We start from the raw sequence: 55145 nt of genomic DNA, 5'->3' as shown, positions 1-55145 counted from the left end.
TGCGTCGGCAACGTCGAGCTCGGCAAGATGGACGAGTGGGTCTCCTTCTACAACAACGTCATGGGCTTCACGAACATGAAGGAGTTCGTCGGCTCGGACATCGCCACCGAGTACAGCGCGCTGATGTCCAAGGTGGTCGCGGACGGCACCCGCAAGGTGAAGTTCCCGCTCAACGAGCCGGCCATCGCCAAGAAGAAGTCGCAGATCGACGAGTACCTGGAGTTCTACGGCGGGCCGGGCTGCCAGCACATCGCCCTCGCCACCAACGACATCGTCGCCAGCGTCCGCGCCATGCGCGCGGCCGGCGTCGAGTTCCTGGACACCCCGGACTCCTACTACGACACCCTCGGCGAGTGGGCGGGCGAGACCCGCGTCCCGGTCGAGACGCTGCGTGAGCTGAAGATCCTCGTCGACCGCGACGAGGACGGCTATCTGCTGCAGATCTTCACCAAGCCGGTCCAGGACCGCCCCACCGTCTTCTTCGAACTGATCGAACGGCACGGCTCGCTGGGCTTCGGAAAGGGCAACTTCAAGGCCCTCTTCGAGGCCATCGAGCGGGAGCAGGAGCGGCGCGGCAACCTCTGACGGCCCTCCCGGGACCGGCCGGCTCCCGGGAGCCACCGACGCCACCCCCCACCCCGCGGCCCCGCCGGACCGGACCCGGCGGGGCCGCGGCCCTTCCCGCGGGGAGCGGCACACCCGGACCCGCGCCCAGGGGCGGGCCCGGGTGCCGGAGGATCTTCCGTGTACGGCCCACGGATGGGAGGCTGACGCCATGGACCTCATCGCACGCCTGCGCGACGCCCTCCCGGCGGCAGCGATCCTCACCGACCCCGATGTCACCGGCGCCTACGCCCACGACATGGCGAGCTTCTGCGAGGCCGGCACGCCCGCCGTCGTCGTCCTGCCGCGCACGGTCGAGCAGGTCCAGCACGTGCTGCGCACCGCCACCGAGCTGCGCGTCCCGGTCGTCCCGCAGGGCGCCCGCACCGGCCTGTCGGGCGCCGCCAACGCCACCGACGGCTGCATCGTGCTCTCCCTGGTCAAGATGGACCGGATCATCGAGATCAACCCCGTCGACCGGATCGCGGTCGTCGAGCCCGGCGTGGTCAACGCGGTGCTCTCCCGCGCGGTCAACGAGCACGGCCTCTACTACCCGCCGGACCCTTCGAGCTGGGAGGAGTGCTCGATCGGCGGCAACATCGGCACCGCCTCCGGCGGCCTGTGCTGCGTCAAGTACGGCGTCACCGCCGAGTACGTCCTCGGCCTGGACGTCGTCCTCGCCGACGGGCGGCTGCTGAAGACCGGCCGGCGCACCGCCAAGGGCGTGGCCGGCTACGACCTCACCCGCCTGTTCGTCGGCTCCGAGGGCAGTCTCGGCATCGTCGTACGCGCCGTATTGGCCCTCAAGCCCGAACCGCCCCAGCAGCTCGCGCTGGCCGCCGAGTTCCCCTCCACCGCCGCGGCCTGCGACGCGATCTGCGAGATCATGGCGCGCGGCCACGCCCCCTCACTGCTCGAACTCATGGACCGTACGAGCATCCGAGCCGTCAACGCGATGGCCAACATGGGGCTGCCGGAGAGCACCGAGGCCCTGCTGCTGGCCGCCTTCGACACCCCCGAACCGGCCGCCGACCTGGCCGCCGTCGGTGCCCTGTGCGAGGCCGCCGGCGCCACCGAGGTCGTCCCGGCCGAGACCCCGGCCGAATCCGACCTCCTCCTCCAGGCACGGCGGCTGACACTGACCGCCCTGGAGCGCGTCAAGTCCGCCACGATGATCGACGACGTGTGCGTACCGCGCTCCGCGCTCGCCGCCATGCTCGACGGCACCGCCGCCATCGCCGAGAAATACGACCTGGTCATCGGCGTCTGCGCGCACGCAGGCGACGGCAACACCCACCCCACCGTCTGCTTCGACGCGAACGACCCCGACGAGTCCCGGCGCGCCCGCGAGTCCTTCGACGAGATCATGGCGCTCGGCCTGGAACTGGGCGGCACGATCACCGGTGAACACGGCGTCGGCGTCCTGAAGAAGGAGTGGCTGGCCCGCGAGCTGGGCCCGGTGGGCCTGGAGATGCACCGCGGCATCAAGGCCGTCTTCGACCCGCTGGGGCTGCTCAACCCCGGGAAGGTGTTCTGAACGGCACCGCCCGCGGTTCGGCCGCGGTGCACCGCACCTTCTAGGGTTCGGTCCATGAACTCCGACCTCTGGACCATCATCGGCGCCGCAGCCGTCGTCATCGTTGTCCTCGCCTCCACCATGGACGCCCGCCACAAGACGCTCGAACGCCGCCTCCGGCGCATGGACCGCAAACTGGACCTGATCATGGAGCACCTGGGCATCGAGGAGACCGGCCCCGAGGGCATGGCCGAGATCGACGCGCTGCTGCTCAAGGACAAGAAGATCCTGGCGATCAAGCGCTACCGGGAGCTGACCGGCGCCGGCCTGGCGGAGGCCAAGGAGGCCGTGGAACGCCGCGCGCCCTGAAACGCCCGCACCGCCCGCGAATGCCCCGATCCCTGTGGCCGGGCCGGGCCCCCGGGACGAGGATGGACCTGTTGCCGCGACGCCGACGCAGGGAGCGATGAGCGATGCCAGGGACCACAGAGGCCGACGAGGCCGGCCGGGACACGTACGACGTCGTCGTGCTCGGCGCCGGCCCGACCGGCGAGAACGTGGCCGACCGGGCCCACGCCCTCGGCCTGAGCGCGGTGATCGTGGAGAGCGAACTGGTCGGCGGCGAGTGCTCGTACTGGGCCTGCATGCCCAGCAAGGCACTGCTGCGCCCGGTCACCGCCCGCGCCGACGCGCGCCGCGTCCCCGGCCTGCACCGGGCGGCGTCCGCGCCACCGGACACCAAGGCGGTGCTCGCGCACCGCGACGCGTTCGCGTCCCACTGGAAGGACGACGGCCAGGTCCGGTGGTTGGACTCGGCCGGCATCGACTTCGTACGCGGCCGGGCCCGCCTCGACGGCCCCCGGCGGGTGGTGGTCGCCACCGGTACGGACGGCGGCGGTGAACGGGTGCTGACCGCCCGGCACGCCGTGGCCGTGTGCACCGGCAGCCGCGCCGTGCTGCCGGACCTCCCCGGGCTGGCGGCCGCCCGCCCGTGGACCAGCCGCGAGGCGACCAGCGCTCAGTCCGTGCCGCCGCGTCTGGTGGTGGTGGGCGGCGGGGTCGTCGGTGTCGAAATGGCCACCGCCTGGCAGGCGCTGGGCTCCCGGGTGACCCTCCTGGTGCGCGGCGGCGGACTGCTGCCCAAGATGGAGCCGTTCGCGGGCGAACTGGTCGCCGAGGCACTGGCCGAGGCGGGCGCCACCGTACGCACCGGCGTCTCGGTGGGCGCGATGCGCCGGGAGATGCCCAACGGACCGGCCACCGTCGTGCTCGACGACGGCGAGGAGATCGTCGCCGACGAGGTGCTGTTCGCCACCGGCCGCGCGCCGCGCACCGACGGCATCGGCCTGGAGACGGTCGGTCTGACGCCCGGCTCCTGGCTGGAGACCGACGACACCTGCCGGGTGCGGGACGTGGCGGGCGGCTGGCTGTACGCCGTCGGCGACGTCAACCACCGCGCGCTGCTGACCCACCAGGGCAAGTACCAGGCCCGCATCGTCGGCGCCGCCATCGCGGCCCGGGCCCGGGGCACCGCGGACCTGGACACCGGCCGCTGGGGCGCCCACGCGGCGACCGCCGACACCGCCGCCGTACCGCAGGTCGTCTTCACCGACCCCGAGGCCGCCTCCGTCGGCCTGACCGCCGCCGAAGCCGAACGCGCCGGGCACCGCGTCCGCGTCGTCGACCAGGACCTGGGCTCCGTCGCGGGCGCCGGACTCTACGCCGACGGCTACCGCGGCCGCGCCCGCATGATCGTCGACCTGGACCGCGAGGTGCTCCTCGGCGTCACCTTCGTCGGCCCGGCGGTGGGCGAACTGCTGCACTCGGCGACCGTCGCGGTGGCCGGCGAAGTCCCCCTCGCCCGCCTGTGGCACGCGGTGCCCGCCTACCCGACGATCAGCGAGGTGTGGCTGCGGCTGCTGGAGGCGTACCGCGGCTGAGAAGCGATGTCCGCGGCGGTCGTCCGTGGCGTGGCTGAGGACGTGTGGCCGAGGACGTGCGCGGCTGAGGACGTCGGTCCGGGTGCGGCCGGACCGGCGACGTAGGTCGGAATCCCGATACCCGCGTGCGGGGCGCCGCCGTACGGTCAGGGGTACCAGAGTTCGACGGACCTGAACACACCGACCTTCACAGGGGGCTCACCGTGTCCGTGCACCTCGACCACACCATCATCCACGCCACCGACAAGTTCGCGTCCGCGCGCTTCCTCGCGGACCTGGCCGGGCTGGACGAGCCGACGGAGTTCGGCCCGTTCGCCGCCGTGTCGGTCGCGGACGACCTGACCATCGACTACGCCGAGCACGTCGTCAAGCCGGACGCGATCGTGCTCCAGCACCTCGCCTTCCGGGTCTCCGAGGAGGAGTTCGACGCGATCTTCGCCCGTATCCAGGAGCGCGAACTGCCGTACTGGGCGGACCCGTACCACCAGAAGCCGCAGCAGATCAACCACCTGGCGGGCGGCCGCGGGGTCTACGTCAGCGACCCGGACGGCCACGCCATCGAGTTCCTCACCCGCAAGCACAGCCTGGAGAACCTCGGTACTGGGGCCTCCTGACCCTGGTGAGTCCGGCCCGGTCCGGACGGCACGCCGCTCGGGCGGGCCTTCCGTACCCGCCGGGACGGCCCGGCGCACGCGCCCTCAGGCCCCGGCCTCCGGCGACTCGTCCGACGGCCACGGGTCCGACAGCCACAGGTCGTCCCGCGGCGTCATGGCCAGCAGGGCGCTCAGCCCTTTGTCCAGCCCCAGGTGCTCCTGCTCCGACCCCGGCGGCACGACGCGCAGCGTGCGCTCCAGCCACGCCGAGACCGCCGCGGCCGGAGCCTCCAGCAGCGCGTCGCCGTCCGGGGAACTGAGCGCCATGCAGACCAGGCTCCGCCCCTCCACCTTCGCGGGCCACACCCGCACATCGCCGTGACCGCACGGCCGGAACACCCCCTCGACGAGCAGTTCGCGCGCGAACGTCCAGTTGACGGGGGCGTCCGAGCCGATGTGGAAGGTGACGTGGACGGCGTAGGGGTCGTCCGTGCGGTAGGTCAGCCGGGCCGGGACGGGGATGCTGCGCTCCGGCGACAGGACCAGACCCAGCTCCAGCTCTCGTTCCACCACGGTGTGCATACGGTCCGCCTCTCTTCGGTGCCTCCTGCGGACCCCTGCGACCGGGCCCACACCTGGTTAGAGGCTCCGGCGCCCGGACCATTACGCGACTTCGCACAACTTTTTTCGCGGGCCTCTTCCAGGTGGTCCGGCCCGGCCGGGACACCCGGTCCGACCCTCCGTCTGATAGATGTGGACGCTGCGTTGCGGCAGACTGCACATGCCCCACCCACCACACCAGGCCGAGAACAGATACGGGACTTCGGACATGAGCGCCCCTTCCTCAGGATCCGCCGGCGGCAGCCCCACGCCAGGCTTCTACCCGGACCCGTCCATTCCCGGCTACATCCGGTACTGGAACGGTGCCGCATGGGTGCCGGGCACCAGCCGCCCGGCGCCCGCCGAGGGCGAGGCGCTGCCCGCGCCGCCGGCCGGTGCCGCCCGGACCGCCGCGCCCGCGCCGGCCCCCACCCCCGCCGTGGAGGAGACCGGCCCGGTCTTCCTCGACGAGGAGGAGCACGGCCGGCTGACCGAGGCGGGCGGCGTCTCCGGCGCGGGTGCGCCCGCCTCCGCCTGGCAGGCCGACACCGCCCGGCAGAGCGGCTTCGGCGGCGAGCAGGACCGCCGTATCGCCTGGCCTTCCTCCGACGAGCAGCAGACCGGCCTGCCGCAGCAGCGCGACGAGGCCGCCCCTTCCGGTCCGCCGGCGTCCGGTGCGGACACCCCGCGCTCCGACGGCACGGTCACCATCCGCGCCGTACGGGACGAAGGGGGCGCGCGCGGCGGCGACCGCGGTACGGCCGCGATCCGGGCCGTACGGCCCGGAGGGAGCGCGGGCGGCAAGAGCGACACCATGGCGATCCGGGTGGCGCAGCAGGCCGGCGGCGCCCCGGCGTCGCCGCTGCCCGGCGCGACGGCCCCGCAGCCGCTGCCGTCCACCGGCGCGCAGCAGCCGCCGGCGGCCCCAGGCCCGCAGCAGACCGCCGCGCGGCCCGGCCCGGGCGGTCCGGCCCCCGCCGCCCAGGGCCCGGCCCGGCAGGCGCCCCAGGGGCCCGTACAGCCGCAGTCCGGGCCGGGGCCCGTCGCCCCGCCGGTCCAGCACCAGCCGTTCCCGACGCAGCAGCCGCAGGCGCCCCAGCCGCACCAGGCGCCGCACACTCCGCCGCACCAGATGCCGCCCCAGCCCGCCCCGGGCCCCGCCGCCGGCCCGGCCCCCACGCCCGCCCCGCAGGCACCCGGCCCGGCCCCCGCGCCCGCCCCGCAGGCCCAGTCCGGCCCCTTCGCCGGCTTCCCGCCGCAGCAGGACGCCGGCGCGGCCGAGGGCGTCGTCCCCTGGAAGCCCCCGACCACCGACCCGTTCCTCGCGGCCGCGCAGGAACAGGGCCGCCCCGCCGCCCTGGGCCGCCGGTTCGCCGCCCGCCTGATCGACACGCTGGCCCTGGCCGTGATCACCGGCGCCGCGGCCGTGCCGCTGTGGGGCCCGGCCATGGACCACATCGACGCCAAGGTGGAGGCCGCCAAGCAGTCCGGGCGGCAGGTCACCGTCTACCTGCTGGACGGCACCACCGGCCCCTACCTGGCCATCGTGCTCGCCGTGCTGCTCATCGGCGGCGGCCTGTACGAGGTGCTGCCCACCGCCAAGTGGGGCCACACCCTGGGCAAGAAGCTGTGCGGCCTCAAGGTGCTGGACATCGAGGGGCACGCCACCCCGCCGCTGCCCGCGGTGGTCAAGCGGTGGCTGGTGTACGGCGTGCTCGGCGTGCTGGCGGTCGGTGTCGTCAACGCCGTGTGGTGCCTCTTCGACCGGCCGTGGCGGCAGTGCTGGCACGACAAGATCGCGCGGACCTTCGTCGCCGAGAAGTAGGCCGCCCGCCGGGCCGTGTCACCCGGCCGGACCTCGCCGGATGCGGCGGCGGGCGGCCCGGGTTCGACTCGGGCCATGAGCACCGACCAGCCCAGGCCCGGCTCCGGCGGCGAACCGCCGGAGGACGACCCGTTCCTGAAGAAGCCGCAGGAACCGCCGTCGGGCGGCTCTCCGTACGGTGCCGAGCCGGCCGGTGGCTCCCCGTACGGCAGCCGGCCGGCCGACGGCTCCCCGTACGACCGGCCCGCCAATGCCACCCCGCACGGCGAACAGCCCCCCGGCGGGGACCCGTACGGCGGCAGCGCCCCGCCCCCCGGGGGGATGCCGCCGCCTCCGTACGGTGGTGACCCGTACGGGGGCAATCCGTACGGCGGCCAGTACGGCGCCGCCGACCCGCTGGCCGGAATGCCGCCGCTGGCCGGACGCGGCCGCCGCCTGGTCGCCCGCATCATCGACTGGTTCATCGTCTGCGTACCGGTCGGCCTGATCATGAGCGCGGTCGTCGGCGGCTTCGACTACTGGACGACCGACAGCACGCAGACCAGCCGGCAGGCCTGGGTCTCCGGCGTCACGATGCTGGCCTACCTGGTCTACGAGGGCCTGATGCTCACCAGCCGCGGCCAGACCGTCGGCAAGATGGCGATGAAGATCCGGGTGGGGATGCTGGAGAACGGCGCGGTACCGGCCGGACAGGCGGGCTGGGTGCGGGCGGTGGTCTACACGCTGCCGGAGATCGTGCCGTGCTGCGGCTTCATCTTCTGGCTCGTCAATGTCCTGTGGTGCACCTGGGACAAGCCGTACCAGCAGTGCCTGCACGACAAGGCGGCCAAGACCGTCGTGGTCTCCGCGGCCTGACCGGCCACGGCGCCCGGTCCCTTCCGCGGCCCGCGCGCCCCGGCTCCTCCTGGCGGCTCCGGCGCGTCAACCGGCGGTCGGCGCACCCCTCTTCCGAGCGGTGCCCGGCCGCCTACGCGCGTCCACCAGCCACCGACAGGTGACTAACGGGAGTGCTCGCTGACGCGCGCCCCGGAGGAGACGTCCGCGTGGGTGCGCTGGCGCGGCAGGCGCGGCGCCGCCGAGCCGATGGTGGCGGACACCCGCGTGCCCGCGCCGCGGGGGCCGGCCGCGCCCGGGCGCCGGGCCGTGCGGCGGCGCACCACAGGAGAAGCCCCCGGCAGCGGCGCCGTGAGGGCGACGAGCAGGCCGAGGGCGAGGGCTGCGAGGGCGATGACCGCGATTCCGACCCCGGTCCGCGTCTGCGAGAGCAGTAACAGCGCGAGGGTCGAGAAGACGACGGTGGCCGATCCGTAGGCGAGCTGTGCGGCAGTCGGACGAGGCATGGCGGATCCGTCCTCAAGAGGTCGGCAGGGGGTGTGGTCGACAGGGGCGCGCCGTCAAATGACTCTACGGTCCTTACTGCCCGAGCGGAACTGGCGGTAAGCGTGACCTAACCCACGGTTCCGAGGCATAGGGGGCGCACGGATTCATCCCTGGTTTGAACGGACCTGATCGGTGCGTCGGTCGGCGTGCGCGGAGCATGACGCGGGGGAGCGCGGGTGCGTACCCGCGCTACGTACGCGAAGCGTCAGAAGTTGTTCGATACCCGCATCCTGAGGGTCGAAAACCGTACTTCCCTGTCGTGCCCAAGTCAAGATCTGTCTTTTCCCTCCCTCTTCCGGTCAAATGCTGGCATCCAGTGACCGATTCCAAGGGGAGGAATGCGCCAAGTGAGAGCCAAGAGACGGGCGTTCAGACCGGCCGCCCTGGCCACGGCCGCCGCCGCGATCGGGGCGGCCGCCCTGTCCTCCGGCGCCCCGGCGCAGGCCGACGACGGCCCCCGGCCGCTCGCCGTCCAGCGGCAGGACCCGGGCGACACCGCCAAGCAGGCCGTCGACCACGACCTGAAGGGCCCGTTCAGTGACCAGCAGGCGGCGCAGCGCAAGGAAGCGCTCCAGCAGGTCATCTCCGGCGACGCCAAGCCCACCCGGCGCGGCGCCTCTCAGGTCGTCAAGCTCGACCGCGGCAAGTACGTCGAACTCGCCCGCGAGAAGACCGACAAGATCTTCACCATCCTGGTCGAGTTCGGCGACAAGGTCGACGACACCACGATGTACGACCCGGACGGCGACGGTCCCAAGCCCCCGGTGAAGAAGTACGGCGGCAAGCCCGGCCCCGCGCACAACACCATCGCGCAGCCCGACCGGCGCGACGACAACTCCACCGCCTGGCAGAAGGATTACGACCGCCGGCACTTCCAGGACCTCTACTTCTCCCACGACAAGGAGAAGGAGTCCCTGGCCAAGTACTACGAGAAGCAGTCCTCGGGCCGCTACTCCGTCGCCGGCGAGGTCTCCGACTGGGTCAAGGTCGACTGGAACGAGGCCCGTTACGGATCGAACTTCTGCGGCTCCACCAACTGCGCCAGCGCCTGGGACCTGATACGTGACGGCGTCAACCGCTGGGCCGCGGACCAGAAGGCCAAGGGCCGCACCGACGCCCAGATCAAGGCCGACCTCGCCCAGTACGACCAGTGGGACCGCAACGACCACGACGGCGACGGCGACTTCAACGAACCCGACGGCTACATCGACCACTTCCAGATCGTGCACGCCGGCGAGGACGAGTCCGCGGGCGGCGGCGCCCAGGGTACCGACGCCATCTGGGCCCACCGCTGGTACGCGTACGGCAGCGACGCGGGACAGACCGGCCCGGCCGGCAACAAGGCCGGCGGCACCCAGATAGGCAACACCGGTGTCTGGGTCGGTGACTACACGATGCAGCCGGAGAACGGCGGCCTGGGCGTCTTCGCCCACGAGTTCGCCCACGACCTCGGTCTGCCCGACGAGTACGACACCACCGGCACCGGTGAATCCTCCGTCGACTCCTGGTCGTTGATGTCCGGCGGCTCCTGGCTCGGTCGCGGCAAGGACTCCATAGGCGACCTCCCCGGCGACATGAGCGCCTGGGACAAGCTCCAGCTCGGCTGGCTCAACTACGCCAAGGCCAAGGCGGCCACCCGGTCCACCCACAAACTGGGCGTCGCCGAGTACAACACCAGGAACAAGCAGGCCCTGGTCGTCGAACTGCCCGCCAAGACGGTCCGCACCGACGTCGTCAAGCCCGCCGAAGGCTCCGGCCAGTGGTGGAGCGGCATGGGCAACGACCTGAAGAACACCCTCACCCGCACCGTGGACCTCACCGGCCGCGCCAAGGCCGCGCTGACCCTCAAGGGCTGGTGGGACATCGAGCAGAACTACGACTTCGCGTACGCCGAGGTCTCCACGGACGGCGGCGCCAACTACACGCCGCTGGAGGGCACCGCCAACGGCCGGCCGATCACCCGCGACGGTGGCGACAAGCCCGCCCTGACCGGCACCTCGGGCACCTACCAGGACCTGGTCTTCCCCCTCGACGCGTACGCCGGCAAGAAGATCGACCTGCGCTTCCGCTACCAGACGGACGGCGGCGCCGCCCAGAAGGGCTTCACCGCGGACGCGATCACCGTCACCGCCGACGGCGAGCCGCTGTTCACCGACAACGCCGAAACCGGTGACAACGGCTGGACGGCCAAGGGCTTCTCGCGCATCGGCGCGTCCTTCACCAAGGATTACCCGCGCTACTACCTCGCCGAGAACCGCCAGTACGTCTCGTACGACAAGACCCTCAGGACCGGCCCGTACAACTTCGGATGGGCGTCCACCCGCCCCCAGTGGGTCGAGCACTTCCCGTACCAGACCGGCGTCCTGATCTGGCTGTGGGACACCTCGCAGCCGGACAACAACGTCGGTCGGCACCCGGGCCACGGGCAGATCCTGCCGGTCGACGCCCACCCGAAGGCCGAGAGGTGGTCGGACGGCAAGCTGATGCGCAACCGCTTCCAGAGCTACGACTCGACCTTCACCGGGCGCCGCACGGACGCGCTCACCCTCCACAAGGACGGCAAGGTCACCAAGATCGAGTCGAAGCCCGGAGTGACCGTCTTCGACGACCGCAAGGGCGACTACTACGACGAGACCAACCCGACCGGCGGCGTGATCGTTGCTGACACCAACACCCGCATCAAGATCCTCAACGAGTCCTGGTACGGCTCCACGGTGACCCTCCAGGTGGCCCCTTCCACCAAGTAGCCAGCAAAACCGCAGGTCACAGGCGAATCGGCCGCCGCCCCCTAGCGGGCGGCGGCCGATCGCGTTTAGATGCATCCAGCGAGTCCTTGTTGACGCCGAGTCTCACGGGGGAAACCGTGCCCACAACCGGAGGAGGGTTCATCAGGCTTCCCGGCGGAAGCGTGGTGGTCGCCCTCGCCCTGCCCAGACCGGGCGACAACGGACACCGCGTCCGCGTCCTCGTCCACGCCGTGAACCGCCAGCGCGCCCTGACCAGACTCCGCAACCTGGGCCTCCGCGCGGTCTACCTCCGCGGCAACACGGAACCCCCCACCCCCGACGAAATCACCGCCGTCCTCCACCACCCCGACGGCCTGGTCTGGCGAGAAACCCCAGAAGACGACACAGAGTCGTGGCACCCGATCAGAACACTGCTGAGGTCGGCGTAGGCCCTGGTCAGGCGCTCCCCGGCTCCTGGGCAGGCCCCGGCCACGACGCAGGGAAAGCCGCGTACGGCGCGCCCCCGGCTTCTGTGCAGGCCCCGGCCGCGATACCGGGAAAGCCGCGTACGGCGCGGGCTCGGGGCCGCGTAGGGGTCTCCCCGCAGGCAGCCCGGCGCCAGGGTTCACGAATGACATCGCGTTGCCTCAAGGGTGCCGTGGGGGCACCCCCGGCCGGAGGCCGGGGGAGTGACCCCTACGGGGCCCCGAGCCCCCACCCACCGAACCGAAAGCGCAGAACGCGCACGCCCACCGAACCGAAAGCGCAAAACCCCCCGCCCCACCGGATGGAAGGCGCAAGCCGAGCCCCCCGTCACGCCGCAATAACCACCGGCTTCCCACTCAACCCGACCCCAGCCCCCCGCATCTCCTCCAACGCCCGCTCCGTCGTCCCCGGAGCCACCCCCGCCGTAAGATCCAGCAGCACCCGCACCCGAAACCCCTCCCGCACCGCATCCAGCGCCGTGGCCCGCACACAGTGATCCGTGGCCAGCCCGACCACATCCACCTCGGTCACCCCATGGCCGCGCAGCCACTCCGCCAGCGGACGCCCGTTCTCGTCCACCCCCTCGAAGCCGCTGTAAGCGGCAGCGTGCGACCCCTTGGAGAAGACCGCGTCGACCGCCCCCGACGCGAGCGCCGGCGCGAAGTTCGGGTGGAAGCCGCTGCCCTCCGTGCCGGCCACGCAGTGCGGCGGCCAGGACGTCTCGTAGTTCGGGCGTACGGAGAAGTGATCACCGGGGTCGATGTGGTGGTCGCGGGTCGCCACGATGTGCCGGTAGCCGCTGCCCGCGGCATCCCCCACCAGGTCGGTGATGGCGGCAGCCACATCCGCACCTCCTGTCACGGCGAGGCTGCCGCCCTCACAGAAATCGTTCTGCACGTCAACGACGATCAATGCCCGGTGCATGGTGCGAGCCTTCCGGCTGGGGAGCGGTGGGTGTGGGCGCGGAGCGATGTGACCGAGGGTAGCCACTGGCCCGGCCGAGTGGGAGTGGGCACCAGAGGGCGCAACCAGGGACGGCCCGGCCCCGGCCCCCGCCACCCAGGCCAGACCGACCTCCGGCCAAACCGGCCCCAGGTCAACCGGCCTACGCCACCTCCGTAGGCAACACCGCCTCCCCCCGCGACAACTGCGTAGCGGACATCGGCAACCCGCCCCGCGCCGCGATATGCCGCTCCCGCGCCGCGTCCAGCGGCTCGCGGGCGACCACCTCGCCGCCCCGGACCAGCGGCACCGCGAGCTGCCGGCCGGCCAGCTCCGGCGGTACCGGGCCGGTCCCGACGACCTCGGCCTCGGCGACGCCGTGCTCGTCCAGCCGGCGCGCCGACCACTTGCGGCCGCCGAGCGACGCCTTGCCGCCCATGGACTTCTTGGCCACCGGCCGCAGCGGCGCGTCCGGCGCGTCGCTGTCGGCGCGGGCGACCAGCTTGTAGACCATCGAGCAGGTCGGGTGCCCGCTGCCGGTGACGAGCTGCGTGCCGACCCCGTACGCGTCCACCGGCGCCGCCGCGAGCGAGGCGATGGCGTACTCGTCCAGGTCGCTGGTGACGACGATCCTCGTGTCCCGGGCGCCCAGCTCGTCGAGCTGGTGCCGTACCCGGTGGGCGAGCAGCAGCAGGTCGCCGGAGTCGATGCGTACGGCGCCGAGGCCGGGTCCGGCCACCTCGACGGCCGTACGGACCGCCTCGGTGACGTCGAAGGTGTCCACGAGCAGCGTCGTGCCGCTGCCGAGCGCGTCGACCTGCGCCTGGAACGCGTCGCGTTCGCTGTCGTGCAGCAGGGTGAAGGAGTGGGCGCTGGTGCCGACCGTCGGGATGTTGTAGCGGAAGCCCGCCGCGAGGTCGGACGTGGAGTGGAAGCCGCCCACGTACGCCGAACGGGCGGCGGCGACCGCCGCCAGTTCGTGGGTGCGGCGGGCGCCCATCTCGATCAGCGGCCGGCCGCCGGCGGCGACGGCCATGCGGGACGCGGCGGCGGCCACCGCGGAGTCGTGGTTGAGGATGGAGAGGATCACGGTCTCCAGGAGGACCGCTTCGGCGAAGGTGCCCTCCACCCGCATGATCGGCGAGCCGGGGAAGTAGACCTCGCCCTCCGGGTAGCCCCAGATGTCGCCGCGGAAGCGATAGTCGGCCAGCCAGTCCAGCGTGCGCTCGTCGAGGATGCCGCGCTCCCGCAGAAAGCCGAGAATCGTCGCGTCGAACCGGAAGTTCTCCACCGCGTCCAGGACCCGGCCCGTCCCGGCGACGACGCCGTAGCGGCGCCCTTCGGGCAGGCGCCGGGTGAAGACCTCGAAGACCGAGCGGCGGTCGGCGGTCCCGGACCGCAGCGCGGCCTGCAGCATGGTGAGTTCGTACTGGTCGGTGAAGAGCGCAGTCGACGGCACGGCCACCGGCAGCCCCAGGTCTGCTGTGTTCATGGTGAGGATGCTACCTCCCGTACTCGTCACTCTGACGATTTCCCCGGGCCGTTTGTGCGATGCCCCACCACGGGTGGCAGCATGGACACCGTGAGCGCCGACCCGTCTGCCACCATCGCCCTTCGATCGACGCGCTGCGCGCTCAGCGCCCCCGTGGAGATCGAACGCCCCGAGTCCAGCGAGGCACCGTCCGAGGTGCCCGACCCGGACGTGCCCTGGGTCACGCTGGTGCACAACGACCCCGTCAATCTCATGAGCTACGTCGCATACGTCTTCGAGACGTACTTCGGCTACTCGAAGGGCAAGGCCAGGCAGCTCATGCTCGATGTTCACCACAAGGGGCGGGCGGTCGTCTCCAGCGGCAGCCGCGAGGAAATGGAGCGCGACGTGCAAGCGATGCACGGGTACGGCCTGTGGGCGACCCTCACGCAGGACCGCTGATGGCCGGCCACTTCGAGCCCCTGCCCGGCGGCGGCGCGGCCGCCCCCCTCGACGAGGTCGAGATCTCCATCCTGCGCAGCCTCGCCGTCCAGCTCATGGAGCTGATCGGCCCGGGCGAGGAGACGGCCGAGGGCGCCGATCCGCTCGCCGCGCTGTTCACGGAGGGCCCCAGCGAGCCGCCGTCCGACCCGGCGCTGGCCCGGCTCTTCCCGAACGCGTACGGCGGCCCGGACGAGGTGCCGGACGACGCCACGCACGCCGCCGCGGCCGAGTTCCGCCGCTACACGGAGAACGACCTGCGGACCCGTAAGCGCGAGGACGCGCTCGCGGTCGTGCGGGCCCTGGACGCGCTCGGCCCGGTCGGCGGGCCGGGCGGCGCGGACGGGCCGGACGCCGGCGGGGAGGGCTCCGTGGACGGCGCCGTGCTGCGTCTGAAGCCGGACGAGTCGCGGCAGTGGCTGGGGGCCCTGAACGACCTGCGGCTGGCCATCGGCACCCGTCTGGAGGTCACCGACGAGGACGAGAGCGGCGAGCTGCTGCGGCTGCCGGACAGCGACCCGCGCAAGCCCATGGTGATGGCCTATCTGTGGCTGGGCGGCCTCCAGGAGAGCCTGATCGAGACGCTGACGGCCTGACGTACGAGCGGCGGACCCGGCTCCGGCGCGACGTCCCCGGACTCCCCCGCGCGGCGCCCGCTCAACGGACGCTCAAATCCGGATAACGATCGCGTCACCGACCCTGACTACCCAGCAGCCCATTCCAGCACTTATCCTACTTTTCTTGTGCTCGGCTCCAAGACATCGCTGGTAGATGTCCAAGGGGCCGTGATAGATGTTCACGACCTGCCGTGAGTGACGCCACCCCTGTCACTCCGGGAGCGCTTGGCCGGCCGACCGTCGGCGTGCAGGAACTCCATCCGGGGGGATCGGAACCCGATCCGGACAGACCGGGTCGGAATGGAGAAGGGCGCACCACACATGACCTCTGTGCAGGTCGAAAAGAAAGCCGGCGGCAGCGACGCCGCGGGATCTGCCTCGGAAGAGGGTTACCAGCGGGGGCTGGGAAACCGGCAGATCCAGATGATCGCCATCGGTGGCGCCATCGGAACCGGTCTGTTCCTCGGAGCGGGCAAGGCGATCTCCAAAGCGGGACCCAGCATCATCCTGGCCTACGCCATCGTGGGCCTGGTCATCTTCTTCATCATGCGGGCGCTGGGCGAGCTGCTCATGTACCGCCCGGTGTCGGGCTCCTTCTCGGAGTACGCCCGTGAATTCCTCGGGCCGTTCATGGGATTCGTGACCGGCTGGACGTACTGGCTGTTCTGGGTGGTCACCGGCATCACGGAAGTGACTGCAGCAGCCACCTATGTGCAGTACTGGAACAAGGGAATACCCCAGTGGGCGTCGGCCCTGGTGTTCACGGTCGCCCTGTTCGGAATCAACCTGATCTCCGTGAAGCTCTTCGGTGAGCTGGAGTTCTGGTTCTCGATGGTCAAGGTCACCGCGATCATCGGCATGATCCTCATCGGTCTCGGTGTGATCACCATCGGTTTCTCCGACGCCGGTGACACCGCTTCCTTCAGCCTTCTGTGGTCGGACGGCGGATTCTTCCCGAAGGGCATCGGCGGCACGCTGATGACCTTGCAGATCGTGATGTTCGCCTTCCTGGCGGTCGAACTCGTCGGCGTCACCGCGGGCGAGGCCACCAACCCGAAGAAGGTCCTGCCGAAGGCCATCAACACCGTGCCGTGGCGGATCGGCCTCTTCTACATCGGCGCGCTCATCATCATCCTGTCCGTCGTGAGCTGGACCGTCTTCAAGCCGGGCGTGAGCCCCTTCGTCGCGGCCTTCCAGCAGATCGGCCTGCCGGCCGGCGCGGCCATCGTCAACTTCGTCGTGCTGACCGCGGCGCTGTCCTCGGCCAACTCCGGCATGTACTCCACCGGCCGGATGCTGCGCGACCTCGCGCTCAACGGCCAGGGGCCCAAGCTGTTCACCCGCCTCAGCAAGAACGGCCTGCCGACCTGGGGCACCGGCGTCTCCGTCGCGATGATGCTGTTCGGCGTGGGGATCAACTACCAGTGGCCGGGCAAGGCCTTCGACCTGGTCGTCTCCTTCGCGACGATCTCCGGTATGTGGGCCTGGATCATGATCCTGCTGTCGCAGCTCCGGTTCCGGGCCAAGGCCGACCGCGGTGAGCTGCCGCAGTCCGAGTTCAAGGCGCCCGGCGCCCCGTACACCTCGATCTTCGCGCTGGCCTTCATCGGCATGGTGATCGTGATGATGGGCGTGGACCCGGACGCCCGCGTCTCGCTGTACGCGGCGCCGTTCTGGGCGCTGGTCCTGGGCGTCAGCTACCTGGTGCTCAAGTCCCGCAACCCGGAGATGTTCGCCAGGCCGGCCGCTCCCGCCGTGGGGGCGGCGGCGGCCGGCAAGAGCGGCGACCAGGACTGAGAACGGCCCCTTCCGGGGCGGACTTTCCGTGCCTGTCCAGCATGCGGGCCGGTGCGTACCAACCTTCGGTACGCACCGGCCCGCCTGCTTATTCTTGGGCCCATGCTGACCCTTACCAAGGCTCTGTACGACCAGATCGTGGACCACGCCCGCAAGGACCATCCCGACGAGGCCTGCGGCATGGTCGCGGGTCCGGAGGGCAGCGGCCGCCCCGAGCGGTTCATCCCGATGCTCAACGCCGCCCGCTCGCCCACCTTCTACGAGTTCGACTCCTCGGACCTGCTGAAGCTCTACCGCGAGCTGGACGACCGGGACGAGGAGCCGGTGATCATCTACCACTCGCACACCGCCACCGAGGCGTACCCGTCCCGTACGGACATCTCCTACGCCAACGAGCCCGGCGCCCACTACGTCCTGGTCTCCACGGCCGACACCGACGACGCCGGACCGTTCCAGTTCCGCTCGTTCCGGATCGTGGACGGCGTGGTCACGGAAGAAGACGTCGAGGTCGTCGACGCCTACTGAGCACCGCGGCGGCGGACGCCGCCCGCGCACCTGACACACTGTGCCGCATCACCTCGGGCGGCAGGACCCAGGAACCCGGTGCGAATCCGGGACGGTCCCGCCACTGTGACCAGGCCGCATGCCTGGAAGCCAGGAACTGACCTGCCGCCCTCAGCACACCGACCAGGGGACGCGGATCCCCCGGAGGAGGCACGGCCATGGCCAGATCCAGGTCCCGCGGCGCGCTGCGCGCGCTCACGGCGGCGGCGCTCCTGCTGCCGCTCGCCGCCTGCGGCACCGACGGCGACGGGAAGGCGCCCGGCGGGGCCACGGCGAAGACGGCCGGCTTCCCGTACACCGTCGAGAACTGCGGCGTACGCACCACCTTCGAGGCACCGCCCGAGCGCGTGGTGACCATGAACCAGCACACCACCGAGATCATGCTCGCCCTCGGCCTCAAGGACCGGCTGGCCGGCACCGCCTACCTCGACGACAAGGTGCTGCCGCAGTACGAGAAGGACTACCGGAGCGTCAAGGTCCTCGCCAAGGGATACCCCTCCTACGAGACGCTGCTCGGCGCCAACCCCGACTTCGTCTACGGCGGTTACGCCAGCGCCTTCGACAAGGGCGAGGGCCGCGAACGGGCCGCGCTGGAGAAGTCCGGCATCAAGACCCGCCTGAACGTCGAGTACTGCTCCCACGGCAGGACCGGCATTCGGCAGCTCGCCCAGGAGATCCGCGAGGTCGGCGCCACCTTCGGCGTACGCGACCGGGCCGAAGCCCTGGTCAAGAAGGCCGAGACGACGATCGCCGCCACCAAGGACAAGCTGAAGGGGACCGACCCGGCCGCCGTCTTCGTCTACGACAGCGGCGACTCCGCCGTGCACACCGCGGGCGGCCAGGGCATCGGCAACGAGATCATTTCCCTCGCCGGCGGCCGCAACGTCTTCGCGGACCGGGCCAAGACCTGGGCCGACGTGTCCTGGGAGCAGATCGTCGAGCGCAAGCCCGAGATCATCGTGATCTACGACTACGGCGGTATCAGCGTCGCGGCGAAGAAGAAGCGGCTGCTCGACGACCCCGCGCTCCAGGACGTACCGGCCATCAAGAACAAGCGGTTCGCGGTGCTGCCGTTGTCCAGCGCGGTACTCGGCGTACGCGTACCCGACGCCGTCCGGTCGCTGGCCGGACAGCTTCACCCCGACGCCGTCAAGTAGCCCCGGTGACCTGCACGACCGCGGCACCGCCGCGCCGCCTGCGCCACACCCTCGTCCTGACCGTGCTCGCCGCCGCCCTGCTCGCGGCGGGCCTGGCCGGGCTCGTCCTCGGCTCCGTCCGCGTCCCGCCCGGCGACGTGCTGCGCATCCTGACCGGGGACGCGCCCGCCGGCCCGTTCCCGACCATCGTCCTCGACGTACGGCTGCCGCGCGTCCTGCTCGGCGCCGTCGTCGGCGCGGGGCTCGCCGTCATCGGCACCGTCCTACAGGCGCTGGTCCGCAACCCGCTCGCCGACCCGTTCCTGCTCGGCGTCTCCTCCGGGGCCTCGACCGGCGCCGTCATGGTCGTCGTCCTCGGCGTCGGCGGCGGCCTGGCCGGCGCGGTCGCGATGCCGCTGGCCGCCTTCGCCGGATCGCTGGGCGCGCTGGTCGCCGTCTACGCCCTGGCCCGGCGCGGCGGCACCATGACGACCGGACGGCTGGTGCTGGCGGGCGTCGCGGTGCAGTACATCCTCTCCGCGCTGACCAGCCTCGTCCTGGTCACCTCGGCCCGGGCCGAACACCTGCGGTCCCTCATGTTCTGGACGCTGGGCGGCCTCGGCCAGGCCCGCTGGGACACCCTGTGGCTGCCCGCCCTCGTGCTGCTCGCCGGTCTCGCCCTGCTGCTCACCCTCGCCCGGCCGCTCGACCTGCTGCTCGTGGGCGAGGAGGGCGCCACCGTCCTCGGCCTGGACACCGGCCGCTTCCGCGCCGCCGTCTTCGTCCTCGCGTCACTGGTCACCGGCGTACTCGTGGCGGCCAGCGGGTCGATCGGCTTCGTCGGGCTGATGGTGCCGCACGCCGTCCGCATGCTCGTCGGCGCCTCGCACCGCGCCCTGCTGCCGGTCGTCGCGCTGGCGGGCGCGGTCTTCGTCGTCCTCGCCGACCTGCTGGCCCGCACCGTCGCCGGCTCCCAGGAGATCCCCGTCGGGGTGGTCACCGCCCTGGCCGGCGGCCCGTTCTTCCTGTGGCTGCTGCGCCGCACCACCCGTACGGAAGGGATCACCGGATGAGCGGCCGGAGCACGGACACGGACACCCCGGCGGGCGCCGCCCCCGCCGAACTGCGGACCGAGGGCCTGTCGTACGGCGTCGACGGCCGTCATCTCGTCGACGGCGCCGACCTGCACGTCGCCCCGGGCGAGACGGTCGGCCTGGTCGGGCCCAACGGCAGCGGCAAGACCACCCTGCTGCGCTGCGTCTACGGCACCCTGGCCCCCACCCACGGCCGGATCACCCTGGACGGCCGGGACCTGGCCGGGTTCACGGCCAAGGAGCGGGCCCGGCGCGTCGCCACCGTCCCCCAGGACGGCAGCGGCACCTTCGAGCTGACCGTGCGCGAGATCGTCGCCATGGGCCGCTCCCCGCACAAGCGCTTCTGGGAGACCGACTCGGCGGCCGACACCGCCCTCGCCGACCGGGCACTGGCGTGGGTGGGCGTCGCGGAGCTGCGCGACCGTTCCTTCGCCGCGCTCTCGGGCGGCGAACGGCAGCGCGTCCTGGTCGCGCGGGCACTCGTGCAGCAGCCGTCCCTGCTCGTCCTCGACGAGCCGACCAACCACCTCGACATCCGCTACCAGCTCGACGTTCTCGCCCTCGTCGCCGGCCTGGGCACCAGCACCCTGCTCGCACTGCACGACCTCAACCTCGCCGCGTACTACTGCGACCGCCTGTACGTGCTGCGCGCGGGCCGCGTCGTCGCCCAGGGAACGCCGCACGAGGTCCTCACCCCCGACCTGCTGGCCGACGTGTACGGGGTCGCCGCCGAGGTCAGCGCGCACCCGCTGACCGGGGCGCCGACGGTGGTGTACCTGCCGCCGGACGCGAAGGCCCGCACGGCGGGGCGACGGTGAGCGCGTACGAGGGGGCGGCCGCCCGCCGGCCGACCGCCTGTCAGCAGGCCGCCCTCCGGCAGGCCGCCACTCGGCAAGCCGTTCCCGGGGGCACGGAAGGTCCGCACGCCGCGCTCGCCGCACTCGCCGCGCACGGCCCCCGCTACCACCTCGGCCTGGGCGCGCCGCCGCCCGGCGGGACCGGCTGGCTCGCCGCCGACCGGCTGCTCGACCCGTACGGCCCGGAACTGTCCCGCCTGTTGGACACCGAGCACCAGGGCAGCGGCCACCGCACCGCGCACGCCGCCGCCCTCACTCTCATCGCGGTCTACGCGGGCCGGGTGACCGCGGCGGCCGTCCTGCACTGGGCGCTGACCGGCCACGTCCTGGACGTACGGCCCGAGAACGTCCTCCTGCGGCCGGACCCCGGGCACGGCATCGCCGAGGTCCGGCTGCGGACGTTGCGCACCGTGGACGCACCCGGGACGGGCCCGGAAACCGGCACGGGAATGGGCACGGACGGTCTGGGCGGGTTGGATGGGTCGGGCGGGCCGGGCGACGGAACGGGCCCGTATCGTCCGAACGTCACCGTCCGGGCCCTCCAGAACACCGTCCTCACCCGCCACCTGCTGCCCCTGGCCGACGCGCTGCGGGAGCGGACCCACGCCGGGCTGCGGCAGTTGCGCGGGGGAGTGGCCCACGGCTGCGCGACCGCCCTGGGCGCGTCCCGCGCCGACCCGGCGCTGCTGGCCCGCCGTTGGGCCGTCTTCCTGGACGGTGCGCCCGGCGGGCTCGCCGCGCTCGGTGATGTGGTCACCGTCACGCGCCGCGACGGCTCCCCGCGCCTGGTCTACCTCCGCCGGACCTGCTGCCTCTTCTACACGAGCGCCGAAGCCGTGCGCTGTATGAGCTGCTGCCTGACCAGCAGGGACGAGCGGATCGCGGCGTACGGGGCACGCCCCTGAGCCGTACCGCCGCCGACCGCGTCCCACCTGATGTACACCGAGCGTCCGCATCGCAAGACGAGGTTCCAGTCCCCGGACCGGGAATCGATACGATGACCGCATGGTTTCTGACGACGTGAGCGAGAAGACGCCGGGCATTGTGCTTGTGGCGCGGCTGCACGTCGACCTGTGCCGCCTTGCCAGCGCCATCTGTCCGAACCGCGCTGCCGCCTGACGCCGCCGACACCACGGCCGCGCGGCGGCCCCGGTGCGCACCCTGCCGTGCGCGCCCGGTACCGCGCCCTTCCGCCCAGCGCCTCCGCGGCGCACGCCCCGAGCCTGCGCCGCCCGCTCGCCCGCCCGCACGTCACTGCCCTTCCACAGGAGCTCTCATGGCCATCGAGGTCCGTATCCCGACCATCCTCCGCACCTACACCGACGGCCGGAAGGCCGTCGAGGGCAGTGGTGCGACCCTCGCCGACCTCTTCGTCGACCTGGAGAGCCGCCACTCCGGCATCCGCGAGCGCCTCGTCGACGGCGAGCAGCTCCGCCGCTTCGTGAACGTCTACCTCAACGACGAGGACGTGCGGTTCCTGGCGGGCATCTCCACCGAACTCAGCGACGGCGACAGCGTCACCATCCTCCCGGCCGTGGCCGGCGGCTCGGGCATGTCCGACGGCCCCCGGGAACTGCGCTGATGCGATACGACTCCCCGCTGGCGGCGGTCGGCAACACCCCGCTGGTCCGCCTGCCGCGGCTGTCGCCCTCCGCCGACGTCCGCATCTGGGCCAAGCTGGAGGACCGCAACCCGACCGGCTCGGTCAAGGACCGGCCCGCGCTCCACATGATCGAGCAGGCGGAGAAGGACGGCCGGCTCACCCCCGGCCGCACCATCCTGGAGCCGACCTCGGGCAACACCGGCATCTCGCTGGCGATGGCGGCCAAGCTCAAGGGCTACCGGATCGTCTGCGTCATGCCGGAGAACACCTCCTCCGAGCGGCGCGAGCTGCTCGCCATGTGGGGCGCGGAGATCGTCTCCTCGCCCGCGGCGGGCGGCTCCAACACGGCCGTACGGGTCGCCAAGGAGCTGGCCGCCGAGCACCCCGACTGGGTGATGCTCTACCAGTACGGCAACCCCGACAACGCCGGCGCGCACTACGCCACGACCGGCCCGGAGATCCTCGCCGACCTGCCGTCCGTCACCCACTTCGTGGCGGGCCTGGGCACCACCGGCACGCTCATGGGCGTCGGCCGCTACCTGCGCGAGCACGTCCCCGGCGTACAGATCGTCGCCGCCGAGCCGCGCTACGACGACGTGGTCTACGGGCTGCGCAACCTCGACGAAGGCTTCGTGCCCGAGTTGTACGACGCGTCGGTGCTCACCACCCGCTTCTCCGTCGGCTCCGAGGACGCCGTCCGCCGCACCCGCGAACTCCTCGCCGAGGAGGGCATCTTCGCGGGCGTCTCGACGGGCGCCGCCCTGCACGCGGCGATCGGCGTGGCCCGCAAGGCGGTCAAGGCCGGACAGAGCGCCGACATCGCCTTCGTCGTCGCCGACGGTGGCTGGAAGTACCTCTCCACCGGCGTCTACACCGCCGAGTCCACCGAGGCCGCGATCGAGACGCTGCACGGCCAGCTCTGGGCCTGACGGGCGGCGCGGGCACCCGAAAGCCGGCGAGAGGGCGGGGCGGTCCGCCCCCGGGAGCCGATGCGGGTCCGGTCCGCTCCCGGCTGGTCTGACCCCGGCCTGCCCGTCTCCGGCTGGTTCGCCCCGTCCGGCCCGCCGCCGGCCGATCCCGTCGGCCGGCGGCTCCTCCCACCCGGCGCGCCCCGCCTGAACTTTTCGCCGCCCGCCGACGTATGACGCAGCGATGCCGGAGGCGAGCGCCCCCCGACGCTCGACTCCGGCATCCGTGCCCGCGGGCGCGTCACGTCACTTCGTGCGCGTCAGCCGCCGCTCCCGGTCCGCCATCGGCCTCGGTGAGCCGCCGCCCCGTCCGGCCCGCCATCGGCCTCGGCCCGCCACCGGCCCCGGCCCGTCCCCGCCTCAGCCCCCGGTGAGACGGCGGACCCGCTTCCACAGGGCGCCGTCGGCCGTTCCCGCGGGGCCGCGGAAGTCCCGTAGCGGCACGTCGCGGAGTTCGTCCGTCTCCAGGAAGCTCGTCCGGCTGCGGCCGTCCCCGACCGTGCCGGGCGGCAGGGGGAGCATGCCCGGGCGGTCCGGGTGGTGCCGACTGGTGATCTTGACGACGCGCGCCGTGCGGCCGTGCGCCGACAGCACCAGGCACGGGCGGTCCTTCGCGCCCGGTCCGTCCTCGTACGGCACCAGGGCCACCAGATCTCCCGCGCACGCGGCGTGCGGGCGCCTGGTTCCGTGACTCGCGAAGGGTGACCGCCGGGGCGCGTACGGTCGCGCGCCCGCGCTCTTGGCCGAAATCGCGCGCCCTGACGCCTCCGCGCGCCCCGCGCCCGCGCCCGCCCGTCGACGAGCGCTGCCACCGGCGCCGGCGCCGCCACGACCGCCGGCGCCGGCCACCACCCCGAGACGTCCACGCCCGCTCCCTCCAAGATCCCGGCCCGGTCCCGACCGTACCGGCGGGGGCCGCATGACGGCACGGCCGCACCCCGGGGCCACGGCGCCGTCGCGGGAGCGTCGTGCGGGCGTCGTGTAGGCGTACGGCACCGGGGAACGACAGGGAGGGAACACCCTCCTGTACACACCCACCCGGACTGGTGATTCCGCCCACAGCTCGCCCCGCCGGAGGAGCCACCAGCCCTTTCGCGCCTTACGCTCGTGGGCACCGCAATGACCGTTCAGGACCCGGCAAGGACGCCCGCCGGGCGAGGCCGGCGGGGACGCGCACACCCCCGCCGAAGCCCCGCATGGACCCGCCGCTCCGCCCTCAGCCACGGAGGTTCACGCCCGCATGAAGCTCACTGTCGTCGGTTGCTCGGGGTCGTTCCCTTCCACGGAATCGGCCTGTTCGAGCTACCTCTTGGAGGCCGACGGCTTCAGGCTGCTCATCGACATGGGCAACGGCGCCCTTGGCGAGCTGCAGCGTCACTGCGGTCTCTACGACCTCGACGCCGTACTCCTGTCGCACCTGCACGCCGACCACTGCATCGACCTGTGCGGCTATTTCGTCGTCCGCTACTACCGGCCCGACGGCGGCCGGTGCGCGCCGATGCCCGTGTACGGCCCGGCCGGCACCGAGCGCCGGCTGACCGCCGCGCACGCGGACCTGCCGACCGACCAGGCCATGAGCGAGGTCTTCGACTTCCGGACGCTGACCCCCGGCACCTTCGCCGTCGGCCCCTTCACCGTCCGTACGGACCTGGTCAGCCACCCCGTCGAGGCGTTCGGCTTCCGTATCGAGCACGACGGCAAGTCGCTGACGTACTCCGGGGACACCGGGGTCTGCGAGGCCCTGGACGGCCTCGCCGAAGGCACCGACTTCTTCCTGTGCGAAGCGTCCTTCACGCACGGCAAGGAGGACATCCCGGACCTGCACCTCAACGGGCGCGAGGCGGGCGCGCACGCCGCGCGCGCCCGCGCGGGACGGCTGGTGCTGACCCACATCCCGCCGTGGACCGACCCGGGCATCAACCTGCGCGACGCGCAGGAGGTCTTCGACGGACCGGTCGAGGTCGCCAAAGCGGGTGCGGTGTACGAGATCTGAGCCGCGCGTGGCTGCGCGGCCCCCGGCGGGTGCGCCCCCGGCATGCGACGGGCCCCCGTGACCACATGGTCACGGGGGCCCGTCGCGTCTCAGGCGTTCGGCCGGGGCCTACTTGCCCTCGGCCTTCTGCATTTCGGCGATCTCCTCGTCGGACTCGCGGCCCGGCGTCTTGAGGTTGAACTTGGTGATCGCGAACCGGAAGATCACGTAGTACAGGGCCGCGAAGCACAGGCCCACCAGGGCCAGCAGCCACGGCTTGGTCGCGATGCCCAGGTTCAGTACGTAGTCGATCGCGCCGGCCGAGAAGCCGAAACCGTCCTTCATGCCCAGCGCCCAGGTCAGCGCCATCGACACACCGGTCAGTACGGCGTGCACCGCGTACAGCACCGGCGCGATGAACATGAACGTGAACTCGATCGGCTCGGTCACGCCGGTGACGAAGGCGGTGAGCGCGAGCGAGAGCATCATGCCGCCGACGACCTTGCGGCGCTCGGGGCGGGCACAGTGCACGATCGCCAGGCAGGCGGCGGGCAGCGCGAACATCATGATCGGGAAGAAGCCGGTCATGAACTGGCCGGCGGTCGGGTCGCCCTGGAGGAAGCGGGCGATGTCGCCGTGCTTGCCCTCGAAGTCACCGGCCTGGAACCAGGGGAAGGAGTTGAGCAGGTGGTGCATGCCGACCGCGATCAGACCGCGGTTGGCGACACCGAAGATGCCCGCGCCGACCGCGCCGGAGCCGACCAGCCACTCACCGAAGTTGTGCAGACCGGCGCCGAGGACCGGCCAGATGTAACCGAAGACGATGCCGATGAACAGGCCCGCGAAGGACGAGAGGATCGGCACCAGGCGGCGGCCGCTGAAGAAGCCGAGCCAGTCCGGCAGCTTCTTGCGGCTGTAGCGCTGGTAGAGCAGGGCGACCACGATGCCCATCACCACGCCGCCGAGGACCTTCGCGTCGGCGGGCGCGGCCTCCTGGACTATCTTCCCGTCCACCACCTTGGCGATCTTCGGGAGGCTGTCGTCGCCGAACGTCGCCAGCACCTTGCTGAAGACCAGGTAGCCGACGACGGCGGCCAGACCGGTCGAGCCGTCCGCCTTCTTGGCGAAGCCGATGGCGATACCGACGGCGAACAGCAGCGGCATGTTGTCCAGGAGCGCGCCGCCGCCGGCGGCCATGAACTCCGCGATCTTGTTCAGGAACGCGGGGAACGCGTCGCGGCCGAGCATGTCCGGCTGGCCGAGCCGGACCATGAGCGCCGCGGCGGGCAGCGTCGCGATCGGCAGCATGAGGCTGCGGCCGATGCGCTGGGCGACGGCCATGGCGCCGGAGCCACGGCGCTTCTTGTCGGGAGCCGCCGAAGCGGTGGCCGAACTCATCGGATTCCTCCTGGTGAGGCGGGCACTCGGAGAAAGGGGGACGGCCCGCCGGCTTGGTCTACACCACTCAGTGGTTTAGACCATTCTTAGCATGTCGCCCACACATAAAGGAATCCGTTGTTCCCAAAGGTTTAGAACACATGCCGAGCGGCCTACAAGTGCCCCGGCTCCCGGGGCCGGTCGGCCCGGGCCGTACGCGTGACAACCCCCGCCCCGCCCGCCCGCACCCCCGCCGGACGCACGCCCCCGGCGCCTCCGTCGGACCGGCCGCTCCTACTTCGTATTCTCCTTCGTCAGCTCCTCCTCCACTTCCTCCGGCTCACGGCCCGGAGTGTGCAGGTCGAACTTGGTGATCACGAAGCGGAACAGCGCGTAATAGACGACCGCGAAACACAGACCGATCGGAATGATCATCCACGGCTTGGTCGCCAGCCCCCAGTTGATCACGTAGTCGATCAGACCGGCCGAGAAACTGAAGCCGTCCTTGACACCCAGCGCCCAGCTCACCGCCATCGACACACCTGTCAGCACGGCGTGCAGCGCGTACAGCGCCGGCGCGACGAACAGGAACGAGTACTCGATCGGCTCGGTCACCCCCGTGACGAAGGAGGTCAGGCCCACCGACAGCATCAGACCGCCGATCTCCTTGCGGCGGTGCGGCTTGGCGCAGTGCGTGATCGCCAGCGCCGCGGCCGGCAGCGCGAACATCATGATCGGGAAGAACCCCGTGGTGAACTGCCCGGCCGTCGGATCACCCGCCAGGAACCGGTTGATGTCACCGTGCACGGACGTACCGTCCGGCTTGGTGAAGTCCCCGAACTGGAACCACATGAACGTATTCAGGAACTGGTGCATCCCGATCACCAGCAGCGCCCGGTTGGCGACACCGAAGATGCCCGAACCGGTCGCCCCCAGATCCGTCAGCCACCTGCTGAAGCCGGTCAGCGCGTCACCGATCGGCGGCCAGACCCACAGACACAGCGCGGCGAAGGCCAGCCCGACGAACGCCATGACGATCGGCACCAGCCGGCGCCCGTTGAAGAAGCCCAGCCAGTCCACCAGCTTCACCCGGTGGTACCGCTGCCAGAACCAGGCGGCGAAGAACCCCATCACGATGCCGCCGAAGACCCCCGGATTCTGGAACCCCGCCGGAGTGGCCTTGCCGCTCCCGTCCACGCACACCCCGCCCCACTGCCCGGCCGTGGCGTACGCGGACCCCGCCGCGCAGTCCTGCGGGAACTGGTGCAGCACCGAGTAGTAGACGAGGAAGCCCACCACCGCGGCCAGCGCCGTCGAACCGTCCGCCTTCTTCGCCATGCCGATCGCCACACCGACGCAGAACAGCAGCGGCAGACCGAGCGAGGAGTCCAGCAGCGCCCCGCCCGCACCCGCGAACACCTTCGCCACGTTCTCCCAGCCCAGGCCGTCCGCGCCGAAGACGTCCGGCTGGCCGAGCCGGTTGAGGATGCCCGCGGCGGGCAGCACGGCGATGGGGAGCTGAAGACTGCGCCCCATCTTCTGCAGGCCCTGGAACAGGCCCGCCGACCGCTTCTTCGCCCCCGCCGCTGCCGCGTTCGAACTCATCTGCGTCCTCCCGGCCGCCGACCCGTAGCGGGCCGGCTCGGTACGTGCCGCATACTGGTGGTGTAGACCACTTGTGGTGCGTTTCGGACCCCCGGAAAAAGCGCTGCCGGGTGGTCGCCATCATTCGCCAGAGAGCGGGCATGTGCCCGGGTAACTGGGCTGAACGTGCGTTACCGTGTGATCACCGCGCGGCACCGACCGCCGGTGGCCGAGACAAGCAGGAGTGGATATGGCCAGCAAGGCTGAGAAGATCGTCGCCGGGCTCGGCGGCCTCGACAACATCGAAGAGGTCGAGGGCTGCATCACCCGCCTGCGCACCGAGGTCGCCGACCCCTCGCTCGTCGACGAGGCCGCGCTGAAGGCCGCCGGCGCGCACGGCGTCGTCAAGATGGGCACCGCCATCCAGGTCGTCATCGGCACCGACGCGGACCCGATCGCCGCCGAGATCGAAGACATGATGTGAGCGGCTGACCGCCCACCCGCCCGGGGCCCCGGACCGCGCCGCACCAGGCGGCGGACCGGGGCCCCCGGCATGCGTACGTACGGCTGGGACACCTGGACGTACGGCCGGCCACCCGAACGCACGGCCGGGACGTACGTCCCTACGCGTACGCCCCTTCCCCCCGCGGCCCCGAAAGGGACCTCACCGGTCCGGAACGCGCCTCCCCGCCGAGCCGATAGGGTCGTGGCCATGTCTCGTATCGACGGCCGCACCCCCGACCAGCTCCGCCCCGTCACCATGGAACGCGGCTGGAGCAAGCACGCCGAAGGCTCCGTACTGATCTCCTTCGGCGACACCAAGGTCTTCTGCACCGCCTCCCTCACCGAAGGCGTCCCGCGCTGGCGCAAGGGCAGCGGCGAGGGCTGGGTCACCGCCGAGTACTCGATGCTGCCGCGCTCCACCAACACCCGCGGCGACCGCGAAGCCGTCCGCGGCAAGATCGGCGGCCGTACGCACGAGATCTCCCGCCTCATCGGCCGCTCGCTGCGCGCCGTCATCGACTTCAAGGCCCTCGGCGAGAACACCGTCGTCCTGGACTGCGACGTCCTCCAGGCCGACGGCGGCACCCGCACCGCCGCCATCACCGGCGCCTACGTCGCCCTCGCCGACGCGATCTCCTGGGCGCAGGCCAAGAAGAGCATCAAGGCCGGCCGTCAGCCGCTCATCGGCACCGTCTCCGCCGTCAGCGTCGGCATCGTCGGCGGCGTACCGATGCTCGACCTCTGCTACGAGGAGGACGTGCGCGCCGAGACCGACATGAACGTCGTCTGCACCGGCGACGGCCGCTTCGTCGAGGTCCAGGGCACCGCCGAGGCCGAACCCTTCGCCCGCGAGGAACTCAACTCCCTCCTCGACCTGGCCGTCGCCGGCTGCGCGACCCTGGACGCCGCCCAGCGCGAGGCCCTCGCCCGGACGCTGTGACGGTCCTGGGGGGCTCTGCGGCCGCCCCGGCCGCCCGGCTGTCCTGGCTGTTCTGGCTGTTCTGGCTGTTCTGGCTGTTCTGGCTGTCCTGGCCTCCTCCGGCTGCCCCTGCCTCCCTGGCCTTCCCGCGGGCCGGTGCGGGCTGACGCCGCCGCGCGAGTTCGTTCGCCGCAGCGGCTCCTGTCGCCGTACGGGCTGACGCCGCCGTTCCGGCTGCCGTCGCCCGCGTGACCCCGCTCGCCGCAGCGGCTCTCCTGCCGCCGTACGGACACTTGACGCGCCGGCCCCCGCCACGGTGGGCCGGGGCGGCCCGTACCGCCTCCTGCCGTCCGCCCTGTGACCTTTCCCTCGTGGGATCTGCGTCTCTAGGAAAACGCCGACCGGCCGCGCACCGTGGAACCCATGTCCACCACCGCTGTCACCGCTACCGCAGCCGACGCCTCCGCCCCCGCGTCCCGGGCCCGCACCGGCGGGCCCAAGGACGGCCCCAACCTGCTGGAACACCTCGTCGGCTGGACCCTCGTCATCGTCCTGGCCATGCTCTTCACCCAGACCGGCCTCATGTGACGCGCGGGGCGCACGCCCCGCACCGCCCCGCACTCCCGGGCATCCCCGGCCCCCGGCAACCAAAGCCGACCCGACGGCGTTCTCCCTTGTACCGGTGCACCGCCCGTGCACGGCACGCCCAGGGAGGACCGTTCCATGGCTGCACGCCGCCGTACCGCACCCCGCCGCACCGCGGCCCGCCGACCGGCGGCCACCGCCGCGGCCGTCCTCGCGGCGACCGCCCTGGCCGTCCCCCTCCTCGCCGCCTGCGGAGCGGTAGAGAAGGCCGTCGGCTGCGCCAAGGTCGCCACGACGTTCGCCGACGACCTGGCCTCCCTCCAACAGGACCTGGGCAACGCCGCCGACAGCCCCCAGGCCGCCGAGCGCGCCATCGACCGGCTCAACGAGGACCTCGCCAGGATCCGCAAGGCGACGGACGACCCCGGCACCCAGAAGGCGCTCAGCGGCCTGACCGACGCCCTGGCCAAGGCCGACGACGCCGTACGCGACGGCCGGGCCCCCGACCTGTCCGCGCTGGGCGACGCGGCCGGCGCGCTCACCAAGAGCTGCGCGACGGGGTGAGAGGTCCGGCCGCCGCCCCTGGATAATCGGGCCCCATGAAGCGCCTGATCCTCGCCACCCGCAACACCGGCAAAGTCACCGAACTCCGCGCCATCCTGGCCGCCGCCGACCTCGACGTCGAACTGGTCGGCGCCGACGCGTACCCGGACGTCCCCGACGTCAAGGAAACCGGCGTCACCTTCGCCGAGAACGCCCTCCTCAAGGCCCACGCCCTCGCCCGGGCCACCGGCCACCCGGCCGTCGCCGACGACTCCGGCCTGTGCGTCGACGTCCTCGGCGGCGCGCCCGGCATCTTCTCCGCCCGCTGGGCGGGCCGGCACGGCGACGACGCGGCCAACCTCGACCTGCTCCTCGCCCAGCTCTCCGACATCGCCGATGGCCACCGCGCGGCCCACTTCGCGTGCGCCGCGGCCCTCGCCCTGCCCGACGGCACCGAACGCGTCGTCGAGGGCCGCCTCGAAGGCACCCTCCGCCACACCCCCGCCGGCACCGGCGGCTTCGGCTACGACCCGATCCTCCAGCCCCTCGGCGACACCCGCACCTGCGCCGAACTGACCCCCGACGAGAAAAACGCCATCAGCCACCGCGGCAAGGCGTTCCGGGGGCTGGTACCGGTGGTACGGGAACTGGTGGGCTGAGGCAAGCGGAAGGGCTGTCCCTCCCCGAGGGACAGCCCTTCTGACCAGTGTGGCCGGTGGGATTCGAACCCACACGAGCTAAGCTCACCCGGTTCTAAGCCGGCGCGCGTCTGCCTTTCCGCCACGGCCACTAGCCGCCAGCCATGGTACCGGCTGGCGGCTACAGCGGAAGACGGGCGGGTCAGATGGCGTTGCGGCGCCGGTTACCTCCTCTGCACCAGGTGCTGGTTGCCGCATGGCAGTTGGGACACAGCAGGCGGAGATTCCCGGGTCGGTTGTCGCTCCAGTCACCGTTGATGTGGTCGATCTCCAGTGTCATCGGCCGACCGTGCCATACCGGATCGGTGCCGCACTCCGCGCACCGGTCGGCGACGCCGCTCTCCAACCATGCCCGCCGGAGTTGTGCTGTGCTGGCGCGACGTCCGGTTCATACGCCGTAGAGCCGCCGCCACGGAGCAGGAGGAGGCGACAGCTTCCTGGAGCGCCGCTTTCGTGGGGCGTTGGCGGGCGTTCCGCCCTATGGCCTCAAAGTGCGAAATATCGATACCGAAGTGGGCGAACCGCCGGGAGATGTACCGCTGGACCTGTTGATGGGGGCGGACACCGACGAAGGCGATGGCTTCGTCGATGTTCTTGCAGCGGCGAGCGGCCTCGTCGAGCAGTTCCCTGGTGTAGCGCACGCCTCATCCGTGGCGCCGCGGGTCAGCATCGCCGCTTTCAAGCGGCTGCTTGGTACCCGGCGGGCACCTGCGGCTGGCATCTCCACCAGCAGGCCAGCGTCGGAGCGACGCCGGGTGGCCCGCCTGGCACGGCTCTTTTCCCGTACTTCTTTGGTCCAGCGTGCGCCCTCGCTCGCGAAGTGCGAGGTGTCGATGTTCATCAACCTCATGCGCTCACGGAGGTGAGTGCGCCGTGAACTCTTCGGATCCACACCCAACTTGACCAACGCCTCCGACAACGTACAAGACGAAGCCGCCGCCTCGCTCAAGCGCTCGCGGGTATAGGGACCGACCGGCATGTGATCCCCCGTGAGGTTTTTCGGCTGTGAGTCGCCCTCTCGAACTGCCCAACGCCTCCACCCCCACCCGGTTACGCCGAACAGCCCAAAAAACCAAAAAAACGATCGCGGCCCCCGCCCGGCAGGGCGAGGGCCGCGATGCGGTCTCCGTGGCGGTGTCAGAAGCGCGGGTCCGGCGACTGGGACGTGACCATTTCCACCGCTTCTTCCTTGGTGGCCACCGCGGGCGGGGAGCCTTCCAGGGGCTGTTGGGCGGTTTCCTTCATGCAGGCCACGGCGATGGCGCCGACGAGGGCCGCGCCCATCGCGTAGTAGGCGGGGATCATGTCGTTGCCGCCGAAGCCGTCCATGAGGGCGGTGATGACCAGCGGGGTGGTGCCGCCGAAGAGGGAGACGGCGAGGTTGTAGCCGATGGACAGGGAGCCGTAGCGGACGCTGGTGGGGAAGAGGGCGGGCAGGGCCGCCGACATGGTGCCCAGGAGGCAGACCAGGGAGAGGCCGAGCATCAGCATGCCGGGGATGATCGCGGCCATGCTGCCCTGCTTGACCAGCAGGAAGGCGGGGATGGAGAGGACGAAGAAGCCGAGCATGCCGGTCATGAGGAGGGGCTTGCGGCCGAGGCGGTCGTTGAGTTTGCCGACGCTGCTGACGATGCACATCAGGACGACCATGGTGCCGATGACGATCAGCAGGCCGTGCGCCTCGTCGTAGTGGAGGGTGTCGGTCAGGTAGGTCGGCATGTAGGAGAGCAGCATGTAGTGGCAGATGTTGTACGCGCCGACCAGGGCGATGCACAGGATCAGCATCGGCCACTGCTGCGAGAAGATCTCGCCGAGCTTCTTCTTGGGGGCGTTCTCCGAGAGGTGGGAGAAGTCGGCCTCGGTCTCGGCTGCGGAGGCGTCGCCGTTGTGGGTGTGGGCGGCTTCGAGCTTCTGGAAGGCGGGGGTCTCGTCGAGCTTCATCCGCAGGTAGAGGCCGACCAGGCCGAGCGGTCCGGCGACCAGGAACGGGATGCGCCAGCCCCAGTCGTGCATGGTGTCGCTGCCGAGCGTGGTGTTGAGGATCAGGACCAGGCCGGCGGCGCCGGTGTAGCCGGCCAGGGTGCCCATCTCCAGGAAGCTGCCGAAGAAGCCGCGCTTCTTGTCGGGGGCGTACTCGGCGATGAAGGTGGAGGCGCCGCCGTACTCGCCGCCGGTGGAGAAGCCCTGGATCATGCGGAAGAGGATGAGCAGGGCGGGCGACCACAGGCCGATGCTGGCGTACGAGGGGATCAGGCCGATGCACAGGGTGCCCGCGGCCATCATGATCATGGTGAGGGCGAGGACCTTCTTGCGGCCGACACGGTCGCCGAGCGGTCCGAAGAACGCGCCGCCGATGGGCCGTACGAGAAAGGCGACGGCGAAGGTGGCGAAGGAGGACAGCAGGCTGACCGTGTCGCTGCCGCCGGGGAAGAACACCTTGCCGATGGTGACCGCGAGGTAGCTGTAGATGCCGAAGTCGAACCATTCCATGGCGTTGCCGAGCGCGGCGGCCTTCACGGCGCGCTTGACGACGCGCTCGTCGGTCACCGTGATGTCGGTACGGCGCAGCCGTGGGTTCCGGCGGCGGGCGACGGCGCGGAACAGGTTTCTGTGGCGTTTGAACGCCGCAGGGTCCCGGTCGGTCGTGGGTTCGGCTTCGGTGCTGCCGGTCGGCACGAGTCGAGTCCTCTCGGTCGGTCAGCGCGCTCATGCGCGGCAGGTGGGTCGCGGCGGTCGTGGGCGTCCTCGTGGCCGGGTGGGCCGTCGGCGGTCGCCGATGATCACAAAGGTGGTCGTACGACAGGTGCGCCTGCGCAGTGGAGCGCGACTCAAACCACTCTGACCCCACAACGCGACGTACGTCACGTGGCGTGCGCCGTCCGGCGCAGCGGTTTCTCCTGGTTTCGTGCTGGTTTTCACCAGGGGTGTGACCGTCGCTGTTACAGAACTGGTACAAAGCCGCGTGGTCACCGAAGCGTCCGGGCAATCAGGCCGTGTGGCGGGCAGGGGAGAGTTGCGGGTATCGAAACCGCCCTTATGCTCCGAACCGTTCACTCTGCGGACACCTCGCGCCCGAGCGCCGCGTTTCGCGCGCGCGGGCACCGTTCCTCCGCGCGGGACGCGTTCGACGTGGCGGCCCGTTCTGCGCCGGCACGGGGCCGCTGCCCCGGAAGGAGAAGTTCATGACCGACCGCGAAGGCTCCCGCCGGTTCAGCGGGCGCACCGCCCTGGCGACCTTCGCCGCGGTCACCGCGCTGGCGGCCGGCGGTGTGTGGTTCAGCCAGGCGGCGGACCGTGCGTCGGCGGTGGACGCGGCGCCGAAGACGTCGGCGGTGCAGGACGTGAAGTCGTCCGGGAAGGCGTCCGGCGGGCTGCCCGGCGTGCGGGACTGCGGGTTCGGCGAGCCGGAGATCAAGCCGCGGGTCATCACGTTGACGTGTGCCGACGCGGGCATGGTGGCGACCGGCATCACCTGGGACCGGTACGGCACGGCGGAGGCCGAGGGCAAGGGCGTGGTGCAGGCGGAGAAGGCCGCCGCCGGGGTGGGCACGGAGGCCGGTTTCCCGGCGACGTTCCGGCTGTACGGGGCGAAGACGGTGGACGGCGCGCGGGCCTTCACGGGGCTGGAGGTGACGTACGAGGGCTCGACGCCGCTCGGTGACTCGACGGAGATGTACAACCTCGCGTGATGGGCATCCGAGGCAGGATCGCCCTGGCCATCTCGTGTGTGACGGCGCTGGCGGTGGTGGTGCTCGGGTTCGCGGTGCACCACATCGCCGACGCGGAGCGGGAGCGTTCGGCGCGCTCGTACCAGGACGACCGGCTCAGTTCGGCGCTGCAGATCTATGAGCGGGACGGCACGCTGGCGCTGGGCGCGCAGTTGGACGACGCGACGCTGCCGAGTCCGCTGCGCGCGGCCGTCTTCGAGGGCAAGTCGGGTACGTATGTGAGTCAGGGCGAGGACCCGCGGGTGTGGGCCGCGACCGGGGTGGGCGGCGGTGCGGGCGCCGGCGGTTCCGGAGCCGGTGATTCCGGGTCGGGCGGCTCCGGTGGGCAGCCGCGGACGCTGTCGGTGTCGGCGGCGTTCCCGGACAACGACCCGGCCCAGGAGGCGCTGGACCGGGCGCTGCTGATCGCGGGCATCGGCACGGTGGTGCTGATGGCCGGCGTGTCGTGGTTCGTCTCGCAGCGGCTGTCGCGGCGGCTGCGGCACAGCGCGGCCGCGGCGCGCCGGATCGCGGCGGGCGAGCCGCCGGACGCGGACGCGCTGGCGGCGGGCGGCCGGGACGAGGTGGCCGAGCTGGGCCGTTCGGTGCACCACATGGCGACGTCGCTGGCGGCGCGGGTGGAGGCGGAGCGCAAGTTCACCGCCGATGTGGCGCACGAGCTGCGTACGCCGGTGGCGGGGCTGGTCGCGGCGGCCGAGCTGCTGCCGCACGAACGGGCGGTCGAGCTGGTGCGGGACCGGGCGCAGACGATGCGCAATCTGGTCGAGGACCTGCTGGAGGTGTCCCGGCTGGACGCGGGTGTGGAGTCCGCGCAGCTCGACGCGGTGGACCTGCCGTCGCTGGTGCGCGGAATCGTGGGCCGGGCGGAGCGGGTGCGCGGCATCACGGGCGTCGAGGTGGTCGTGGCGGGACCGGCGCGGGTGGTGGAGACCGACCGGCGCCGGGTGGAGCGGGTGCTGGTCAATCTGCTGGCGAACGCGGCCAAGCACGGCGAACCGCCGGTGGAGGTACGGATCGAGGGCGCGCGGATCGTCGTGCGCGACCACGGGCCGGGGTTCCCGCCGGAGCTGTGCGCGGAGGGGCCGCGCCGGTTCCGTACGGCGGCCCCGGAGCGCGGTACGGGGCACGGCCTGGGGCTGACGATCGCGGCCGGGCAGGCGGGGGTGCTGGGCGGCCGGCTGGTGTTCGGTACGGCCGAGGGCGGCGGCGCCGAGGCGGTGCTGGAACTGCCGGAGCCGGCCGGTCCGGAGGAGACGGAGGGGACGCCGGTGGCGGACCGGGGAGCGGTGGCGGCCTCGTAGGGGGCCGGTCCGTTGTGGAGCCGCCCCTCGTGGGGGCCGTTCCCTCGGGGGGCCGGCCCGGGCGGCGGCCCCGAAGGGCTGGCGCCCGGGCCGGCGGGCCGGGGCACCGCTGCCGGAAGACACCGGCCGCGGCGGTCCGACCGGCCACGGCGACCCCGCCGCCCCCGGCCGCCCGCCCCCTCGGCCCCGCGTTACAGTCCCAAATCCTTGATGATCTTGGCGACGTGACCGGTGGCCTTCACGTTGTACAGGGCGCGCTCGACCTTGCCCTCCTCGTCCACGATCACCGTGGAGCGGATGACGCCGGTCACGACCTTGCCGTACAGCTTCTTCTCGCCGTAGGCGCCGTATGCCTCCAGGACCTGCTTGTCGGGGTCGCCCAGCAGGGTGACCGACAGTTCCTCCTTCTCGCGGAACTTCGCGAGCTTCTCCGGCTTGTCGGGGGAGATGCCGATGACGTCGTATCCGTGGCCGGCCAGGAAGTCGAGGTTGTCGGTGAAGTCGCAGGCCTGCTTGGTGCAGCCGGGGGTCAGCGCGGCCGGGTAGAAGTACACGATGACCTTGCGGCCCCGGTGGTCGGCGAGCGAGACCTGCTTGCCGTCCGCGTCGGGGAGGGTGAAGGCGGGGGCGGTGTCGCCGGGCTGCAGTCGCTCGCTCATGGCTCTCCTTGGGGTGGCGGCACGCGGGGAACGCGTACGGGGAAGACGGGTGCGCGAGCGGGTCGCGCCCCTGATTGCGCTACGCCCCGAGATTACTGAGCCGCCCGAAAAGGGGGTGCTGTGGGGCGCTGGGGCGGCGGTGCTGACAGACTGTCCGCACGAGACGGATCGAGACGACCGGAGGCAGCGCGGTGTCGGAAGCCAGGACCCCTGCGCAGATCGAGAAGGACATCGTCCGCAGGCGGCAGGAGCTTGCCGTGACGCTCGACGAGATCGGGGTGCGGCTGCACCCGAAGACGATCATGGGGGACGCGAAGGCGAGGACGGCGGCGGCCGTGGACCGCACGGCGGGGCGGGCGTACGTGGCCGCCAACCGCGCGGTCTCGGACATCCGTGCCCAGCTCGTGGCGGAGGACGGCGCGCCCCGGCTGGAGCGGGTGGTGCCGCTGGCGATGATCGGTGTGGCCGTCGTCGGGCTGTTCGTGGTGGGCTCCAGGCGCCGCCGTTCCTGAGGCGGACGCTGTCCGGTCGCGCGGCCGGGTACCGTCTTGCCGTGAGCCCGAATAACGCCAAGGACACCCACGACAAACTGCCCATCCGGATGCTGCACGACCGGGTGCTGGTCCGTACCGACATCGCCGAGGGCGAGCGCCGTTCCAGCGGCGGCATCGTCATTCCGGCGACCGCGGCGGTCGGCCGCCGCCTGGCCTGGGCCGAGGTGGTCGCGGTGGGGCAGAACGTACGGACCGTGGAGCCCGGTGACCGGGTGCTGTACGACCCGGAGGACCGGGCCGAGGTCGAAGTGCGCGGTGTCGCGTACGTACTGATGCGCGAGCGTGATCTGCACGCGGTGGCGGCGGAGCGCCTGGAGGGCGCCCAGGACGCGACGGGGCTGTACCTGTAGGCGGGCCGTTGCCGGGCGGTGCCCGTGGGGGCGGCGTCGCTGAGGTGAAGGCGGGCGGTGACCGGGGTCACCGCCCGTTTTGTGGGTCTTTTGCTAAGGTCGGAAGCATCCCGACGAGACGCGCCGTACCGGGTACGACAAGACGACGCACCCCTGTAGAAGCTCGTTTTCCACGGAGGTGCCGTCATGGCATGGATCCTGCTCGCCGTCGCCGGTCTGCTCGAGGTCGGCTGGTCGATCGGTATGAAGTTCACCGACGGCTTCACCCGGCTCTGGCCCAGTGTCTTCACCGGCGCGGGCATCATCGCCAGCATGCTGCTGCTCTCGTACGCCGCCCGGACCCTGCCGATCGGCACCGCGTACGGCGTCTGGGTCGGCATCGGCGCGGCCGGCGCCGCGGTGGTCGGCATGCTGGTGCTCGGTGAGCCCGCCACCGCCGCGCGGATCTTCTTCATCTGTCTGCTGCTGGTGGCGGTGGTGGGGCTGAAGATGACGTCCGGCCACTGACAGCGGCCCCTACGGCCCCGGGCTGTGCCCCCACGGCCCGGGGCGGCCCCCGCAGCCCCACGCCCCGTACCGCCGCGTCCTCACGCCCCCGGGAAGTTCTCCCACCCGCCGACGCCGCCGTAGCCTCCGTCGTCCCCGCCTCCCATGGCGCCTCCCATGCCGCCGCCGATGCCGCCCCGGCCGCCGCCGATGCCGCCTTCGGCGCCGCCGGTGGGGGGCTCCACGGTGGGCCAGTCCTCGGTGGGGCCGGTGGTGGGCTCCTCGGTCGGGAACGTCGGGAAGCTCGGGCCGGGGGCCGTGGTCGGGCCGCTGGTCGGCGGGGTGCCGGTCGGGCCGGTGGGCGGGAGGGTGTCGGTCGGCGGTGCCGCGCTGGTGCTCGGCGGCGCGCTGGGCGTGGTGGGCGCCTCGCTGGGCGCCTGGCTCGCGCCCGCCTCCAGGTCCAGGTCGAAGTCCTTGACGGGTTTGCCCTCCAGGGCGGCCGCGGTGTACGCGGCCCAGATCTCGGCGGGGAAGCCGCCGCCGTTGATCCGGGCCAGGCCCGCCGCGCCGTACAGCGGCTTCTGCGCGCCGGTGTCCGGGTCCTGGCCCAGGACGCCGACGACGGTGGCCAGGTCGGGGGTGTAGCCCGCGAACCAGGCGGCCTTGTCCTCCTCCGCCGTGCCGGTCTTGCCGGCCGCGGGCCGTCCGGCGGCGCGGGCCGCGGAGCCGGTGCCGCCGGGGCTCTCGATGACGCTGCGCAGGATCGAGGTGGTGGTGTCGGCGGCGTTGCGGGGCACCGCGGTCTTGTCGCCGCGGTCCGGCAGGTCGACGCTCTCGCCGCCCTTGGTGGCCTTGCCGACGAGGCTGTACGCGCGCTGCTTGCCGTGGTTGGCGAGGGTCGCGTACACCTGCGTCATGTCCAGCACGCTGGGGGTGGCGGTGCCGAGGGCGATGGCGCCCTGGGCGTCGCCGAGGCCCGGTGTGTCCTTGGGGACACCGAGGTCGATGGCGGTGTCCTTGACCTTCTGCGGGCCGACGTCGACACCCATCTGGGCATACACGGCGTTGACGGACTTGTCGGTGGCGGTGGAGACGGTGATCGGGCCGTAGGAGCGGCCGTCCTCGTTCTCGGGGGCGAAGCCGGTGCGCCGGCCGTCGCTGATGGCCTCGCGCTTGTTGGTGCCGTCGTAGACCGTGTTCGGGGTGATCTTGTTGCCGTCCTGGGTGACGGCGTTGTGGGCGACGGCGGAGGCGAAGACGATCGGCTTGAAGATCGAGCCGACCTGGTAGTCGCGGCGGGTGGCGCTGTTGACGTACTGCTTGGCGTAGTCGATGCCGCCGTACATGGCGACGACGTTGCCGGTGGCGGGGTCGATGGAGGCGCCGCCGGCCCGTACGTAGCGGTCGGCCCTGGAGGTGCCGAGGCGCTGGGTCAGCTTCTGGTCGACGGCTTCGACCAGGGCGTCCTGGCGTTTCCGGTCGATGGTGGTGGTGATGCGGTAGCCGCCCGCCGCCAGTGTCCGATCATCGATGATCTTGTTGTTGGTCAGATAGTCCTTGATCGCTTCGACGAGGTAGCCGCGCTGTCCGGACAGGCCGGTGGGCGGCTTGGCCTTGCCGGGCGTGGGGAACTTCAGCGAGGCCCGTTCGGACGCGCTGATCCACTTCTTCTTGACCATGCCGTCCAGGACGTAGTTCCAGCGGTCCAGGGCGCGCTGCCGGTTCTCGGGGTGGGTGGCGACGTCGTACGCGCTGGGGGCGTTGAGCAGGGTGGCGAGGTAGGCGCCCTCGGCGGTGGTGAGCCGGTCGGAGTTCTTGCCGTAGTACGCCTGGGCCGCGGCCTGGATGCCGTACGCGTTGCGGCCGTAGTAGCTGGTGTTGAGGTAGCCCTCCAGGATCTCGGACTTGCTGCGTTCGCGGTCCAGCTTGATCGCGATGAAGAACTCCTTGGCCTTGCGGGTGATGGTCTGTTCCTGGCCGAGGTAGTAGTTCTTCACGTACTGCTGGGTGATGGTGGAGCCGGACTGCTTGCCCTTGCCGGTGACGGTGTTCCACGCGGCGCGGAGCATGGCGACGGGGTCGACGGCGGACTCGGAGTAGAAGTCGCGGTCCTCGGCGGCCAGTACGGCTTCCTGGGTCGTCTTCGGCACCTGGCTCAGCGGGACGTTCTCGCGGTTGACCTTGCCGTCGCGGGCGATCTGGCTGCCGTCGGCGTACAGGTAGACGTTGCTCTGCGCCTGGGCCGTGCGGTTGGCGGCGGGGATGGGGACGAGCATGTACCCGGCGACGAGGCCGCCCGCGATCAGCAGCAGGATGAGCAGGAAGCCGCCCAGCACCATCCGCCAGGTGGGGATGGCGCGCCGCCAGCCGGTGCGCTTCGGCCGGTTCCCGGCGCCCTTGCCGCCCTTCTCGCCGGCCGTGGGGTTCGGCGGACGGTCGTCCCCGTCGGCGGCCGCGGGCAACTCGGAGCGTGCGGCCCACCTCGGTACGCGGGGGCCGGCCTTGCCGTCCTGCTGCGGATCGTCGCTCATGTCTGTATGGACTCCTCGGCCGCCGCCGAGGGTTGTGCCGCGGCGGATCGGTGGCGTGTCGGGCGATTCGCGTTCAAAGCCGGAAAAGGAACTGTCGCCCGACACGAAACTCTCGCATCATGCCCTTCACCCACGAGGGGCGGCGCGCACCTGTGACCGCCCTGTGACCGGCCGAACGGGTCGTAAAGCTCACCGGAACGGGTGAATAAACACGGGGTCGGCCCCCGCGCGCCCCAGGTTCCTGCGCTCCGGCCCGAGGTGGCGCCCCGTCAGGTGCGGACGGCGCCGGTGGCGTTGTACGCGGCCGTCGTGTCCGCCGGCTTCCGGCGGCTTCCGGCGCCATGCCGCCTACCGTAGCGCCACCGCCTCCGGCGTCTTCACCGGCACCGTCCTCGGCTCCCTCCTCGCCCGCGCCTGTTGGAGGTGCTCCACCTGGGCGAGCCGGCCACCGGCCTGGACGTCGTGGGCAGGGCGAAGGCCGGTGGATTCCTGAGGCGGGCGCCGGGCTCCGGGCGTCGGGGAGACCATCTCCCGGATGTATGCGGGCAGTACGGCACGGTGAGGCATTAATCTGTTCGTATGACTGACGAACTCCCCGATCTGCGCGCTTCGGACGCCGACCGCGACCGGGTCGCCGGAATCCTGCGCGACGCGCTCGCCGAAGGGCGGCTCGCGATGGAGGAGTTCGACGAGCGGCTGACCGCGACGTACGAGGCGCGGACGGTCGGCGCGCTGCGTCCGCTGGTCGCGGACCTGCCGCAGACGTACGACGGCGGAGTGCCGGACACCCGGGCCGGCGGGTCCGGGGCGCCCGCCTGGCGTGAGCGGATCGGCGGCGAGCCGACCTCCCGCGGGGCCTTCGCCTTCTGGAGCGGCTTCTCGCGCAAGGGGCGCTGGACGGCGCCGCGGATCTTCACCGCCGGGGTGTTCCAGGCGGGCGGCGAGATCGACCTGCGGGACGCGAACTTCGAGGCCGGCGAGGTCACGGTGCGCTGCTTCGCGCTGATGGGCGGCATCGACGTCGTGGTGCCGCCGGGCGTCGAGGTGCAGGTGACGGGCGTGGGTTTCATGGGCGGCTTCGACTCCGACGACGGTGAGCCGGGGGACCCGGGCGCCCCGCGCGTGCGGATCACCGGGTTCGCGATGATGGGCGGGGTCGGGTTCCGGCGCAAGATGTCCAAGCTGGAGAGGCAGCGGATCAGGCTGGAGCGCGAACGGCGCGCGGAGCCGGAGCTTCCGGGCGATCAGCGCCGGCCCGGGGCGACGGAGCGCCGGCGCAAGGAGCTGGACTGACGGCGCTCACCGGCCGGGGGACTCCCCGGGGCCGCACCGCGCCGCCCGCACCGGCCCCTTGAGCTGCCGCAGGTCGACCGCGTCGGCCAGCGCCCGGTAGCCCTCGTCGCTCGGATGCAGGTGGTCGCCCGAGTCGTGGGCGGGCCGCAGCCGCGACGGGTCGCGCGGGTCGCGCAGCGCCTTGTCGAAGTCCGCGTACTGCCCGAAGACCTCCCCGGCGCGGATCCGCGCGTTCAGCGCCTGCCGTACGGCGTCGAGCTTCGGCTGGTGGCCGCGGTGGCCGCCGAACGGGGTGAGCGTGCTGCCGATGACCCGTACGCCGCGCGCCGTCGCCCGGCACACGATCTCCCGCATGCCGTCCGCCAGCGTCTCCGGGTCGAGCCGGCGCGGTGACTTGAACAGGTCGTTGAGGCCGATCTCGACGACGACCGCCCGTACCCCCGCGCGGGACAGCACGTCGCGCTCCAGCCGGGACAGCACGCTCGGCCCGTTGTCGGGGGACCAGCGGCTGCCGTCGGTCAGCAGGCGGTTGCCGCTGATGCCCTGGTTGAGGACGCCGTAGCGGGGCGCGCCGGGCTCGGTGCGCAGCCGGCCGGCGAGGAAGTCCGTCCAGCGGTGGTTGGCGCCCGGGGTGGAGGTGATGCCGTCGGTGATCGAGTCGCCGACGGCCACCACCGTGCCCTCGGTACGGGGGCCGCGGACGTCCACACCGGTCAGGTAGCGCCAGGACGGGCTCTGCTCGGTGTAGGGGGCGCCGGTGGTGTCCGCGGCACGGTCGCCGCGCGCCAGGTAGGAGGTCTGCCGGGCGTACGGGTGGTGGGTGGCGGGTCCGGACGGGGCCGGCGAGTAGGTGGTGACCAGGAGGTCGGCGGCGGCCGGCACGGTCAGCCGGACCGGGTCGCTGGTGACCGCGCCGCCCGCCGGGACGGTCACCGCGGGCCGTCCGGAGAAGGTGATCCGGCGCATGGTGCCGGGTGCGGCCGCCGGTCCGCCGGGTACCGCGGCCAGGGCGAGGGAGGCGTGGCCGACGGGCAGCGGGCGGGTGCCGTAGAGGTTGGAGAGCTGGATACGGGCGCTGGTGCCGCCGATGCTCGTGTGCACCACGTTGCGCAGGGAGACGCCGGCGTGGCCGTCGCGGGCGCCGGGTTCGGCGGCCACGGGGGCGGCCGACCACGTTCCGGCCCACCGTTCCGCCGAGGGCGCGCGGCCGCCGCCGGCGGAGTCCTGGGCGTCCTCGCCGCCGGTGTCGAGGAGGAGGACCACGGCGACGACGAGTGCCACCGCCGCCGCCAGGCCGGCGAGCGCGGGGCGGTCCACTCGGGCGGACATCGGGGCACAGTCTCCTGGGGCAGGCGGAGCGGCGTGCTCTGGGCGGGCACGGGGCAGCGTGGGATCAGTGGCGCCGTCGCGGACCGATCGGCCTCTCATGCTGCCACGCGGACGGCCGCCGCGTCCGGCGCCCCGGAGGAGCGGGGAACTCGTGGTTCGCCTCCGGAGTAGGACACAGTTGAACGCACGGCCGGCGTGCGGCGGGGCAGATGTCCGTACGTACGGTGCTGACGGGTTCGAGCGGGTGGAGCGGATGGAACGGACGAAGACGGACGTGGTCCCCGGGGCGGATACGGCCGCGGGAGCGGGCGGGACACCGCCGGGCGGCGCACGCGCGGGCACGGGCCGGGTCCGTGGCCCGGTACCGCCCGGCGGCTTCCCGTACAGCCCCGCGGACGAGGAGAAGCGGCGCGGCGTACGGCGCATGAAGACCCTGGCGACCTGCCTGCTGCTCGGGGTGGCGCTGGTCTACGCCCTCGCCACCTGGGCCAAGGCCGCCGGCGCGGGCGGCTGGGCGGGCTATGTGGCGGCGGCGGCCGAGGCGGGCATGGTCGGCGCGCTGGCCGACTGGTTCGCGGTCACCGCCCTGTTCAAGCGCCCGCTGGGCCTGCCCATCCCGCACACCGCGATCATCCCGTCGAAGAAGGACCAGCTCGGGGTGAGCCTCGGTGACTTCGTCGGCGAGAACTTCCTGTCCGGCGAGGTCGTCCGGCAGCGGCTGCGCAAGGTCGGCATCGGCCGCCGGCTGGGCGCCTGGCTCGCCGAGCCGAAGAACGCCGACCGGGTGACGGCCGAGCTGTCCACCGCGCTGCGCGGCGCGCTGACCGTGCTGCGCGACTCCGACGTGCAGGCGGTGGTCGGCGAGGCGATCACCCGCCGTGCCGACGCGCAGGAGGTCGCGCCGGGCCTCGGCAAGATGCTGGAGAAGGTCGTCGCGGACGGCGGGCACCGGCGGGTCGTGGACCTGATCTGCGTACGGGCCCACGACTGGCTGACCTCGCACGGCGACTCCGTCATGACGGCGGTCTCCGGCGGCGCCCCCGGCTGGACGCCGCGCTTCGTGGACCGCAAGGTCGGCGAGCGGGTCTACAAGGAGCTGCTGCGGTTCGTCACCGAGATGCGGGACATGCCCGAACACCCGGCGCGCGGCGCGGTGGACCGTTTCCTCAAGGATTTCGCGGGCGACCTCCAGTCCGACACCGACACCCGGGAGCGGGTGGAGCGCCTGAAGTCGGAGGTGCTGGGGCGCGGCGAGGTGCAGGACCTGATCGCCTCGGCGTGGGGCTCCGTCCGCACGATGATCGTGGCGGCCGCCGAGGACGAGCGGAGCGAACTGCGGCAGCGCACCCGGGCGGCGCTGCTGTCGCTGGGGCAGCGGATGGCCGGTGACGGCCGGCTCCAGGGCAAGGTCGACGGCTGGCTGGAGGGCGCCGCGGTCTACGTCGTGACGACGTACCGCGCCGAGATCACCTCGCTGATCACCGACACCGTCGCGAGCTGGGACGCCGATCACACCTCGAAGAAGATCGAGGCGCACATCGGGCGCGACCTCCAGTTCATCCGGATCAACGGCACGGTCGTCGGCGCGCTCGCCGGGCTGGGCATCTACGCGGTGTCGCGGCTGCTCGGGGGGTAGGGCGGCCCGGGGGCCGGACGCGGGCCGATGGTGGGAAACCTGCGTCCGGCTCCGGCACCGGCTCCGGCTCCAGACCGGCTCCGGTTCCCTGCTCCGGGGCGTCGCTTCTATGGAAGTCTCCCGCCCCAGCCCCTACCGTGCACCGCGTGCGCGAGCGGATACCGGTGGTGGTGCAGGGGCGGCGACGGCGACGGCCGCGCGCCGTACGGGTGGTGTGGGTGGGCGCGGAACTGGCGGTGACGTTCGGTGTGCTCGTCCTGCTGCTGGTCGTGCACCAGCTCTACTGGACCAACCGGCAGGCGCAGGCGAGCGCGCGTGACCAGGTGGCGCGGCTGGAACGCCAGTGGGACGCGCAGCCCCCGCCGTCCGCCGGACCCGCGCCGGCCGGGCCACCGCCCGGCGCGGCCGCTTCCCCGGCTCCCGGGCGGCACGGCGTCCGCATGAGCCAGGAGTTCCGCGGCGCGCTGGAGCGGACCGCGCCGCCGCGCCCGCGCCGGGACGCCGCGTACGCGGTCCTGCGCATCCCGCGCCTCGGCCTGACCGTCCCCGTCGCCGAGGGCACCAGCAGGTCCGCCGTCCTGAACAAGGGGTACGCGGGCCACTACGCGCACACCGCGCAACCCGGCGAGCAGGGCAACTTCGCGCTCGCCGGGCACCGCAACACGCACGGCGAACCGTTCCGCTTCCTGAACCGGCTGCGGCCCGGCGACACCGTGGAGGTGGTGACCGCGGCCGCCCGCCACACGTACGCGGTCGACCGGATTTTGCCGCGCACCACGCCGTCCGACGGCACCGTCACCGCCCCCGTCCCGTACAGCACCGCCCATCCGGCCCGGCGCTACACCGAGCCGGGTTCCTATCTGACGCTGACGACCTGCACGCCCGAGTACTCCTCGGCGTACCGGCTGGTGGTGTGGGGCCGTCTGACGGGCTCGGCGCCCCGATAGGCTCACCGGCTGTGCTGAAACGTCCCACGCTGCTGTGGCTCCTGGTCCCTCACCTGCTCTATCTCGGTGTGCTGCCGCTGGTGAACCGCGTGACACCGACCGTGCTCGGGCTGCCCTTCCTCGTCTTCTGGATGCTGCTCGCGACCCTGCTGACGCCCGCCTCGGTGTGGCTGGCCTGGCGCGGCGACCGCAAACGGGCCGCGCGGCGGGCCGCGGGCCGCGCGGGCGGGCCGGCCGGGCCGCGCGCCGGAGCGGGTGGCGCGGCATGAACGCGACGATCGCCACCTCCATCTTCGCGGCGTTCATGGTGCTGACGCTGGCCCTGGGCCTGCTGGCGGTCCGCGGCGGCCGCCGCCGCGGCGGCGGGCTCACCGAGTGGTCGGTGGGCGGCCGCAGCCTCGGCACGGTCTTCATCTGGGTGCTGATGGCGGGTGAGAGCTACACCAGCTTCAGCTACCTGGGCGCGGCGGGCTGGGGCTACAACTTCGGTGCCCCGGTCCTCTACGTCCTGGCGTACATGTCCTGCGGCTACGCGATCGGCTTCGTGGTCGGCCCGATGCTCTGGTCGTACGCGCGCCGGCACGGCCTGGTCGGCATCACCGACCTGGTGGCGCACCGCTACGGGCGGCGCTGGCTCGGTACGGCGGTGGCGGTCCTCGCCACCGTCTGCCTGCTGCCGTACATCCAGCTCCAGATCACCGGCATGGGCGTGGTGGTGACGACCATCTCCTACGGCGCGATCAGCCTGAACTGGGCCTACTTCATCGGCTTCGCGGTGACCACGCTCTTCGTCGTGGTCAGCGGGCTGCGCGGCAGCGCCTGGGTGTCCGTGCTGAAGGACATTCTGGTCATCGCGACCCTGGCGTTCCTCGCGGTGTACGTGCCGCTGCACTACTTCGACGGGTACGGGCCCTTCCTGGACCGGATCGTCGCCGAGAAGCCGCAGTGGCTGACCTTCCCCGGCCACGAGTCCGGCGGCCTGGGCCAGGGCTGGTTCATCACCACCTCGCTGCTGAACTCCCTGACCGTCGTCATCTTCCCGACGACCGTCGCGGGCTACCTGGGCGCGCGCAGCTCCGACGCGCTGCGGCGCAACGCGGTGCTGCTGCCCTTCTACAACGTGCTGCTGTTCGTGCCGATGCTGCTGGGCATGGCGGCCCTGTTCGTGGTGCCGGGGCTGACCGGCGCGGACTCCAACCTGGCGCTGTTCAAGCTGGTGGTGGACTCGCTGCCGGCCTGGCTGGTGGGTGTCACCGGGGTCGCCGCCGCACTCTCCTCCATCGTGCCGATGGCCGTGTTCATGCTGGTCATCGGCACGATGTGGGGGAGGAGCGTGCTGGGCGCGGTGCCCCGGCTGGCGAACCGCCAGAAGCTGTGGTCGCAGGTGGTCGTCGTGGTGGCGGGCGCGCTGGCGCTGCTGCTGACGTACACCGCGCCGAACACCCTGGTGCGGCTCTCGCTCATCTCGTACGAGGGGATGGCGCAGCTCGTACCGATGATCCTGCTGGGGCTGGTGTGGCGGCGGCTGACGTTGTACGGAGCCGTCAGCGGCCTGGTCGTGGGCCTCGTGGTGGTCTGCGGGCTGGTCTTCACCGAGCACGACCCGGTGGGGGGCATGAACGCCGGGATCGTGGCGCTCGCGGTGAACCTGGTGGTGGCGCTCGCGGTGACCTGGCTGGCCCCGCGGCCCGTGGACGACCGGCCGGACGCCGAGGTACTGGCGTCGGACCTGGACCCGGACCCGGGCCCCGAGCCGGTGCAGGGGGCCGGGGAGCCGGGGGCGGCCGGGGTCAGCCCTTCGCCGGGGAAGTGATCTTCTTGCCCTCCGGGGAGACGGCGAACCAGGTACCCGTCTTACCCTGCCCCTTGACGTCACCGGGCTGCCTGTCGCCGCTGAAGGTGTAGACGGGCCAGCAGTCGACCGCGAGCTGCTCGGTGCCGTCGGGGCGGGTGACGGTGCTGATCAGCTTCTCGGGGACGCCCTTCAGCTTGCTCTTGTCGGCCGGCCCGACCGGTTTCCACGTGTCCAGGCAGGCGCCGTTGCACCCGAACCTCATCGGCCAGGCGCTGTCCTTGTCGAAGCGGTAGACCGTGCGGCCTGCCTTGTCGACGAGCAGCTTGCCCAGTTGGGGCTGGTCGAAGACGGAGACGTCGGCGGCCGGCCCGGCGGTGGCCTTCCCGCCGTTCGGGGCGAACGCGTTCCAGGTGCCGCCGACGCCGTGGCCCTTGGTGTCGCCGGGGGCGGTGTCCTTGGCGTAGCGGTAGGCGGGCCACCCGCCGATGGTGAGCTGCTTGGTGCCGTCGGCGCGGGTGACCGAGCCGAGGGCGTCCGCGGCCATGCCGGAGGCGGCGGTGGCGTCGTCGGCGGGGACCGGGGGCCAGGTCGTCGCGCAGGCGCCGGAGCAGGCGGAGTTGGGCGGCTCGGCGGTGTCCTTGTCGAAGCGGTACAAGGTCATCCCCTCGCTGTCGGTCACGACGGGCCCCAGCTCGGGGGACTGGCGCAGCGCGAGGGTACGGGCGGGGGCGTCCTGCGCGACGGGCCGGTTGCTGTCGCCCGGCGCGCCGTAGCCGTCACCGCCGGCCTGCCCCTTGCCGGCGCCGTAACCGCTGCCGGCGCCGCCCGACCCGTAGCCGGCGGAATCGCCGCTGCCCGCCTGCACCTTGTCGTTGGCCACCGGAGCGGCATGGGTGCCGGCACCGGAGCCGCAGGCGGCGGTGAGTGCCATGACGGCGGCGGCCGTCACCGCCAGCGCGGCGTGCCGGCGCCGGGCGTCGGGGGAGCGGCGTCGGGCGGGACCGCCGATGCGTACGGGGTTGCGGGCAGTTCGGTCGGACGGGGGCGTCGTGGCGGTGGTGAAGGACGTGACCGTCGTGGCCGTCGTGACCGTCGTGGTGGTCGTGGCGGTGGTGCCGGTCGTGTCGGTGGGTGTCGTCGCGGTGTGTGAGGGCTGGTTCATGGGGCGCTCCTTGAAGGGGTGGGTTTCGGCAGGGGGTGGGTTCCGGGAGGTGTCGTCTGCGGGTGGTGTCCGCGGGTGTGGTCGTGGGCGTGGTCGTGGTCCGTGGGCGTCGTCTGCGGGGTACGAGGAGTGGGGAGCGGGTGTTCAGACGGGGCGGAAGTTGTCATCGCAGGACAGAAAACGCGCCGAAGTGGCGCCCGTACGACGCCCATGCGACGCCCGTACGGTGGTCGTACGGGTCATTCGCCGCCCTGGACGCGCAGGGCGAGCGCCGGGCAGCGCCGCACCGCGAGCTGGGCGCGGCGGCGCATCCGGGCGGGCAGCGGCATCGTGGCCCGCTCCGGATAGCCGTCGGGCCCCAGCCGGACCAAGCCGGGTACGAGGTCGGCGCACAGGCCGTGGCCCCGGCACAGTGTCCAGTCCACGAGCAGCCGCTCTTCGGGCGCGCGGGGCCGGGCGGTGGCCGTGGCCGCGCGGGCGCCGGAGTGCCGTCCGCCGCCGGGTTCCGGCGCGCTGTCGACGCCGTACGTCTCCTCGCCGGTCACCGGCAGCGCGCCGAGCACCGGGCGGCCGCAGCCGGCTCCGCGGGCGTGGCCGTCGAACTCGTCGGGGAAAGCGGCCAGCGCCGAGGCGACGAAACGCGCGGTGCCGTCGGGGTGGCTGCACGCGCCGCGCCGTTGCACGGCCCGCATCCGGGCCCGTACGGCGTCCAGCGCGCGCTGCCCGCCACCGCCGACCGCTTGGCCCAGAGCGTCGGCGAGCGCGGGCAGGCCCAGGACACAGGGCCCGCACTGGCCCGCTGATTCGGCGGCCAGCCAGCGCGCGACCCGTACGGTCTCGCCCGCCGGGCAGGTCCCTTCCGGCAGCGGCAGAATCGCCCCCGCGCCGAGCACCGCGCCGTACGCGGCCAGACCGTCGCGGCTGAGAAGGACCGCGGCGGCGGCGGACGGCGACAACCAGGTGCCGTGGTAGCCGCCGACCAGGACGCCCTGGCCCGGCCCGAGCCCGCACCGGGCCAGGACGCGGGCGAGCGGCACCCCGGTCGGCGCCTCCACCACCCGTTCGCCGGCCACGGTCAGCAGGGCGGTGCCGGGTTCGGCGGGATCACCCACGGCGCGGTAGCCGAGGGCGCCCAGCCGTGCGGCGACGGCGAGCTGGGCGTACGTCTCGGTGTTGGACAGCAGGGTGGGCAGGCCGCCGAGGCCGCGTTCGCTGGAGCGGACCTTGCGGCCCGAGGGCAGGCCGGGGCCGTGGTTGAGGCCGTCGGTGAGCGCCGTGCCCTCGCCCGTCACGAATCGTTCCGGCAGCAGTTCGGCCCGTACCGGCGTGGACAGCGGCCCCCGTTCGGCGATCGCCCGGCGCACCGACCGGGCCACGTCCGCGCGGGTCACCCCGACCGCGACCTCCTCGGCTCCGAGCGCCCGCGCGGCCAGCAGCGCGCCGTCCAGCACCAGGTGCGGCGCGTACAGCAGCAGCGCCGTGTCCTTGAGGCAACCGGGCTCGCCCTCACTGCCGTTGACGACCACCGCGGCACGCCCGTCCGCGCGGCGCTGCCCCTCCAGGACGGCGCTCAGCTTGCGCGCGAAGGGGAAGCCCGCGCCGCCGCGGCCGCGCAGGCCGGTGTCCTCGGCCAGCGCCACCAGTTCGCTCGCGGACAGGCCCGGCGGGCTGCCGTGCCGGGTGAGGTGCGCCACCCGGTCCAGGCGCTCCGCACCGTCCAGCCCGGCCAGCAGCCGGGGTGCCCCGAGCACGCCCAGAGCCGGAACGGGGACGGCGGGGGCACGGCCGACGACGGGCAGGGTGACCGTGGTGTCCGGCGCGAGCAGCTTCATGACGGGAACTCCATTGACTCGGTGAGACGTTGAGGCATCCGGGGGACCACAGAAGCCGCCCCAGTAGGCGGGGCGATACCGCCCCGCCGGCGCAGTGCAGTCCGCCGGCGCAGTGCAGTCCGGCAGGCGCAGTGCGGCCCCGCAGGCGCACGGCGGCATGGCGGCGCAGTGCGGCCCCGGAGGCGTACGAGCGGGATCTGCGCGCGTAGCGGTACGTCATGGCCGGACGCCGCGGGTGTGGCGGGCGGCGTGGCGGGTGGAGTGGGCCGGGGCCCGTGGGCCGTCGGCGTCCGCGTCCGGTGGTCGGCCGACCGGCGCCGCGCCCCGCCACGGCGCCCGCAGCCGCAGGACGAGCACCACCGCGACCCCCGCGACGCACAGCGTGTATCCGGCGGTGACCCAGCCGGCGGCCGGGCGGCCCGACTTCAGACCGTGCACCAGCGCCGCGCACCAGGCCACGTACGCGCCCATGTGCAGTACCCGCCACCACCGCGACCCGCGGTGCGAGGTGAACGCGCCGCGCACCGCGCCGGTCACCGCCGCCGCGAGGAAGAGGTAGCCGGCCAGCGTGCCGAGGCCGATGAGCAGCGGCCGGCCGCCGTCGGCGAACGGCACCGCGGCGGCCGTTCCGCTGGTCCGGCCGCGCCCGACCTGTACCCCGATGTGCAGGGCGAGGAAGCCCAGTCCGGCGACGCCGGTACCGCGGTGCACGGCCTGCGCGACCAGCCGGTGGCCGGAGTGCAGCAGCAGCCGGTCGGTGGCGGCCAGGCCCCACAGCACGGTGCCGGTGAGCGAGACCAGCGCGAGGACGCCCGCGCCGAAGTCCAGGAAGTCGAGCATCCGCCGGGGCGCGCCGGCCTGGGTGGCCACGGCGAGGAAGAGGAGCACGACGGCCGGCAGGGCCGGGCGCAGGGCGGTCCGCAGACGGGACGCGGGCATCGGGCCTCCTTGAGGAGGGTGCGGGAAGAAGACGCGGGAGGGAGAAGACGTGAAGACGAGGGAGGGAGAAGACGCGAAGACGCGGGAGGGAGAAGGCGCGGGGCAGGAAGAAGGTGCGGGGCAGGAAGAAGGTGCGGGGGAAGAAGGCGCGGGAGCACGGCGGCGGCCGCCGGTTTCGGCGGGCGGGGCCCGGGTCGGGCCACCGGGTTATTCACCACGGTTTATGCGCGTGTCCCGCCGGGGCGCGTAAAGGTGTGCGCCAAAGGCAGTGACCGGGGTGAGCAGCAGCATCACGGACCGCCGCCGGGCCGTCCTCCGGTTTATCGCGCTGTGACAAATTCCTGCACCGGCATCGAAGTTACGCCAGGTAACTCCGGATGGTGCCCCTCCAAGCACGACCACCGCTCGAAGTACGTCCGCACGGCGCTTCCGAGCAGCAGGGCCGTACCCCCCTCCGCATCACGCCAGGAACGAGGTAGCGATGTGTGATCTCCTGAACCGCATCTGGTCACGCCCCCGTGGTGAATGGACCCGCGTTCTGAGAAAGGAACTCCCGGCGCTCGCCGAGAAGGTGACCGAGGAGCTGCGGACCGGATTTCCCGCCTTTTCCGCCCTTCTCGCGGAAACGGGTGCCGAAGCGACCCGCCGGGCCGTGGAACAGGCCATGCTGGTGGCGCTCGGCTACCAGGAAACCGCGGAGCGCGTCCGGCGGACCGGGGACCTCGTCGTCACCCCGCTGCCGGTGGCGCCGGCCCGCCGGGAACTGTTCGCCGCCCTCTCCGGCGCCGAGGACGTCCCCGACGTCGCCCTTGCCGAAAGGGCCCGCCGCGCCGGCTGGCCCGTACCGGCACGCGTCCAGGCCATCGCCCTCACCTCGCCCGCCGAAGCCCCCCAACTGGCCGCCGCCCTCGGCGACGCCCTCATCGGCACGGTCGACGGCGACACCTGCCTGCTCGTCCCCGACCCCGGGACGCAGACCCGCGCCCGGCTGGAGGCCGCGCTCAAGGGCCGGGCGGCGGCGGTCGGCCACACCGTACCGGCGGGCGACACCGCGTCCTCGCTGCGCTGGGCCCGTGCCCTGCTCGCACTGTCGCCCGGCCGTGGCGGACCCGACACCCGCCCGGCCTTCGTCGACGACCACCTCTCCGCACTGCTCCTCCTCCAGGACGAATCGCTGGCGCGGGCCCTGGCCTCCCGCTGGCTGAGCCCGCTCGACGACCTGACGCCGCGCCAGAGCGAGCGCCTGGAGGTGACCTTGCTGGCCTGGCTGGAAAGCGGCGGCGCGCCCGAAGCGGCCAGGGTGCTCCACGTGCACCCGCAGACCGTGCGCTACCGCCTGCGGCAGATCGAGAAGCTGTTCGGGCCCGCGCTGCGCGATCCGCGTACCCGCTTCGAGCTGGAGATGGCGCTGCGCAGCCGCCGCCTGATGGCCCACGTGCGGCGCTACCGCTCACGGGCCGGCCGCCGGGCCCGGGCCGTCGCCTCCACCATCCGGCCGCTGGGCGTGGCCAGGGAGGCCCGGGTCAACGGGTTGTGACCGGCCCACCGTGACCGCGGCGGCCCCGGGCTCCCCTCCGGGGCCGCCGCCCTGTGCGCGGGCTGCCGTCCAGCGGGGGCGAGGCCAAGGTCCGGTGCGGGCCCGGCGTCCGGTGCGAGCCCAACGACCGGTGCGAGCCCAACGACCGGTGCGGGCCCGGAGCCCGGTGCCGCAGCGCTGCCGTTACGCTGGGGCGGACCCGAAAGCGGGACCCGTGCCCAAGGAGGGAGAGCACATGCGGCGCTGCGCCGACGCCTGGCGGCTGTCCATGGGTGCGCTCTTCTTCCTGCTCGCCGGGTTCCTCCTCGCCGAGAGCGGACTGGCTCCGGCGCTCGCCTCCGCGGCGGCCACCGCCGCCCTCCTGCTGCTGTGCCGCGCCTTCCTGGCCGCCGCGCTCGCCCGGCCCGAGCCGCCGGGCCGGGTCCGTACCGCCCTGCGCGACCGGGAACGCCGTACGGCCTTCCTGCCGCAACGCGACCCCGACGCCGCGGGCCGCCCGCGGCCCAGGGCCCCCGGCCGTCCCCTCCCGACGGCCGCGTAGGCGCCTTTCCCCTCGCACTGTGCGGGTGCTCCGGCCCCGCGCGGCTCGTCACGCCGATTCCGCGTTCCGGCACGACGAGACCCGTGGAGGGCTCACCCATGTCCGTTTTCTCCACCTTGGGCAGCGCGCTGTCCCAGGCCGCCGACCTCATCGAACCGCTCTTCGGCGCCTCGGCGACGGCCGCCGCGATCATCCTCTGCACCCTGGGCGTACGCGCCGCGCTGCACCCGCTCGCCCGCGCCGCCGCCCGCGGCGAGAAGACCCGTTCCGCCCACGCGCCGCGCCTGGCCGAGCTGCGGCGCAGGTACGCGAAGGACCCGCGGCGGCTGCGGGAGGAGACGGCCGCCCTCTACGCCGGGACCGGCTCCTCGCCCCTGGCCGGCTGCCTGCCGGCGCTCCTGCAACTGCCCGTCTTCTTCGTCATGTACCACCTGTTCACCAGCGACGGCAGCGGCCTGCTGGGGCACACGCTGCTGGGCGCGCCGCTCGGCGGGCACTGGGCACAGGCGCTGGCGGACGGCGGGGTGTTCGGGCCGCACGGGCTGGTCTACCTCGCGCTGTTCGCGTCGGCCGCCGCCGTCGCCACCTGGAATTACCGGCGGGCCCGTACGGCGGTGACGCGGAACCCGGCGGCGCTCGCGGCCCTCGGGCAGACGGGGGCGGCCGACGGTGGCACGGCGCCCGGCCTCGCCGGTATGACGAAGGTGCTGCCGCTGCTGTCCTTCGGGACGCTGGTCAGCATCGCGGTACTGCCCCTGGCCGCCGCGCTCTACCTGGTGACGACCACGGCGTGGACGGCGTGCGAGCGGGCGCTGCTGCACCGGGACGGCAGCGGCGAGGGCGCGCGGGAGGAGGGCGCCGCGGCGCCGGCCCGTACCGCCGGGTAACGGTCCAGTACGTGAACCGGGTCTTGCGGAGCGGACGCCGTTCTCGGAGGATCGTCCGAATCGCTCGATGGCCGTCCCCATCGGCCGGTCCGGGAGAACCCTCCCGGACCGACCCTTCGACCACGGGAGTTGTACCGATGAAGCTGCTGCGAGTCGGTCCGGTGGGGGCGGAACGCCCGGCGCTGCTCGACAGGCAAGGCGTCCTGCGCGACCTGTCGTCGCTGGTCACGGACATTG

At 72.6% G+C, this 55145-nt stretch carries 55 protein-coding genes, 1 tRNA gene, 2 pseudogenes and 2 riboswitches (2 of these 60 running past the window's edge); of the genes and pseudogenes, 42 read left to right on the top strand and 16 right to left on the bottom strand.

Annotated elements, in window-relative coordinates; genetic code table 11:
* The 5 genes from hppD to ACH4EB_RS20950 all read left to right on the top strand — a co-directional run.
* Window positions 1-585 carry the 3' portion of a 4-hydroxyphenylpyruvate dioxygenase gene (hppD, locus tag ACH4EB_RS20970; protein WP_398349040.1) on the top strand. It extends 561 nt beyond the left edge of the window, so the window shows 585 of its 1146 coding nt (coding positions 562-1146); the start codon falls outside the window, past its left edge; its stop codon occupies window positions 583-585.
* A gap of 190 nt (window positions 586-775) precedes the next feature.
* Window positions 776-2140 (top strand): FAD-binding oxidoreductase, encoded by a 1365-nt coding sequence (locus ACH4EB_RS20965; RefSeq protein ID WP_398349039.1) that lies wholly within the window; start codon window positions 776-778, stop codon window positions 2138-2140.
* Window positions 2141-2194: 54 nt separating this feature from the next.
* Window positions 2195-2488, top strand: coding sequence for a ribosomal protein L7/L12 (locus ACH4EB_RS20960; RefSeq protein ID WP_398349038.1), 294 nt, complete (start codon window positions 2195-2197; stop codon window positions 2486-2488).
* Window positions 2489-2592: 104 nt separating this feature from the next.
* Window positions 2593-4059 carry a dihydrolipoyl dehydrogenase family protein gene (locus tag ACH4EB_RS20955; protein WP_398349037.1) on the top strand — a complete coding sequence of 489 codons (1467 nt, stop codon included), beginning with the start codon at window positions 2593-2595 and terminating at the stop codon, window positions 4057-4059.
* Window positions 4060-4262: 203 nt separating this feature from the next.
* Window positions 4263-4673 carry a VOC family protein gene (locus ACH4EB_RS20950; protein WP_398349036.1) on the top strand — a complete coding sequence of 137 codons (411 nt, stop codon included), beginning with the start codon at window positions 4263-4265 and terminating at the stop codon, window positions 4671-4673.
* An 84-nt stretch (window positions 4674-4757) separates the two neighbouring features.
* Here ACH4EB_RS20950 and ACH4EB_RS20945 read toward each other — a convergent pair whose 3' ends face one another.
* On the bottom strand, window positions 4758-5234 hold the full coding sequence (locus tag ACH4EB_RS20945; RefSeq protein ID WP_398349035.1) for an SsgA family sporulation/cell division regulator: 477 nt from the start codon (window positions 5232-5234) through the stop codon (window positions 4758-4760).
* Between the two features lie 247 nt (window positions 5235-5481).
* Between ACH4EB_RS20945 and ACH4EB_RS20940 the strand changes: the two genes are divergently transcribed.
* The gene (locus ACH4EB_RS20940) at window positions 5482-7077 is read left to right on the top strand and encodes an RDD family protein (protein ID WP_398349034.1); all 1596 of its coding nucleotides are present in this window, start codon (window positions 5482-5484) and stop codon (window positions 7075-7077) included.
* A 75-nt stretch (window positions 7078-7152) separates the two neighbouring features.
* Window positions 7153-7932 carry an RDD family protein gene (locus ACH4EB_RS20935; protein WP_398349033.1) on the top strand — a complete coding sequence of 260 codons (780 nt, stop codon included), beginning with the start codon at window positions 7153-7155 and terminating at the stop codon, window positions 7930-7932.
* Window positions 7933-8075: 143 nt separating this feature from the next.
* Here the strand turns inward: ACH4EB_RS20935 and ACH4EB_RS20930 are convergent, their stop codons facing one another.
* Window positions 8076-8417, bottom strand: coding sequence for a hypothetical protein (locus ACH4EB_RS20930; RefSeq protein WP_398349032.1), 342 nt, complete (start codon window positions 8415-8417; stop codon window positions 8076-8078).
* Between the two features lie 387 nt (window positions 8418-8804).
* Here ACH4EB_RS20930 and ACH4EB_RS20925 point away from each other — a divergent pair, with 387 nt between their 5' ends.
* Window positions 8805-11204 (top strand): immune inhibitor A domain-containing protein, encoded by a 2400-nt coding sequence (locus tag ACH4EB_RS20925; protein ID WP_398349031.1) that lies wholly within the window; start codon window positions 8805-8807, stop codon window positions 11202-11204.
* 116 nt (window positions 11205-11320) lie between these two features.
* Window positions 11321-11632, top strand: a complete 312-nt coding sequence (locus ACH4EB_RS20920; RefSeq protein WP_398349030.1) for a hypothetical protein — start codon at window positions 11321-11323, stop codon at window positions 11630-11632.
* Window positions 11633-11996: 364 nt separating this feature from the next.
* Here the strand turns inward: ACH4EB_RS20920 and ACH4EB_RS20915 are convergent, their stop codons facing one another.
* Window positions 11997-12593, bottom strand: a complete 597-nt coding sequence (locus ACH4EB_RS20915) for a nicotinamidase (RefSeq protein WP_398349029.1) — start codon at window positions 12591-12593, stop codon at window positions 11997-11999.
* A gap of 181 nt (window positions 12594-12774) precedes the next feature.
* Window positions 12775-14103, bottom strand: coding sequence for a nicotinate phosphoribosyltransferase (locus ACH4EB_RS20910; protein ID WP_398349028.1), 1329 nt, complete (start codon window positions 14101-14103; stop codon window positions 12775-12777).
* 81 nt (window positions 14104-14184) lie between these two features.
* Between ACH4EB_RS20910 and clpS the strand changes: the two genes are divergently transcribed.
* From clpS to ACH4EB_RS20855, 11 genes are all read left to right on the top strand, one after another.
* Window positions 14185-14544, top strand: coding sequence for an ATP-dependent Clp protease adapter ClpS (clpS, locus tag ACH4EB_RS20905; protein ID WP_398349027.1), 360 nt, complete (start codon window positions 14185-14187; stop codon window positions 14542-14544).
* Entirely contained in the window at window positions 14544-15179 is a 636-nt protein-coding gene (locus ACH4EB_RS20900) for a DUF2017 domain-containing protein (protein ID WP_398349026.1), read from the top strand. Before clpS ends, ACH4EB_RS20900 begins: the two co-directional genes overlap by 1 nt.
* Before the next feature lie 342 nt (window positions 15180-15521).
* A complete protein-coding gene (locus ACH4EB_RS20895; RefSeq protein ID WP_398349025.1) occupies window positions 15522-16997 on the top strand; it encodes an amino acid permease in 1476 nt (491 codons plus the stop codon).
* A 102-nt stretch (window positions 16998-17099) separates the two neighbouring features.
* Window positions 17100-17522: a Mov34/MPN/PAD-1 family protein gene (locus ACH4EB_RS20890; protein WP_398349024.1), complete on the top strand. Its 423-nt coding sequence runs from the start codon at window positions 17100-17102 to the stop codon at window positions 17520-17522.
* Between the two features lie 38 nt (window positions 17523-17560).
* Window positions 17561-17682, top strand: a riboswitch (cobalamin riboswitch).
* Between the two features lie 37 nt (window positions 17683-17719).
* On the top strand, window positions 17720-18718 hold the full coding sequence (locus tag ACH4EB_RS20885) for an ABC transporter substrate-binding protein (RefSeq protein WP_398349023.1): 999 nt from the start codon (window positions 17720-17722) through the stop codon (window positions 18716-18718).
* Between the two features lie 5 nt (window positions 18719-18723).
* Window positions 18724-19770, top strand: a complete 1047-nt coding sequence (locus tag ACH4EB_RS20880) for a FecCD family ABC transporter permease (protein WP_398349022.1) — start codon at window positions 18724-18726, stop codon at window positions 19768-19770.
* Window positions 19767-20609 (top strand): ABC transporter ATP-binding protein, encoded by an 843-nt coding sequence (locus ACH4EB_RS20875; RefSeq protein WP_398349021.1) that lies wholly within the window; start codon window positions 19767-19769, stop codon window positions 20607-20609. Before ACH4EB_RS20880 ends, ACH4EB_RS20875 begins: the two co-directional genes overlap by 4 nt.
* Entirely contained in the window at window positions 20606-21553 is a 948-nt protein-coding gene (locus tag ACH4EB_RS20870) for a hypothetical protein (protein ID WP_398349020.1), read from the top strand. Before ACH4EB_RS20875 ends, ACH4EB_RS20870 begins: the two co-directional genes overlap by 4 nt.
* A 100-nt stretch (window positions 21554-21653) precedes the next feature.
* The gene (locus ACH4EB_RS20865) at window positions 21654-21767 is read left to right on the top strand and encodes a putative leader peptide (protein ID WP_398349019.1); all 114 of its coding nucleotides are present in this window, start codon (window positions 21654-21656) and stop codon (window positions 21765-21767) included.
* A 157-nt stretch (window positions 21768-21924) separates the two neighbouring features.
* A complete protein-coding gene (locus ACH4EB_RS20860; RefSeq protein ID WP_398349018.1) occupies window positions 21925-22230 on the top strand; it encodes a MoaD/ThiS family protein in 306 nt (101 codons plus the stop codon).
* Window positions 22230-23180, top strand: coding sequence for a PLP-dependent cysteine synthase family protein (locus tag ACH4EB_RS20855; protein ID WP_398349017.1), 951 nt, complete (start codon window positions 22230-22232; stop codon window positions 23178-23180). Before ACH4EB_RS20860 ends, ACH4EB_RS20855 begins: the two co-directional genes overlap by 1 nt.
* A 399-nt stretch (window positions 23181-23579) precedes the next feature.
* Here ACH4EB_RS20855 and ACH4EB_RS20850 read toward each other — a convergent pair.
* Window positions 23580-24085, bottom strand: a pseudogene (locus ACH4EB_RS20850) (type II toxin-antitoxin system PemK/MazF family toxin).
* A 374-nt stretch (window positions 24086-24459) separates the two neighbouring features.
* Here ACH4EB_RS20850 and ACH4EB_RS20845 point away from each other — a divergent pair.
* The gene (locus tag ACH4EB_RS20845; protein WP_398349016.1) at window positions 24460-25212 is read left to right on the top strand and encodes an MBL fold metallo-hydrolase; all 753 of its coding nucleotides are present in this window, start codon (window positions 24460-24462) and stop codon (window positions 25210-25212) included.
* 108 nt (window positions 25213-25320) lie between these two features.
* Here ACH4EB_RS20845 and ACH4EB_RS20840 read toward each other — a convergent pair whose 3' ends face one another.
* The gene (locus ACH4EB_RS20840; RefSeq protein ID WP_398349015.1) at window positions 25321-26589 is read right to left on the bottom strand and encodes a PTS transporter subunit EIIC; all 1269 of its coding nucleotides are present in this window, start codon (window positions 26587-26589) and stop codon (window positions 25321-25323) included.
* Between the two features lie 273 nt (window positions 26590-26862).
* Window positions 26863-28173 carry a PTS transporter subunit EIIC gene (locus ACH4EB_RS20835; RefSeq protein ID WP_398349014.1) on the bottom strand — a complete coding sequence of 437 codons (1311 nt, stop codon included), beginning with the start codon at window positions 28171-28173 and terminating at the stop codon, window positions 26863-26865.
* Window positions 28174-28402: 229 nt separating this feature from the next.
* On the opposite strand from ACH4EB_RS20835, the gene ACH4EB_RS20830 reads away from it, so the two are divergent.
* The 6 genes from ACH4EB_RS20830 to rdgB all read left to right on the top strand — a co-directional run bounded on the left by ACH4EB_RS20830 (window position 28403) and on the right by rdgB (window position 31362).
* The gene (locus ACH4EB_RS20830) at window positions 28403-28636 is read left to right on the top strand and encodes a glucose PTS transporter subunit EIIB (RefSeq protein WP_003986022.1); all 234 of its coding nucleotides are present in this window, start codon (window positions 28403-28405) and stop codon (window positions 28634-28636) included.
* 228 nt (window positions 28637-28864) lie between these two features.
* Window positions 28865-29596 (top strand): ribonuclease PH, encoded by a 732-nt coding sequence (gene rph, locus ACH4EB_RS20825; RefSeq protein ID WP_398349013.1) that lies wholly within the window; start codon window positions 28865-28867, stop codon window positions 29594-29596.
* On the top strand, window positions 29593-29742 hold the full coding sequence (locus ACH4EB_RS20820) for a hypothetical protein (protein WP_398349012.1): 150 nt from the start codon (window positions 29593-29595) through the stop codon (window positions 29740-29742). Before rph ends, ACH4EB_RS20820 begins: the two co-directional genes overlap by 4 nt.
* Before the next feature lie 256 nt (window positions 29743-29998).
* Entirely contained in the window at window positions 29999-30163 is a 165-nt protein-coding gene (locus ACH4EB_RS20815; protein WP_398349011.1) for an SCO1431 family membrane protein, read from the top strand.
* Between the two features lie 135 nt (window positions 30164-30298).
* On the top strand, window positions 30299-30724 hold the full coding sequence (locus ACH4EB_RS20810; RefSeq protein ID WP_398349010.1) for a hypothetical protein: 426 nt from the start codon (window positions 30299-30301) through the stop codon (window positions 30722-30724).
* Between the two features lie 35 nt (window positions 30725-30759).
* On the top strand, window positions 30760-31362 hold the full coding sequence (rdgB, locus tag ACH4EB_RS20805) for an RdgB/HAM1 family non-canonical purine NTP pyrophosphatase (protein ID WP_398349009.1): 603 nt from the start codon (window positions 30760-30762) through the stop codon (window positions 31360-31362).
* A 48-nt stretch (window positions 31363-31410) separates the two neighbouring features.
* On the opposite strand, the gene ACH4EB_RS20800 is transcribed toward rdgB, so the two are convergent.
* Window positions 31411-31493 (bottom strand) — tRNA-Leu (locus ACH4EB_RS20800).
* A gap of 50 nt (window positions 31494-31543) precedes the next feature.
* Window positions 31544-31991, bottom strand: a pseudogene (locus tag ACH4EB_RS20795) (HNH endonuclease signature motif containing protein).
* On the opposite strand from ACH4EB_RS20795, the gene ACH4EB_RS20790 reads away from it, so the two are divergent.
* Entirely contained in the window at window positions 31893-32267 is a 375-nt protein-coding gene (locus ACH4EB_RS20790; RefSeq protein ID WP_398349140.1) for a hypothetical protein, read from the top strand. The pseudogene ACH4EB_RS20795 and the gene ACH4EB_RS20790 overlap by 99 nt on opposite strands.
* 271 nt (window positions 32268-32538) lie before the next feature.
* Here the strand turns inward: ACH4EB_RS20790 and ACH4EB_RS20785 are convergent, their stop codons facing one another.
* Window positions 32539-34077 (bottom strand): MFS transporter, encoded by a 1539-nt coding sequence (locus ACH4EB_RS20785; protein ID WP_398349008.1) that lies wholly within the window; start codon window positions 34075-34077, stop codon window positions 32539-32541.
* 506 nt (window positions 34078-34583) lie between these two features.
* Between ACH4EB_RS20785 and ACH4EB_RS20780 the strand changes: the two genes are divergently transcribed.
* Window positions 34584-35090, top strand: a complete 507-nt coding sequence (locus ACH4EB_RS20780; RefSeq protein WP_398349007.1) for a hypothetical protein — start codon at window positions 34584-34586, stop codon at window positions 35088-35090.
* Window positions 35090-36430 (top strand): sensor histidine kinase, encoded by a 1341-nt coding sequence (locus ACH4EB_RS20775; RefSeq protein WP_398349006.1) that lies wholly within the window; start codon window positions 35090-35092, stop codon window positions 36428-36430. Before ACH4EB_RS20780 ends, ACH4EB_RS20775 begins: the two co-directional genes overlap by 1 nt.
* Before the next feature lie 191 nt (window positions 36431-36621).
* Here the strand turns inward: ACH4EB_RS20775 and bcp are convergent, their stop codons facing one another.
* Window positions 36622-37089, bottom strand: a complete 468-nt coding sequence (gene bcp, locus ACH4EB_RS20770) for a thioredoxin-dependent thiol peroxidase (protein WP_398349005.1) — start codon at window positions 37087-37089, stop codon at window positions 36622-36624.
* A gap of 191 nt (window positions 37090-37280) precedes the next feature.
* Between bcp and ACH4EB_RS20765 the strand changes: the two genes are divergently transcribed.
* From ACH4EB_RS20765 to ACH4EB_RS20755, 3 genes are all read left to right on the top strand, one after another.
* Window positions 37281-37601, top strand: a complete 321-nt coding sequence (locus ACH4EB_RS20765; protein ID WP_398349004.1) for a DUF3618 domain-containing protein — start codon at window positions 37281-37283, stop codon at window positions 37599-37601.
* A gap of 89 nt (window positions 37602-37690) precedes the next feature.
* Window positions 37691-37993 (top strand): GroES family chaperonin, encoded by a 303-nt coding sequence (locus ACH4EB_RS20760; RefSeq protein WP_398349136.1) that lies wholly within the window; start codon window positions 37691-37693, stop codon window positions 37991-37993.
* An 87-nt stretch (window positions 37994-38080) separates the two neighbouring features.
* Window positions 38081-38145, top strand: a riboswitch (guanidine-III (ykkC-III) riboswitch).
* 34 nt (window positions 38146-38179) lie between these two features.
* Window positions 38180-38500: a DMT family transporter gene (locus ACH4EB_RS20755; protein WP_398349003.1), complete on the top strand. Its 321-nt coding sequence runs from the start codon at window positions 38180-38182 to the stop codon at window positions 38498-38500.
* Window positions 38501-38580: 80 nt separating this feature from the next.
* On the opposite strand, the gene ACH4EB_RS20750 is transcribed toward ACH4EB_RS20755, so the two are convergent.
* Window positions 38581-41010, bottom strand: coding sequence for a transglycosylase domain-containing protein (locus ACH4EB_RS20750; RefSeq protein WP_398349002.1), 2430 nt, complete (start codon window positions 41008-41010; stop codon window positions 38581-38583).
* Between the two features lie 579 nt (window positions 41011-41589).
* Between ACH4EB_RS20750 and ACH4EB_RS20745 the strand changes: the two genes are divergently transcribed.
* Window positions 41590-42303 (top strand): DUF1707 domain-containing protein, encoded by a 714-nt coding sequence (locus tag ACH4EB_RS20745; protein WP_398349001.1) that lies wholly within the window; start codon window positions 41590-41592, stop codon window positions 42301-42303.
* A gap of 6 nt (window positions 42304-42309) precedes the next feature.
* Here the strand turns inward: ACH4EB_RS20745 and ACH4EB_RS20740 are convergent, their stop codons facing one another.
* Window positions 42310-43632 carry an SGNH/GDSL hydrolase family protein gene (locus tag ACH4EB_RS20740; RefSeq protein ID WP_398349000.1) on the bottom strand — a complete coding sequence of 441 codons (1323 nt, stop codon included), beginning with the start codon at window positions 43630-43632 and terminating at the stop codon, window positions 42310-42312.
* A gap of 253 nt (window positions 43633-43885) precedes the next feature.
* Between ACH4EB_RS20740 and ACH4EB_RS20735 the strand changes: the two genes are divergently transcribed.
* The 4 genes from ACH4EB_RS20735 to ACH4EB_RS20720 all read left to right on the top strand — a co-directional run bounded on the left by ACH4EB_RS20735 (window position 43886) and on the right by ACH4EB_RS20720 (window position 48028).
* A complete protein-coding gene (locus ACH4EB_RS20735) occupies window positions 43886-45268 on the top strand; it encodes a DUF445 domain-containing protein (protein WP_398348999.1) in 1383 nt (460 codons plus the stop codon).
* A 146-nt stretch (window positions 45269-45414) separates the two neighbouring features.
* Complete coding sequence (locus ACH4EB_RS20730; RefSeq protein ID WP_398348998.1) at window positions 45415-46215, top strand: class E sortase; 801 nt, start codon at window positions 45415-45417, stop codon at window positions 46213-46215.
* An 11-nt stretch (window positions 46216-46226) separates the two neighbouring features.
* Window positions 46227-46484: a DUF3311 domain-containing protein gene (locus ACH4EB_RS20725; RefSeq protein WP_398348997.1), complete on the top strand. Its 258-nt coding sequence runs from the start codon at window positions 46227-46229 to the stop codon at window positions 46482-46484.
* Window positions 46481-48028, top strand: a complete 1548-nt coding sequence (locus tag ACH4EB_RS20720) for a sodium:solute symporter (RefSeq protein WP_398348996.1) — start codon at window positions 46481-46483, stop codon at window positions 48026-48028. Before ACH4EB_RS20725 ends, ACH4EB_RS20720 begins: the two co-directional genes overlap by 4 nt.
* On the opposite strand, the gene ACH4EB_RS20715 is transcribed toward ACH4EB_RS20720, so the two are convergent.
* From ACH4EB_RS20715 to ACH4EB_RS20705, 3 genes are all read right to left on the bottom strand, one after another.
* Entirely contained in the window at window positions 48006-49172 is a 1167-nt protein-coding gene (locus tag ACH4EB_RS20715) for an SCO0930 family lipoprotein (RefSeq protein WP_398348995.1), read from the bottom strand. The genes ACH4EB_RS20720 and ACH4EB_RS20715 overlap by 23 nt on opposite strands.
* A 239-nt stretch (window positions 49173-49411) precedes the next feature.
* Window positions 49412-51004: an NADH-ubiquinone oxidoreductase-F iron-sulfur binding region domain-containing protein gene (locus ACH4EB_RS20710; protein WP_398348994.1), complete on the bottom strand. Its 1593-nt coding sequence runs from the start codon at window positions 51002-51004 to the stop codon at window positions 49412-49414.
* Window positions 51005-51220: 216 nt separating this feature from the next.
* Window positions 51221-51943, bottom strand: a complete 723-nt coding sequence (locus tag ACH4EB_RS20705) for a hypothetical protein (RefSeq protein ID WP_398348993.1) — start codon at window positions 51941-51943, stop codon at window positions 51221-51223.
* Window positions 51944-52424: 481 nt separating this feature from the next.
* Here ACH4EB_RS20705 and ACH4EB_RS20700 point away from each other — a divergent pair, with 481 nt between their 5' ends.
* From ACH4EB_RS20700 to ACH4EB_RS20685, 4 genes are all read left to right on the top strand, one after another.
* Window positions 52425-53480, top strand: a complete 1056-nt coding sequence (locus ACH4EB_RS20700) for a PucR family transcriptional regulator (protein ID WP_398348992.1) — start codon at window positions 52425-52427, stop codon at window positions 53478-53480.
* 235 nt (window positions 53481-53715) lie between these two features.
* On the top strand, window positions 53716-54021 hold the full coding sequence (locus ACH4EB_RS20695; protein WP_398348991.1) for a DUF6412 domain-containing protein: 306 nt from the start codon (window positions 53716-53718) through the stop codon (window positions 54019-54021).
* Between the two features lie 98 nt (window positions 54022-54119).
* Complete coding sequence (locus ACH4EB_RS20690) at window positions 54120-54908, top strand: YidC/Oxa1 family membrane protein insertase (protein WP_398348990.1); 789 nt, start codon at window positions 54120-54122, stop codon at window positions 54906-54908.
* 137 nt (window positions 54909-55045) lie between these two features.
* Window positions 55046-55145: the beginning of a fumarylacetoacetate hydrolase family protein gene (locus tag ACH4EB_RS20685; protein WP_398348989.1), read on the top strand. The gene runs 758 nt beyond the window's last position; only the first 100 of its 858 coding nucleotides appear in the window; its start codon is at window positions 55046-55048; its stop codon lies beyond the right edge, outside the window.

It is taken from the genome of Streptomyces sp. NPDC018045, assembly GCF_044327445.1.
Lineage (GTDB): Bacteria > Actinomycetota > Actinomycetes > Streptomycetales > Streptomycetaceae > Streptomyces.
This window is presented reverse-complemented; position numbering and strand designations above follow the sequence as displayed.

Excerpts from the sequence above, each read along its gene's own strand:
- ACH4EB_RS20965 (WP_398349039.1), top strand. The coding sequence starts at position 776 with ATGGACCTCATCGCACGCCTGCGCGACGCCCTCCCGGCGGCAGCGATC.
- ACH4EB_RS20960 (WP_398349038.1), top strand. The coding sequence starts at position 2,195 with ATGAACTCCGACCTCTGGACCATCATCGGCGCCGCAGCCGTCGTCATC.
- ACH4EB_RS20955 (WP_398349037.1), top strand. The coding sequence starts at position 2,593 with ATGCCAGGGACCACAGAGGCCGACGAGGCCGGCCGGGACACGTACGAC.
- ACH4EB_RS20945 (WP_398349035.1), bottom strand. The coding sequence starts at position 5,234 with ATGCACACCGTGGTGGAACGAGAGCTGGAGCTGGGTCTGGTCCTGTCG.
- ACH4EB_RS20940 (WP_398349034.1), top strand. The coding sequence starts at position 5,482 with ATGAGCGCCCCTTCCTCAGGATCCGCCGGCGGCAGCCCCACGCCAGGC.
- ACH4EB_RS20935 (WP_398349033.1), top strand. The coding sequence starts at position 7,153 with ATGAGCACCGACCAGCCCAGGCCCGGCTCCGGCGGCGAACCGCCGGAG.
- ACH4EB_RS20930 (WP_398349032.1), bottom strand. The coding sequence starts at position 8,417 with ATGCCTCGTCCGACTGCCGCACAGCTCGCCTACGGATCGGCCACCGTC.
- ACH4EB_RS20915 (WP_398349029.1), bottom strand. The coding sequence starts at position 12,593 with ATGCACCGGGCATTGATCGTCGTTGACGTGCAGAACGATTTCTGTGAG.
- ACH4EB_RS20910 (WP_398349028.1), bottom strand. The coding sequence starts at position 14,103 with ATGAACACAGCAGACCTGGGGCTGCCGGTGGCCGTGCCGTCGACTGCG.
- clpS (WP_398349027.1), top strand. The coding sequence starts at position 14,185 with ATGGACACCGTGAGCGCCGACCCGTCTGCCACCATCGCCCTTCGATCG.
- ACH4EB_RS20900 (WP_398349026.1), top strand. The coding sequence starts at position 14,544 with ATGGCCGGCCACTTCGAGCCCCTGCCCGGCGGCGGCGCGGCCGCCCCC.
- ACH4EB_RS20895 (WP_398349025.1), top strand. The coding sequence starts at position 15,522 with ATGACCTCTGTGCAGGTCGAAAAGAAAGCCGGCGGCAGCGACGCCGCG.
- ACH4EB_RS20890 (WP_398349024.1), top strand. The coding sequence starts at position 17,100 with ATGCTGACCCTTACCAAGGCTCTGTACGACCAGATCGTGGACCACGCC.
- ACH4EB_RS20885 (WP_398349023.1), top strand. The coding sequence starts at position 17,720 with ATGGCCAGATCCAGGTCCCGCGGCGCGCTGCGCGCGCTCACGGCGGCG.
- ACH4EB_RS20875 (WP_398349021.1), top strand. The coding sequence starts at position 19,767 with ATGAGCGGCCGGAGCACGGACACGGACACCCCGGCGGGCGCCGCCCCC.
- ACH4EB_RS20865 (WP_398349019.1), top strand. The coding sequence starts at position 21,654 with ATGGTTTCTGACGACGTGAGCGAGAAGACGCCGGGCATTGTGCTTGTG.
- ACH4EB_RS20860 (WP_398349018.1), top strand. The coding sequence starts at position 21,925 with ATGGCCATCGAGGTCCGTATCCCGACCATCCTCCGCACCTACACCGAC.
- ACH4EB_RS20855 (WP_398349017.1), top strand. The coding sequence starts at position 22,230 with ATGCGATACGACTCCCCGCTGGCGGCGGTCGGCAACACCCCGCTGGTC.
- ACH4EB_RS20845 (WP_398349016.1), top strand. The coding sequence starts at position 24,460 with ATGAAGCTCACTGTCGTCGGTTGCTCGGGGTCGTTCCCTTCCACGGAA.
- ACH4EB_RS20840 (WP_398349015.1), bottom strand. The coding sequence starts at position 26,589 with ATGAGTTCGGCCACCGCTTCGGCGGCTCCCGACAAGAAGCGCCGTGGC.
- ACH4EB_RS20835 (WP_398349014.1), bottom strand. The coding sequence starts at position 28,173 with ATGAGTTCGAACGCGGCAGCGGCGGGGGCGAAGAAGCGGTCGGCGGGC.
- ACH4EB_RS20830 (WP_003986022.1), top strand. The coding sequence starts at position 28,403 with ATGGCCAGCAAGGCTGAGAAGATCGTCGCCGGGCTCGGCGGCCTCGAC.
- rph (WP_398349013.1), top strand. The coding sequence starts at position 28,865 with ATGTCTCGTATCGACGGCCGCACCCCCGACCAGCTCCGCCCCGTCACC.
- ACH4EB_RS20815 (WP_398349011.1), top strand. The coding sequence starts at position 29,999 with ATGTCCACCACCGCTGTCACCGCTACCGCAGCCGACGCCTCCGCCCCC.
- ACH4EB_RS20810 (WP_398349010.1), top strand. The coding sequence starts at position 30,299 with ATGGCTGCACGCCGCCGTACCGCACCCCGCCGCACCGCGGCCCGCCGA.
- rdgB (WP_398349009.1), top strand. The coding sequence starts at position 30,760 with ATGAAGCGCCTGATCCTCGCCACCCGCAACACCGGCAAAGTCACCGAA.
- ACH4EB_RS20780 (WP_398349007.1), top strand. The coding sequence starts at position 34,584 with ATGACCGACCGCGAAGGCTCCCGCCGGTTCAGCGGGCGCACCGCCCTG.
- ACH4EB_RS20775 (WP_398349006.1), top strand. The coding sequence starts at position 35,090 with ATGGGCATCCGAGGCAGGATCGCCCTGGCCATCTCGTGTGTGACGGCG.
- bcp (WP_398349005.1), bottom strand. The coding sequence starts at position 37,089 with ATGAGCGAGCGACTGCAGCCCGGCGACACCGCCCCCGCCTTCACCCTC.
- ACH4EB_RS20760 (WP_398349136.1), top strand. The coding sequence starts at position 37,691 with ATGCTGCACGACCGGGTGCTGGTCCGTACCGACATCGCCGAGGGCGAG.
- ACH4EB_RS20755 (WP_398349003.1), top strand. The coding sequence starts at position 38,180 with ATGGCATGGATCCTGCTCGCCGTCGCCGGTCTGCTCGAGGTCGGCTGG.
- ACH4EB_RS20750 (WP_398349002.1), bottom strand. The coding sequence starts at position 41,010 with ATGAGCGACGATCCGCAGCAGGACGGCAAGGCCGGCCCCCGCGTACCG.
- ACH4EB_RS20745 (WP_398349001.1), top strand. The coding sequence starts at position 41,590 with ATGACTGACGAACTCCCCGATCTGCGCGCTTCGGACGCCGACCGCGAC.
- ACH4EB_RS20740 (WP_398349000.1), bottom strand. The coding sequence starts at position 43,632 with ATGTCCGCCCGAGTGGACCGCCCCGCGCTCGCCGGCCTGGCGGCGGCG.
- ACH4EB_RS20735 (WP_398348999.1), top strand. The coding sequence starts at position 43,886 with ATGGAACGGACGAAGACGGACGTGGTCCCCGGGGCGGATACGGCCGCG.
- ACH4EB_RS20720 (WP_398348996.1), top strand. The coding sequence starts at position 46,481 with ATGAACGCGACGATCGCCACCTCCATCTTCGCGGCGTTCATGGTGCTG.
- ACH4EB_RS20715 (WP_398348995.1), bottom strand. The coding sequence starts at position 49,172 with ATGAACCAGCCCTCACACACCGCGACGACACCCACCGACACGACCGGC.
- ACH4EB_RS20710 (WP_398348994.1), bottom strand. The coding sequence starts at position 51,004 with ATGAAGCTGCTCGCGCCGGACACCACGGTCACCCTGCCCGTCGTCGGC.
- ACH4EB_RS20705 (WP_398348993.1), bottom strand. The coding sequence starts at position 51,943 with ATGCCCGCGTCCCGTCTGCGGACCGCCCTGCGCCCGGCCCTGCCGGCC.
- ACH4EB_RS20700 (WP_398348992.1), top strand. The coding sequence starts at position 52,425 with ATGTGTGATCTCCTGAACCGCATCTGGTCACGCCCCCGTGGTGAATGG.
- ACH4EB_RS20695 (WP_398348991.1), top strand. The coding sequence starts at position 53,716 with ATGCGGCGCTGCGCCGACGCCTGGCGGCTGTCCATGGGTGCGCTCTTC.
- ACH4EB_RS20690 (WP_398348990.1), top strand. The coding sequence starts at position 54,120 with ATGTCCGTTTTCTCCACCTTGGGCAGCGCGCTGTCCCAGGCCGCCGAC.